Source organism: Acidimicrobiales bacterium (assembly GCA_016794585.1).
GTDB lineage: Bacteria > Actinomycetota > Acidimicrobiia > Acidimicrobiales > DATDAH01 > JAEUJM01.
In genome coordinates, this window is the sequence record JAEUJM010000017.1 from 115344 (window position 1) to 173014 (window position 57671).

Here is a 57671-nt window from a genome sequence, read left to right on the forward strand (position 1 = left end):
GCCGAGGGCCTGGCCCAGATCGTCCCTCGTTCGCCGGTGCCGATCGTGGCCGACATCCATCACCAGTACAAGATGGCCCTCGCCGCGCTGGAGGCCGGCGTGCACTGCCTGCGCCTCAACCCCGGCAACATCCGCAAGCCCGAGCACATCAAGCTCGTGGCCCAGGAGTGCAAGGACCGCGGCATCCCCATCCGCATCGGGGTGAACGGCGGCTCGCTGCACCCGGACCTCTACGCCAAGTACGGCGACCGCATCGTGCCGGAGGCGCTCGTCGAGTCGGCCCAGATGGAGCTCGCCTACTTCGACGAGGTGGGATTCGACGACGTCAAGATCTCGGTCAAGGCCTCCAACGTGCCATTGATGATCGAGGCGTACCGCCAGCTCTCCGAGGTGACCGACCACCCGCTCCACCTCGGCGTCACCGAGGCGGGGCCGCCGCCCGCCGGCCTCATCAAGGCCACCGCCGGCCTCGCCACCCTGCTCTCCGAGGGCATCGGCGACACTATCCGCTACTCGCTCACCGCCGACCCGGTGGAGGAGGCCCACGCCGGCCGCCAACTGCTCGAGGCCCTCGGCCTGCGCGAGCGCACCGGCCTCGACCTCATCGCCTGCCCGTCGTGCGGCCGGGCCGAGGTCGACGTCATCGCCGTCTCCAAGGCCGCGCAGGACGCGTTCGCCGAGAAGAAGTGGCCCATCCAGGTGGCCGTGATGGGTTGCGTCGTCAACGGGCCGGGCGAGGCCAAGGAGGCCGATCTGGGCATCGCCGCCGGCCGCCAGCGGGGCCACCTGTTCGTCAAGGGCAAGGTGGTGCGGGTCGTGCCCGAGGACGAGATGGTCGAGGCGCTGCTGGCGGAGGCCGAGCTCATCATCAACGAGGGTGTGGAGGCGGCGTTGGCCCAGGCCGACGAGGGCGCCGCCGCCGAGGCCGAGGCCGATCGCCTCGCCCTCCTCGACGAGCAGGGCCTCGACGCCAACGCCGCCGAGGTCAAGATCGAGCGCATCGAGCGCCTCCGCAAGCCCGACCCCGAGGATCCCACCCCCGACGCCGAGTAGCGCCCTCTCGGTGTTTCTAGGCCGCCAGGCCGGGGAAGAGGCCCTTGAGGCCCGTGGAGAGCACGCCGAAGGCGATGGCCACCAACACGATGCCGAAGAGGCGGGTGAGCACCTCCATGCCTGTGACGCCCAGCCAGCGGGCCACCGGGACGGCGAACACGTAGACCACGCCGGTGAGCACGGCCATGCCGATGCAGATGGCGGACAGGGCGAGCTGGTCCGTGGTGGTGGCGTTGGCGGACGACACCGCGACGATGAAGGCGATGGCGCCGCCGCCCACGTTCAGTGGGATGGCGATGGGGACGACCGCCATCGTCCGCCAGTGGGTCTCGGGGTCGGCGTCGGCGGCGGGCCCGGGCAGGCCGTGGCCGGACACCATGGCCATGCCGGTGACCAGCAGGATCAGGCCACCGGCCGACTGGAGCATGGGCACCGTGACGCCCAACAGGCTGAGCAGGCGCTCGCCCACGAAGACGACGATCACCATGGCCAGGGCCATCGCCAGCGCCGCCCGGAGCGCCACCTTGCGCTGGGTCGCCAGCGGCAGCCCCTTCGTGTACGACAGGAACGCCCCGACGGTCGTCGGCGGGCTCTGGATGGCGAACAGGCCGGTGGCGAACAGCAACAGGTCGTGGCTCGTCACGGTCATGGGCTATCACGCCGGGGGAGTGGGGCGTCGCCCGTAAGATCAGCCGATGGCCAAGCCCCCCGTGTTGACCCCGCAGGCCGACGACTTCCCCCGGTGGTACCAGGACGTCATCGCCAAGGCCGAGCTGGCCGACAACGGGCCGGTGCGCGGGACGATGGTGATCCGCCCCTACGGCTACGCCCTCTGGGAGCGGATGCAAGCCGAGGTGGACCGCCGCATCAAGGAAGCGGGCGCCGACAACGCCTACTTCCCGCTGTTCATCCCCATGGAGTTCTTCCAGCGTGAGGCCGAGCACGTCGAGGGCTTCAGCCCCGAGCTGGCGGTCGTCACCGTGGGCGGCGGCAAGGAGCTCGAGGAGCCCATCGCGGTCCGGCCCACCAGCGAGACCGTCATCAACCACTACTTCGCCAAGTGGATCCAGAGCTACCGGGACCTGCCGCTCTGCGTGAACAACTGGTCCAACGTGGTCCGCTGGGAGATGCGGCCCCGCCTGTTCCTGCGCACCACCGAGTTCCTCTGGCAGGAGGGCCACACCTGCCACGCCACCTACGAGGACGCCCGTGACTACGCCCGACGCATCCTCGACGACGTCTACGCCGACTTCATGGTCAACGTGTTGGCCGTACCGGTGCACCTCGGGCCGAAGACGGCCAGCGAGCGCTTCGCCGGGGCCATCAACACCCTCGCCTGCGAGGCCATGATGCGCGACGGGAAAGCCCTGCAGATGGGCACCAGCCACGAGCTGGGCCAGAACTTCGCCAAGGCCTTCGACGTCACCTACCTGGACCAGGGCGGCTCCCAGCAGCACGCCTGGCAGACGTCGTGGGGCGTCTCCACCCGCATGGTGGGTGGCCTGATCATGACCCACGGCGATGACAAGGGCTTGAAGGTGCCGCCCGCGCTGGCGCCCATCCAGGCCGTGGTGCTCGCCGTGCGCGACGAGCCCGAGGTGCTCGAGAAGACGGCGGCGCTCGCCGCCGAGCTGCGCGAGCACGGCGTGCGGGTCGAGCTCGACCAGCGCGTCGACGTCTCGTTCGGGCGTCGGGCCACCGACTGGGAGATCAAGGGCGTGCCCGTGCGCATCGAGGTGGGCCCGCGGGACCTGGCCGAGGGCAACGTCACGCTCGTCGAGCGCCAGGACGGCGAGAAGTCGGCCATCCACCTCGCCGGCGTGGCCACGGCGGTCAAGGCCGCGCTCGACAGCATGCAGGCCAACCTGCTGCGTGAGGCCACCGAGTTCCGGGACGCGCACACCGCCGACGTCACGGGCGTGGAAGAGGCGCTCGAGGCGGCCGCCACGGGGTTCGCCCGCATCCCCTGGGCCGTCCTGGGGGAGGAGGGCGAGGCCCGCCTGGCCCAGAACGCGGTCACGGTGCGCTGCCTCCAACGGGCCGACGGCTCGTGCCCGGACGGGGCCGACGAGGCCGACCTCGTGGCGGTGGTGGGCCGCTCCTACTGACCGGCCGAGCGACCGGGGCGGGTGCTGGCGGGGTCGATCCCGCTATACTTTGGCCGTCTTTCGTTCGAGTTGGTCCGTAAAGGCGTGGGCTCGGCCCACGCCTTTGGTTTCTCTCCAGGGAGGTGTGCACGCTCATGAGCTCCATCGATCGCCTGCGCGCGCTCGTCCTGCCGCTGGTGGAGGAACGGGGCCTCGAGCTCTACGACATCGAGCAGTCCGGCTCCACCCTGCAGATCCTCGTGTCCGGCCCCGGTGGGGTGGACGTGGGGGCCCTCAGCGATCTCAGCCGGGCCGTCTCGCGCACCCTCGACGAGCACGACCCCATCCCGGGCAAGTACGTCCTCGAGGTCTCGAGCCCCGGCCTCGAACGGCCGCTGCGCCGCCCTGAGCACTATCAGGGCGCCGTCGGCAGCGACGTCACCATCAAGACCGTCGCCGGCACCGAGGGCGACCGCCGCGTGCGTGGGGTCGTCGTCGAGGCGGACGACACCAGCGTGCTGCTCGCCCTCGCCGACGGCGGCGAGCGCCGCATCGACTATCGCGACGTCGAGCGCGCCCGCACCGTCTTCGAGTGGGAAGCCACCCCGAAGTCGGCGGCGAAGGCCCGACCGAAGAACGACCACAACGACCGCCATGCCGTCACCGCGACGCCGACCGACAGGAGCGGGAAATGAGTGAAGCCAACCCCGAGATGATGGACGCCCTCCAGGCGTTGGCGATCGACAAGGGCATCTCCGTCGAGGTGCTGTTCGGTGCGCTCGCCGACGCCCTGGAGTCCGCGTACAAGCGGATGCCCGATGCCCACGAGTACGCGTGGGTCACGATCGATCCCGACACCTTCGAGATCAGCGTCTTCGCCCAGGAGCTCGACGAGGAGGGCGAGCCCATCGGCGAGGAGTTCGACGTCACCCCCGACGACTTCGGCCGCATCGCCGCGCAGACCGCCAAGCAGGTGATGCTCCAGCGCATCCGCGAGGCCGAGCGGGAGATGAAGTACGAGGAGTACGCCGGCCGCGAGGGCGACATCGTCACCGGCATCATCCAACAGAGCGACTCGCGCTACACCCTGCTCGACCTCGGTCGGGTCGAGGCGCTGCTGCCCCAAGCCGAGCAGGTCCCGTACGAGCGACCCGAGGCCAACACCCGGGTCAAGGCCTACATCGTCGAGGTGCGCAAGACGGCCAAGGGCCCGCAGATCGTGGTGAGCCGCACCCACCCCGGCCTCATCAAGCGTCTGTTCGAGCTCGAGGTCCCCGAGATCGCCGACGGCGTGGTCGAGATCAAGGCCTGCGCCCGCGAGCCCGGGCACCGCACCAAGATCGCGGTCTGGTCGAACGACTCCAACGTGGACCCGGTCGGCGCCTGCGTGGGTGCCCGTGGCGCCCGTGTGCGCATGGTGGTCAACGAGCTGCGGGGCGAGAAGATCGACATCGTCCCGTTCTCCGAGGAGCCCGCCGACCTGGTCATGAAGGCGCTGTCGCCGGCCAAGGTCAAGGAGGTGCGCCTCCACGACGACACCGGCACCGCCGAGGTGATCGTGCCCGATTACCAGCTGTCGCTGGCCATCGGCAAGGAAGGGCAGAACGCCCGCCTGGCCGCCCGACTCACCGGTTGGCGCGTCGACATCAAGAGCGAGACCCAGCTCGCCGAGGAGGAGGCGTACGCCTCCGAGGAGTGGGCCGAGGGCGAGTGGGTCACCGACCCCGAGACCGGCGAGCAGATGTGGCAGCCCGCCGAGGGCGGCCCTGCGCTGTCGGCCGAGGCCTGGCAGGCGGGTGACCCCGACGCCGAGACCGCCGAGGGTGCGAGCGACGGCGATGTCGATGCCGATGCCGATGCCGATGCCGATGCCGATGCCGATGAGGCCGAGGGGGAGGCGGACGCCACCGACGAGGTCGAGGCTGACGTCGAGCCCGAGCCCGAGGCGGACGCAGCGCCCGAGGTCGAGGCCGACGCTGAGGTCGAGGCCGACGCCGAGGTCGAGGCGGACGCCGAAGCACCCGCCGCCGAGTCCGAGGACTGATCCTGGTCGCCCCGACGATGGCGTCGCGCGTCGCGCCCGTACGCACCTGCATCGGGTGTCGCCGTCCGGCGTCGCCCACCGAGCTGGTGCGCGTGGTGCGATCGGTGGACGGAACCCTCGCCGTGGGTCGTACACTGCCCGGACGGGGCGCCTGGCTGTGCGCCGGCTCCCTGGCGTGCCTCGAGCAGGCCAGGAGCCGGGGAGCGTTCGGGCGTGCCCTCCGAGGCCCGGTCGACGAGGCCGCCCTCGACACCCTGACCGCCGAGTTGTCCCTCGGTGCCGCCGCAACGCTTTCGTGCCGCCGGGATCGGCCGCGCGAGGATTGATCGAACCAACCGAAAGGCTGAGAGAACCCCAGTGGCGTCAAGTATCCGCGTGTACGAGCTGGCACGAGAGCTCGGGCTCACCAACAAGGAGACGCTCGACCTCTGCGACGCGCTCGGGATCGGGGTCAAGAGCCACTCGTCGAGCGTGGTCGAGGCCCAGGCCGACCGCGTCCGCCGCAAGGCCGAGCGCGAAGGCCTGATCCGGGACGTCCAGCCCGAGGAGCCCGAGGCCGAGAAGCCCGTCTCGAAGACGGCCAAGGCCAAGGCCGCCACGAAGTCGACCAAGAAGGCCCCGGCCAAGAAGGCCGCCGCCCCTGCTGCGGAGGAGGCGCCGGACACGGCCGCCGCTCCCAAGAAGGCCGCCACGAAGAAGGCCGCGGCCAAGAAGGCCGCCGCCCCCGCCGCTGCTCCCGAGCCCGAGGCCACCGAGGCCCCGACGCCGGCCACCGCGGACGCACCGCCCGTCGAGGCCGAGCCTGAGCCCGAGGCGCCCGCTGCGCCGGTCGAGCCCGCCGCTCCCCGGCGCGTCGTGCGCTCCAGCGGGAGCGAGCACCCGCCGCGTCGCGAGGAGGATCCGGGCGTCGCCGCGGCCGCTCCCCGGCCCACGCCGCCTCCCGCCGCACCCCCCGCCCCGGCCGCACCGCCGGCGAGTGCTCCGGCCACGCCGGCCCCCGCTGCGGCCGCCGCCGAAGCACCTGCGGCCGAGGCCGCTGCCGCCGGCGCCGCTCCTGCGGCCGCGGACGCCACGGCCCCTCGCCCCGTCTCGCCGAGCGGCAAGCCCATCCCGCCGCCGCCCGGCCCGCCCACGTCTCGCTCGGGCAAGCCCATCCCCCCGCCCCCGGGCGCGGGTGGCCGCGGCCCCGCCGCCGCCCGTCCCACGGGCGGTCCCCGCCCCGCGGGTGGTGTCGGCCGTCCCCGCCCGCCCATGGGCGGTCCTCGTCAGTCGGTGCCCGGCGCCGGCCCCGCACCGGGTCGTCCCGGTGGCGGCGGTCCCGGCGGTGGCCCCGGTGGTGGTCGTGGCGGTCCGCAGCAGCGGCCGCCACGTCGGCGCAAGGGGCGTCGTCGTCGCAGCCGTGAGGAGCTGCAGCCGATCGACATGCCGGTGTACACCCCCACCGATGCGGCGGTGCCCGAGGGCACCATCGTCGTCGAGCGGGCCACCACCCCCATCGAGCTCGGCCCCAAGCTGAACCGCACCGCGGCCGACGTCGTGCGCTTCCTCATGCAGCAGGGCGAGATGGTCACCGCCACCCAGTCGCTCTCCGACGAGATGATCGAGCTGTTCGCGGCGGAGATCGGTGCCGAGATCCGCCTCGTCGACCCCGGCGAGGAGCAGGAGGTCGAGCTCCAGAAGCTCCTCATGCTCCCCGAGGACGAAGAGGACGAGGACGACCCCGACGCCGTCGTGCGCCCGCCGGTCATCACCGTCATGGGCCACGTCGACCACGGCAAGACCAAGCTCCTCGACCGCATTCGCTCCGCGAACGTGGTCGAGGGCGAGGCCGGCGGCATCACCCAGCACATCGGGGCCTACCAGGTCGAGCACGACGGGCGGCCGCTCACCTTCATCGACACCCCGGGTCACGAGGCCTTCACCGCGATGCGCTCTCGAGGCGCCAACGCCACCGACATCGTGGTGCTGGTCGTGGCCGCCGACGACGGCGTGATGCCCCAGACCCTCGAGGCACTGGACCACGCCCGCGCCGCGGACGTGCCCATCGTCGTGGCCCTCAACAAGATCGACCGCGAGAACGCCGACCCCACCCGGGTGATGACCCAGCTCAGCGAGCGGGGCCTCACCCCCGAGGAGTGGAGCGGCGACACCGTCATGGTGCCGGTCTCCGCACTCACCGGTGAGGGTGTCGACGACCTCATCGAGAACCTCCTCGTGGTGGCCGAGGTCGAGGACCTCCAGGCCAACCCCAACGGTCGCGCCCAGGGCGTGGTCCTCGAGGCCAACCTCGACACCGGTCGCGGTCCCGTGGCCACGGTCCTGGTCCAGCGCGGCACCCTCAAGGTCGGCGACCCGCTCGTCGCCGGTGCCACCTGGGGTCGGGTCCGGGCCCTGATCGACGACACCGGCAAGCAGGTCAAGGAAGCCGGCCCGTCGGCGCCCGTCCAGGTGCTGGGCCTGTCCGACGTCGCCGCCGCCGGCGACGACTTCGTGGTCGCTCCCGACGAGAAGACGGCCCGCAACGTGGCCGACACGCGCGAGCACTGGCACCGCGTCGCCAACATCGGGCGCGAGGCGCACGCCATGAGCGGTGGCGCCAAGCTCGAGGACATCTTCCAGCAGATCCAGGCCGGCGAGCCCGCCACGCTGAACCTGATCGTCAAGGCCGACGTGAACGGCTCGCTCGAGGCGCTCACCGGCAGCCTGAAGAAGCTCGAGCGCGACGAGGTCAAGCTCTCGTTCGTGCTCCGCGGCGTCGGTGGGATCACCATCTCCGACGTCGAGCTGGCGGCGGCGTCCGACGCCACCATCATCGGCTTCAACGTGCGGCCCGATCGCAAGGGCCGCGAGCTCGCCGAGCACGAAGGCGTCGAGATCCGCACCTACGAGGTCATCTACCAGGTCCTCGAGGACATCGAGAACGCCATGGTGGGCATGCTCGAGCCCGAGTACGAAGAGGTGGTCACCGGCGACGCCGAGGTCCGCGAGATCTTCCGGGTGCCCCGCATCGGGGCCATCGCCGGCTGCTTCGTGCAGAACGGCACCATCACCCGTGGCTCGAAGGTGCGCTTCCTGCGGGAGGGCACCATCATCTGGAAGGGCACCGTCTCGTCGCTGCGCCGCTTCAAGGACGACGTCCGCGAGGTGCAGTCGGGCTTCGAGTGCGGCATCGGGCTCTCCGACTTCCAGGACCTCAAGCCCGGGGACATCATCGAGACCTTCGAAGAGCGGGAGATCCCCCGCTCGTAGGCCGGCCGGTCGGGGAGGAGCGCAACCGTGCACGTCCTCGCGCTGGCCGTCGAGCTCCATCTCCCCGAGTGCCGGTCGCTGAAGGCCAAGCGATCGGTGCTCAAGCCCGTCACCGAGGGCGCACGTCGGCGTTACAACGTCGCCGTCGCCGAGACCGACCACCAGAACACCTGGCAGCGAGCCGCCATCGGCGTGGCGGCCGTGTCCGCCACCCCCCACCACGCCGAAGAGGTCATCGACGAGGTGGAGCGCTTCATCTGGTCCTTCCCGAACGTGCAGGTCCTCTCGGCCACCCGCTCCTGGATGGAGATCGACTGACATGGCTCGCCGCTCGCGCTCGCGCGACTATCCCCGCACCGCCCGCCTCAACGAGCTCCTCCGTGAGATCATCGCCGAGGCCCTCGATCGCATCGACGACGACCGCCTGCCCCTGGTGACGGTCACGTCGGTCGACGTCGACGCCGACCTCAAGCGCGCCGTCGTCTACATCGCCAGCCTGGACGAGGACGCCGACGACGAGACCCTCGAGGCGCTCGGCGAGGCCCGCGTCCGGCTCCAGGGGGCGGTCGCCCGAGAGGCGCGCATCAAGCGCACGCCCGAGCTGGTCTTCCGCATCGACGACGTCCTGCGCACCGCCGAGCGCATCGACGAGCTCCTGCGCAACGAGCCTCCGCAGGAGCAGTGACCCCACGATGAGCGGTGGGGGCGCCAAGGCCGTGGTGGACGGTCTGGCGGTGGTGGACAAGGCCGCGGGCTGGACGTCCCACGATGTCGTCGCGAAGGCACGAGGCATCGTCGGCCAGAAGAAGGTGGGCCACTCCGGCACGCTCGACCCCGACGCCACGGGGGTGCTGCTGCTGGGCTTCGGGAAGGTCACCCGGCTGCTGACGTACCTGACCGCGCTCTCGAAGTCCTACGTCGGCGAGGTGGTCCTCGGGACCGAGACCGACACCCTCGACGCGGCCGGGCAGGTGACGGCCACCCACGACATGCGGGCCGTGACCCTCGAGCAGGCCCGCCTCGCCGCCGAGGCGTTCGTCGGCGACATCGAGCAGATCCCCCCGATGGTCTCGGCCGTCAAGATCGGGGGGAAGCGCCTGCATGAGCTCGCCCGGGCCGGCGAGACGGTCGAGCGGCCACCGAGACCGGTCACCGTGCACCGCCTGCACCTGGACGAGGCCCGCCCGGCCACCGCCGACGAGGCCATGGTCCTGCGCATCGAGGTGGACTGCTCGTCCGGCACCTACATCCGCACCATCGCCGACGACCTCGGCCATGCGCTGGGAGGCGGCGCCCACCTGCGCAACCTGCGGCGAACGGCCATCGGGTCCTTCGGGCTCGACGAGGCCCGCCCGCTCGAGCAGCTCGAGATCCTGGCGCCCGCGGTGGCGATGCGTGACTACCCCTCGCTCACCGTCGACGACGCCGTGGCGATGCGGATCGCCAACGGCGCCGTGCTCTCGCGCGTCGAGCTCGGCGTGACGGCGGCCGAGGGCGACGGGCCGTGGGCAGTCCTCTCGGAGGCGGGTGACCTCGTGGCCGTCTACGAGGGCCGCGATGCCGAGCGGGTGAAGCCTGCGGTGGTCCTCGCCTGAGCTCCCGACCTGCGGCCGCATCCCCTGTCCCGACGAGCCGTGGGGCCCGCAGGCGGCCGTTACCCTCGGCCGACGTGGGGGAGCGGGGACCGCAGCGGAGCACGGTGCCGATGCGCTGGCGTGCCGCGCACGTGCTCGCGCTCTCGTCCATCGCGTTCGCCCAACCCGTGCTCGACCTGCTGGGTGGCAGCCCGACCTTCTTCGTGGCCCACACCGCAGGGCCCGCCGAGGTCCTCCTCGTGGCCGTCCTCACCCTCGCGGTGGTCCCCGCGGTGCTCATCGCTCTGGAGCTGCTGGTCGCCCTGTTCAGCGCACGGTGGGCGTGGCGGCTGCACCTCGGCCTCATGGCGGGCCTCGGTGGCCTGATCGTCGCCCAGTTCGTCGACCGCATCCCCGGTTTCGCCTCGGTCCTGGTCCTGGTGGTGGGCACCGCGGCCGGTGTCGGCCTGGCCCGCTGGTACCGACGGAGCGAGCCGATCCGGTCGGTCTGCTCGCTGCTCGCCCTCACGCCACTGCTGTTCGCCGCGGTGTTCGTGTTCGCCTCCCCGGCCCACGGGCTGGTCTTCCCGCCGGAGGTGCAGGCCGCCGACGTGCGGGTGCCCGGCACCCCGCCGCCGATCTTCGTCGTCGTCTTCGACGAGCTCCCGCTCGCCACCGTCCTCGGCACCGACGGGGAGACGGTGGACGCCGAGCGGTTCCCCAACCTGGCCCGCCTCGCCGGCGACGGGGTCCTCTTCAACAACGTGACGACCGTGGCGGGCTACACCCACGAGGCGGTGCCCGCCATCCTCTCCGGGGAGGGGGTGCGCTCGGCCAACGTGCCCCCCACCGCCGGGGGCCACCCCCGCAACCTGTTCAGCCTCCTGGCCGACGACTACCGGACCGTGGCCCACGAGCAGGTGACCGGCCTGTGCACGCCGGCGTTGTGCGACGCGGGGTCGTCCGATGCCGGCAGCGACTCGACCCGGCTCCTCCTCGAGGACCTCGCAGTGGTCGCAGGCCGCGTGACCCTGCCCGCAGGGCTCGACGACTGGCTGCCGGCGGTGGACGGCTCGTGGTCGAACTTCGGCCAGCCCTCGGGCGGGGACGACCTCGACCAGGAGGCGGACCGCTTCGGCGACGACCGGGCCGAGTTCGTCGACGCCCTGGGGGAGCTGGACCGTGTCGGGCAGTGGGAGGCCGCGGTCGCCGGCATCGAGCGCCCGACCGAGCCCACGCTCACGTTCATCCATACCGTGCTGCCCCACGTGCCCTGGGCGTTCCACGCCGACGGGTCGCCCTACGCCGACCTCGGCTACCCCCAGCGCAGCCCTGACGGCGTCTGGCGCACGTCGTTCTCCTCGGACTTCGGGTTGCAGCGCCACCTGCTCCAGGCCGCCTACACCGACCGTCTCCTGGGCGCCCTGCTCGAGCGCCTCGACGCCACCGGTCAGTACGACGACGCGCTCATCGTGTTCACCGCGGACCACGGCGTCTCGCTCGCCGAGGACACCAACCGCCGACTGCCGAACGAGGACACCCTCCCGGGGGTGATGCCCGTGCCGGTGGTCGTGAAGCCACCTGCGGGTGCGGCGCCGGCGTTCGGTGGTGGGTCCCGTCGGGGGACGACCGACGACCGAGTCGGCGAGACCACGGACCTGCTGCCCACCATCGCCGCGCTGCTCGATGTCACCGTGCCGTGGCCGGTCGACGGCCAGAGCCTCTTCGGTCCCGAGCGACAGAGCACCGAGCGCTCGGTCTTCGCCCGGGGCGACCGAGTCGAGACGGACGCTCGTGAGCTCGACGTGCAACCCATCGTCGACCGCATCCACGAGACGTTCCTCACGCCGAGCGGCGACTTCGAGTTCTACGGCCTCGGTCTCGGGCGACCGCTCGTCGGTCGGCGGGCCGCCGGTGTGGCCCTCGACGCCGAGCCGGGCGCCTGCTGGCACCACGACGTCGGTGCCACCGCCGCCGGCGTCGGGGAGGTCGACGGGTGGCTCGAGCCCGACGACGGGAGCGAGCGGCGCATCCCCTTCGCCGTCGTCGTGGACGGGCGCGTGGCGGGCACGTCGCGGACGAACGACAGCGGTGACCATGTGAACCGCGTGGTCGCCCTGGCCGACCCGGCACGGTGGCCGGACGACCCCGACGAGGTGGAGCTGTGGCGCGTGGTCGACGCCCCGGACACCGCCGCAGGCGTCGGGCTGGTGCGATTTCCCCGCTGCGACTGACCGCCGGCGCGCCGCCCGGCCCTCAGGCTTCGAGGCGCCCGTCGAGGATGTGGGCCGTCCGGTCGGCGTAGTGGACCATGCGCTCGTCGTGGGTGACCACGATCGCCGAGATGTGCCGGGCCTTCATCTCGGATCGGATGAGCTCCATGACCGACTCACCCAGCTTGGTGTCGAGGGCGGAGGTGGGCTCGTCGAAGAGCACGAGGGCCGGGTCGTTCATGAGGGCCCGGCCGATGGCCACCCGCTGGCGCTCGCCGCCCGACAGTTGACCGGGGAGGTTCTTGGCCCTCGCGCTCAGGCCCAGCTCGTCGAGGAGCTGGTCGGCGCGCTCTTTCGCGGCGGCGCCTCGTCGACGGCCGAGCTCGTCGACGACGAGCAGGTTCTCGCGGGCGGTGAGGAACGGCACCAGGTTGACGGCCTGGAACACGAAGCCGACCTTCTCCTGTCGGAACGTGGTCAGCTGCTTCGGCGAGTAGCCGGTGATGTCGTCGCCGCCGACGACGACCCGACCCTCGGTCGGGGAGAGGATGCCGCCGGCGATCGAGCACAGCGTGGTCTTGCCGGAGCCCGACGGGCCCACGAGGGCGAGGATCTCGTCGCCCGCGACGTCGAGGGTGGCGTGGTCGAGGGCGACGACCTGGTTGTCGCCCTCCCCGTAGACCTTGCGGACGCCCTCGAGGTGCAGGGCGAGCTCGGTGCGGGGCTCGACGGCGGTCGGACTGGTCATGACGCACTCCCGATGGCGGCGGCAGGATCGATGCGGAGCACTCGGCGCAGGGAGAAGGCGCACCCGATGACCGAGGCGAGCAGGAGGAACACGGCGCTGCTGAGCACCCGGGCCGGCGTCAGCACGAAGGGGATGCTGCCGGCCGGGATCACGAGGTCGAGGGCGACCGCGAGCACGGCGCCGATGGTGCAGGCCACGAGGGTGACGAGTACGGCCTGGACGATCACGCCGGCGAACAGGGTGCGCGAACGTGCCCCGATGGCCTTGAGGACGCCGTACAAGCCCGTGCGCTCGACGGTGAGGAGCGCGAAGAACAGCGCCACGACGACGATGGCCACGACGACGGTCACGCCGATGATCTGGTTGAACACCGAGCTCTGCTGCTCCACGCCAGGGAGGGCGCTCACGGCCTCGTCCACGGTGAGCGTGCTGGTGGCGCCGTCGGTGGCGGCGTCGATGGCGTCGGCGAGCTCTGCCGGGGGGACGCCGTCGGCCCGCACGACGAGGGACTGGAACACGCCTGGGCCCACCCTGGCGTCGGGCCGGTTCGCGTTCTGGACCTCGCGCCAGGTCTCGGGCGACACCCAGAGAGAGCCCTGGCCCGAGAAGTTGGTGTCGCTGACGAAGCCGATCACCTCGATGGGCGTGCGGGCCGGTCCCACCAGCACCTCGGTGCCGACCTCGATGCCATCGGCCTCGAGCACCTCGTCGGCGTACCCCTGGCCGGTCGGGGGCGGCTCACCCACCCCGTCGGGCGGGATCTCGTAGCCGAACACCGCCAGGTCGGCCAGCTCCCGTGGGCCGTTGCCGGGTACGCGGCCGCCCAGCAGGGCCACTCCGAGGCCGCCCACCTCGCCCACGCCGGGCACGGACTCGACCTCGGCGCGCAGCTCGGGCGGGATGCGGCTGCGGAAGAAGGAGTCTCGTGCGGTCGAGGAGTAGACGATGAGGTCGCTGTCCTGGGCGCGCACGGCCCCGGTGGCGTCGCGAAGCAGACCGTCCAGCAGCCCGCCCAGGAACATGAGCAGCACCGCGATCAGGGTGAGGATCACGGTGGCGGTGGCGAACCGGCTGGGGCGCCGGCGCAGCTCTCGCAGGGCGATCCTCACACCTGCACCCCCGCCCCGGTGGTGGCCTCGACCGGGTCGATGCGCAGGACCCGGCGGGCCGAGAACAGCGAGCTGAGCACCCCGAGCACCAGCAGCAGGGCGCTCCAGCCGAGCACCGCGGCCGTCTCGAAGCGCAGCGGGATGCTGCCGATGCGCTGCGCCGACAGCGGGGCGTAGAGGGCGACGCCGACGGTGATGCCCGCGACCATCACGATCACCACTTGCACCAGCAGCGACCACACGAGGCGGCGAGACGGCGCCCCGACGGCGTGCAGCAAGGTGAGGGCGTTGGCCTTCTGGAAGGTGATGATCAGGAAGAACAGACCGGTGACGAGGGGGACCACGAGCGCGTAGAGCAGGAAGATCACCTGGAACGACTGGCGGACCTGGGCGACCCCCGGGGTCTCGTCGGCGGCCACGTCGCGGGGCAGCGCGTCGGCATCGGGGTCGGCCTCGTTCACCGCGGCGGAGAGCTGCTCGGGCGAGGTGCCCGCCGCGGGCTCGAGCGCGATCGCGTTGGGGAGCGGGTCGCGTGCGTCCGGGTTCACCGAGCGGACCGCGGCCACGTAGGTGTCGTAGGTGGTGAACAGGGTGGGGGTGGCCTGGAGGTTGATGTCGGCGGCCTGCCCCACGACGGTGAGCTCGAGGCCGCCCGGCTCGAGCGCGACGGTGTCGCCGATGGCGAGACCGAGGTCCGCGTCGGCCTCGTTGGCCACGACCTCGCCGTCGGCGGTGGGGAGGCGTCCGCCGGTGAGCTCGGCCGGGGAGCCGAGGCCTTCGGCCTCGTAGCCGACCAGGGCGACGTCGGCGAGGTCCCCGTCGATCTCGGCGGTGAAGGTGCCCTGTCCGATCCGTCCCGACCGGGCGATGCCGTCGACCGAGGTGACCGCCGACTCGACCGGCGGTGTGATGACGCTGCCCTGGAGGTTGCGGCGGCCGTCGACGCTGTACACGAGAACGGGGGCGGACTGGTTGCGGATGGCACCCACGAAGGCGGTGAGCAGGCCGTTCTGCAGGGTCTGTTGGAACAGGATGAGGAACACGAGCAGGCCCACGGCGGCCATGACCAGGCCGAAGCGGACCTTGGTGCGGCGCATCTCGCGCAGGGCCAGGAACATCGCAGGCGAGTGTGGCACGCCGGGTCCGGCGCCCCACCACCCAGCCCAGGGGGTTCGCGCACCTCGGAGGGGTCCCTCCGGGCACGCCCCCGGGTGACCACGGTCCGTCCTGAGGCGATTACCCTCGGCTCGGTGGACGTTTGGCACGACGACGAGCCCTTCTCCCGTCCCGACGCGGGCTCGGCGGTCACCATCGGCGCGTACGACGGGGTCCACCGGGGGCACCAACTCGTCATCGGTGAGGTGCGCCGCGTGGCGCGCGAGCAGGGGCTGCGCTCGGTCGTGGTCACCTTCGACCGCCACCCCGCCAGCGTGGTGCGGCCCGAGTCGGCGCCGAAGCAGCTGACCGATCCCGACCAGGAGCTCGAGCTGCTGGCCAAGACCGGCGTCGACGCGACGCTGGTCATCCACTTCGACGAGGCCCGGTCGAAAGAGCCCGCCGAGGAGTTCGTCCACGAGGTCCTGGTGGGGGCGCTGAACGCCAAGACCATCGTGGTCGGCGAGGACTTCCACTTCGGCCACGAACGCCAGGGCAACAACGCCCTCCTGGCCACGATGGGTGCCGAGCTCGGCTTCACCGTCGACGGCATCGACCTCCTGCAGGCCGGCCCGGAGGGCGCGGTGTCGTCCACGGCCATCCGTGCCGCGCTCGTCGCCGGCGACCTCACGGCAGCGCACGCCATGCTGGGCCGGCCCCACGAGGTGCGTGGCGTCGTGGGCCACGGCGACGCCCGGGCCCGGGACCTCGGGTTCCGGACCGCCAACGTGGCCATCGCCGACGAGGTGCTGCTGCCGAAGGACGGGATCTACGCCGGCTGGTACGAGCGCCCGGACGGCAGCGTCCACGCGACAGCCATCTCCCTCGGTCGTCGTCCGACGTTCTACGAGTACGCCGACCACTCGTTGCTCGAGGCCCACCTGCTCGACTTCGAGGGAGACCTGTACGGCGAGGCTGCCCGGGTGCGCTTCGTCGAGCGCCTCCGCGACGAGCTCAAGTTCGACAGCGTGGACGACCTGGTGGCCCAGATGGGCCGGGACGTCGCCCGGGCGAGGGACGTGCTGGGTGCCTGAGAGCGCCCGGGCCGACCTCGGCCACGAGGCGGTCGTCGACGATGCCGGCGTGCGCTGGGCCGGCGAGGTGGAGCCGCTCACCGGGCCCGTCACCCAGCCGCTGCGGGAGTCGATCGAGCCGGCCCGCATCGGCTCCGCCGCCCGTCTCGCCCGTCACCGCATCCGCCTGTCCGACGGCCACGAGGTCGGGCTCGCGGTGTGCGGCCGAGGCATCCCCCTCGTCGTCGTCCACGGGTTCTCGGCCGAGGGCTTCCTCTACGCCCAGACCCTCTCCCGGCTCGTCTCCATGGGTTACAAGGTCATCGCCATCGACACGGCCGGGCACGGCGGCACCCAGGGCCTGCCCCGTGGCGGTGGCGACCTCCACGGCTACAGCGAGCTGCTGGGGCGGGCCATACGTGAGCTCGGCATCCGCAAGGCCGTGCTCGCCGGGCACTCGATGGGCGGTCGGCTGGTGGTCGAGCTGGCGGCCGACCAGCCCGACACGGCCATCGCGGTGATCCTGCTCGACGCGATCGTCGGCGACACGTGGGACCGGATGGTCAACGTCTTCCGGGTGATGCCGCCGCTGCTCGGTTTCGTCGGCGCCGCGCTCGCGGTCGACAGCCTCTCGACCGTGCCACTGTTCAAGGACCGTGGCCAGGCCACCAAGCTGTTGCGTCTCGCCATCCCGGTCGGGGCCGGCATCGCCAGCCACCCGTGGCAGTTGCTCGGTCCGTCGGTGTCGATCCTGCGGTCACGCGGGAGCGGGCACCTGCTCGATGCCCTGGCGGACTCGCACGTGCCGGTCATCGCGATCCACGGGGACAAAGACGTCGCCGTGCCCATCGCCACGGCCAAGGAGGCGGCGAAGCGGGCCCGGGGCCACTTCGTGGTGGTGCGCGACGCGAGCCACTCCTGGCTCCTGAAGGACCCCGAGACCCTGCCGGCGATCATGTACGAGCTGCTGGGCAACGGGTTGGGCTCGGCCCAGCGCCGGGCCCTGCGCGAGTGCGGTGTGGCCCCCGGCGCGGCCGACGAGGACGAGGTCGAGGCGGCGCTCTACGAGCCCGACGCCCTCGTCCTGCAGCTGACGCCCGACCCCGTCGCCCCCACGCCGGCCGATCGCAAGAAGGTCCACCCCCGGCGCCCCCGCTACCAGTGGAAGGTCCACCCGCCCCTCCGCTGACCCGGGGACACGGCCGGCCGTTCTGGCCGCGACGACGTGTCGTCACGCCAGAGAATCCGCGGCCAGAACGGATCGAGGGGGTCGGCACCGTGCTCTCGGTGGAATCGCGGGGTTGGGGACAATCCTGGTACCGTGTCGGTGTTGCACCGAGCGCCCCTGCGCGCCGTGCCTGCTTCCGGTTACGCACTCGCGGACCACGAGGCCGGGTAGCACACCCACCCACTGAAGAAAGCACAACGACACTTCCATGCCTGACAGCACGGGGCTTCCTCCGAAGTCCGACACCATCGCCGAGAACCGCCTGCACGACACCGACACCGGTTCTCCCGAGGTCCAGGTGGCGCTCCTCACCGAGCGCATCAACCACCTGACCGAGCACCTCAAGACCCACAAGAAGGACCACCACAGCCGCCGCGGCCTGCTCATGCTGGTCGGCCGGCGCCGCCGGTTGCTCGACTACGTGAAGCGCAACGACGTCGAGCGCTACCGCGCCCTCATCGCGAAGCTGGGCCTGCGCCGCTAGGCGCGCCCGCTCGCCACCACAAGCTCTCACCTCCCGCGGGCTCGCCCCGCACCAACAACACAACCCACGCGGCGTGCTGGTCAGCTGCCAGTGGCCGACTTCCCGAACCCTGACGAGCGCAGAGCGCAGCGGGGCGGCGGGTGGTCGACCACTGGGAACTGGCCCCGCCGCCAGACCGGGGCCGACGTGGCCCCGAGAGGAGGACATCCCATGGCGGATGCCACCAACGTCTCCGGTGCGATCACCGGTTCCGAGAACACCCTGTCGTTCGAGACGGGCAAGCTGGCCGGACTGGCCGACGGCGCCGTCGTCGCCCAGATCGGCGACACCGTGGTGCTGGTGACGGCCACCGCGGCCAAGAGCGTCCGCGAGGGGATCGACTTCTTCCCCCTCACCGTGGACATCGAAGAGCGCATGTACGCCGCGGGCAAGATCCCCGGCTCGTTCTTCCGTCGTGAGGGCAAGGCCTCCGACCAGGCCATCCTCACCTGCCGCCTCATCGACCGGCCGCTGCGCCCGTCGTTCCCCGACGGCTTCCGCAACGAGATCCACATCGTCGGCACCATCCTCGGCGCCGACAAGGTCAACCCGCACGACGTGCTGGCCATCAACGCCGCGTCGGCCGCCCTGTCACTTTCGGGCATCCCCTTCGAGGGCCCGATCGGCGCCGTCCGCGTCGCCTTCGACGCCACCGGCACCTGGATCCCGCACCCCACCTACCAGGACGGCGACTCCAGCTCGTTCGAGATGGTCGTGGCCGGCCGCATCGGTGACGACGGCGACGTCGCCATCATGATGGTCGAGGCCGGTGGCACCGAAGCCGCCTGGGAGCTCTACGAGGGCGGCGCCCCGAAGGTCACCGAAACCGTCATCGCCGAGGGCCTCGAGGCCTCGAAGACCTGGATCCGCGAGTCCATCGACCTCCAGAACGAGCTGGTCGAGAAGGTCGGCGGCAAGAAGCCGTCGATCACCTTCACCACCCAGGTCGACTACAGCGACGACATCTACGCCGCCGTGTCCGCCGCCGGCACCGAGCGCTTGGCCGCCGCCATGGCCATCGCCGACAAGGCCGAGCGTGACGCTGCCGCCGACGCCGCCCGCGACGAGATCGTGGACGAGCTGAGCGAGCAGTTCGCCGAGGTGGACAACGCCACCAAGCAGATCAAGGCCGCCGTCCGGTCGCTGACCAAGGCCATCGTGCGCAAGCGCATCGTGGAAGAGGGCGTGCGCATCGACGGTCGTGGCGTGACCGACATCCGGCCCCTCTCGGCCGAGGTCGGCGTGCTGGCCGCGGTCCACGGCTCCGGCCTGTTCCAGCGTGGCGAGACCCAGGTGCTGAACGTGGCCACCCTGGGCATGCCCCGCATGGAGCAGATGCTCGACACCATCGGCATCGACGACCGCAAGCGGTACATGCACCACTACAACTTCCCGCCCTTCTCGACGGGTGAGACCGGCTTCATGCGTGGCCCGAAGCGCCGCGAGATCGGCCACGGCCTCCTCGCCGAGCGGGCCCTCGTGCCGGTGATCCCGACCTCGGCCGAGTTCCCCTACACGCTGCGCACCGTCTCCGACGTGCTGTCGTCGAACGGCTCGACGTCGATGGCGTCGGTGTGTGGCTCGACGCTGTCGCTGATGGACGCCGGTGTCCCGATCAAGGCCCCCGTGGCCGGCATCGCCATGGGCCTCGTCTACGCCGAGGGCAAGTACACCGCCCTCACCGACATCCTCGGTGCCGAGGACGCCTTCGGCGACATGGACTTCAAGGTCGCCGGCACCGCCGAGTTCGTGACGGCGCTGCAGCTCGACACCAAGATCTCGGGCCTGCCCGCCGAGGTGCTGGGCAAGGCGCTCGATCAGGCGAAGGACGCTCGCCTCAAGATCCTCGAGGTCATGACCACGGCCATCCCCGCCCCGCGCGACGAGGTCGGCCCGACCGCACCGAAGATCACCAGCTTCGAGATCCCGATCGACAAGATCGGCGAGGTCATCGGCCCCAAGGGCAAGGTCATCAACGCCATCCAGCAGGAGACCGGCGCCGACATCAGCGTCGACGACGACGGCACGGTCGGCACGGTGAGCATCGGCTCGAACGACAGCGGCGTGGTGGCCGAGGCCGAGCGCCAGATCCGCCTCATCCTGAACCCGCCCACCGCCGAGGTGGGCCAGGTGTACCAGGGCAAGGTGGTCAACATCACCAAGTTCGGCGCCTTCGTCAACATCCTCCCCGGGCGTGACGGCCTGGTCCACATCTCCAAGCTCGGCGGCGGCAAGCGCATCGACCGGGTCGAGGACGTGGTCGATCTCGGCGACGAGATCGAGGTCCGGGTCGACGACGTCGATCCCAACGGCAAGGTCTCGCTGAGTCCGGCCGACGCCCCGCCCTCGTCGGGTGGAGGCGGTGGCCGTGACCGTGGCGACCGCGACGATCGTGGTGGCGCCCGCGCCAGCGACCGTCCCCGTGGCCGTGACCGCGAGGACCGTCCGGCCCGTGACCGCGACAGCGGCGGCGCCGAGTCGTCCTCGGACAGCGGCAGCGGTGCCGTGGCCGTGTCCTTCGAGGACGCGTTCGAAGAGGAGCTCCGCGAGGAGTTCGGCGACCTCGGCCCGACCGAGGCCCCCCGCTCCGGTGACGGTGGCGGGCGGGGCCGTGGCGGCGACCGCGGTCGCCGCGGCGGTCGTCGCTGAGCACCACCCGGTCTTCGGACCAGGTGCCCGGCAACGGGCACCGGGACGGCACGTCGGCTCCGGCCGACGATGCCGTCCGCACCACCACGCTCGACAACGGCATCCGCGTGGTCACCGAGCAGATGGATTCCGTCCGCTCGGTGGCCACCGGTGTCTGGGTCGGCGTGGGGGCGCGTGACGAGGACGAGGCTCTCAGCGGGGCGTCGCACTTCCTCGAGCACCTGCTCTTCAAGGGGACCGCGTCCCGTTCCGCCCAGGACATCGCCGAGTCGGTCGACGCGGTCGGTGGCGAGATGAACGCCTTCACCACGAAGGAGTACACCGCCTACTACACCCGTCTGCCGGCCACCTCGGTGGCCTTCGGCCTCGAGCTCCTGGCCGACGTCATCTCGGCCCCGGCCTTCCGCCCCGACGAGGTCGACGCCGAGCGCCAGGTCATCCTCGAGGAGATCCTCATGAACGAGGACACCCCCGACGACCGGGTGCACACCCTGGTGTTCGAGGCCCGCTACCCCGACCACCCCCTGGGCCGCGAGGTGCTGGGCAGCCCCGACACCATCGAGTCCATGTCCCGCGAGCAGATCGCCGGGTTCCATGGGCACCACTACCGCCCGGAGAACCTCGTGGTGGCCGCCGCCGGCCTGCTCGACCACGACGAGGTCGTGGCCCACGTCGAGGCCGGATTCGGCGGCCTCCCCGCCGGCACCCGCCCCGAGCGCACCGCGCCCTCGGCGCCGCCGCTGGCGGAGGCGGTGGTCCGGCGGCCGACCGAGCAGGTCCACCTGGCGTTGGCCTGGCCGGGGCTGTCCTACGACGACCCCGACCGCTATGCCCTCTCGGTGGCCAACCACGTCCTCGGTGGTGGCACCGCCAGCCGGCTGTTCCAGGAGGTCCGCGAGAAGCGGGGCTTGGCCTACGCCGTCTACTCGTCGCCGTCCGCGTACGTCGACACGGGTGTGGTGCTGGCCTACCTCGGCACCGCGCCGTCACGGGTCGCGGAGGCCGTCTCGGTCGTGGACGACGTGGTCGACGGCCTCGTGGGCGACGGCCTCACCGACAAGGAGCTCGACGTCGCCCGCGGCTACCTCGAAGGGTCGCTGGTGCTCGGTCTCGAGGACAGCAGCAGCCGCATGGGGCGCATCGGCAGCAACGTCTGCATCCGCGGCCGCGTCACCCCCATCGAAGAGCACGTCGAGCGCATCCGGGCCGTCACCCACGACGACGTTCGCCGCGTGGTCGAGCGCGTCTTCACCGGTGGGCGCACGCTCGCCGCGGTCGGCCCGGTCGACGCCGACGACCTACCGCGCTGACCGCCCCGGTAGCGTCGGGTCCATGACGATCCGGGTGGGTGTGTTCGGCGCCGGTGGGCGGATGGGGACGACGGTCTGCTCGGCGGTGGCCGCCGACCCCGACCTCGAGCTCGTCGCCGCCGTGGACCCGCATCACGCCGGCGAGGACATCGAGGGCGTCACGGTTGCCGCCGGGCCCGACGCGCTGGCCGCGGCGGGAGCCGAGGTGGTCGTGGACTTCACCGTGCTCGACGCCGCCCGGGAGAACCTCCACTGGCTGGCCGAGCACGGGATGCACGCCGTCGTGGGCACCACTGGGTTCAGCGACGACGACCTCGCTTCGCTCCGGGCCGCGTTCACCGCCAGCAACTGCTTCATCGCCCCGAACTTCGCCATCGGCGCGGTCTTGATGATGCGCTTCGCCGAGCTCGCCGCGCCCCACTTCGAGACCGCCGAGATCATCGAGCTCCACCACGACGCCAAGATCGACGCGCCCTCGGGCACGGCGATGCGCACCGCCGAGCGCATGGCCGCGGCGTCGGGGGAGTGGGGCGAGGACCCCACGACCAAGACGGTGGTCGAGGGCGCCCGCGGCGGCGTGGCCGTGGGCGGCATCCACGTCCATTCGGTGCGCCTGCGCGGGCTCGTCGCCCATCAGGAGGTGCTCCTCGGCACCCAGGGCGAGACCCTCAGCATCCGCCACGACAGCTACGACCGGTCCTCGTTCATGCCGGGCGTCGTCCTGGCCTGCAAGCAGGTCGCCCACCACCCCGGCGTCACCATCGGGCTCGAGGTGCTGCTCGAGGGATAGCGATCGGGCGGTCCTCGCCCGTGGCTCAGGGCCCGATGCGGCCGGAGGCCACCGCGGTGGCGCCGGCCTGGACCGGGACCGGGGTGGCGTCTTCGTAGGTGGCGGCGTCGTTCCAGTACTCCTGGGGTCGGGCCCCGGTGGGATCCACGAACGTCACCCGGTAGACCCCCGGGGCCAGGCCGGCGATCGAGTACGAGCCGTCCGCACCGGTGAGGGTCCCGCCGGCGATCCCCGTGGCCCCGATGGCCACGACCCAGATGCCGGGGAGGCGGTCGCCCGCCGGCGCGTCGCCGACGGCGCCGACGATGCGCCCGGTCGAGTCGGCGAGCTCGGCGTCGACCGTGCCGGGGGCGATGACGGTGTCGGCCTCGGCGAGGGCGTGATAGGGGCGGTCGTCGTGCCACTCCATGGGGTACCGGCCGCTCGGATCCAGGAAGATCAGCTGGTAGCCACCTTCCGGCAGGCCGAGGGCGTAGTCGCCGTCGGCGTCGGTGGTGGCCGTGGCCACGAGTGAGTAGTCCGCCGCCGAGAGCGCGACCACCCAGATCCCGGACAGCGGGGACCCCGTCTCGTCGGTGACGTGTCCGACCAGGGTCGACCCGCCCGGGTTCGGCGCCTGCGCCGGCAGCTCGACGTCGGCGACGGCGGTGCCGCCCGCGGTGACGGCCACCGGCGTCGCGGTGGCCGCGTCGGGCACGCCGGCGTGGAAGCGGGAGGCGTGCGACCCCGTGGGATCGAGGTGGGCCGTCTTGTAGGACCGGACCGGCAGCGGGCCGGTCGTGTACCGGCCGGCCTCGTCGGCGATCGCCCCCGCGACCGGCGCCCCGGTCACGGCGTCGAGCATGACGGACCAGGCGCCGGGGATCGGCGCCCCGGAGCCTTCGCTGGTGACGGTGCCGGTGACCGTGCCCCGGAGAGGCTCCATCGTGCCCACGACATCGGTCGGCGCACCGGCGTCCACGTTCAGGGTGGTCGGTGCGCCGACGAAGCCCGACCGGTGCTGCCCGCTCATGCCGAGCAGGTAGACGAGATAGGACCCCGGCGGCACCGAGGCCGAGAAGCCTCCGTCGGCGCCGGTCACCACGCCGTCGGCGAGGGCGTACCCGTCGGCCCGAAGCACGGCGACGCCGGCGCCCGCGATCGGCAGGCCGCTGGCCCGGTCGACGACCGTGCCCGTGATCCCGGTCGGAGTGCCGGCCATCGCGTCCATGCCGTCCGCCAAGGCGTCGACGTCGAGGTCGCCCGCCTCGAACGGGACCACGCGGTACGTCCCGGCGCCGGAGACGGTGAGGACGGGCTCGCCGGCGGGCGTGATCTCGGTGAAGTAGCGGTTGGCGTTGGGCAGTCCCCAGGTGGCGACCCAGTTCCCGCCGCTCAGCCGTCGGGCCGATCCGGTCCCGCCCGAGTACACGGCACGGGGGTCCGAGACGACCTCGACCACGGTGGCCAGCCGCTCCTCCAGGTCCAAGGCGAAGCGCAGCACCCGGGGCCGGCGATCCTGGTCCGAGGAGCCGTTGTCCATCACGCTGATGGTGCCGTCGGGCCAGAAGCGCGGATCGTGCTGGCCGGCGAAGAGGTTGACCACCTCGGCGGGGTCGAGGATGCGGGTGCCGTCCGACACGCGCAGGCTCTCCGGACGGTCGGTACCCCCGAGCTTCCAGCGGATCTCGTCGGTGGCCAGGTCGACGGCGTAGATGGCATCGAGGCTGCGGGCCGACCACACCACGCCGCCGTCACCGTCGGGCTCGACCGCGTTGACGTGGGCGAAGTTGCCCGACTTGTACGGGGCCGGGACCATCTCGGACACGTCGATGTGATCCTCGGTCCGCCAGACCCAGTCCTCGTCGTCGTTCTCGTCGAGGGCGACGAACCGGGCCTCCTCCTCGAGGCCGCGGTCGGAGGTGACGTACTCGAACCCCACGAGGCGCCCGTCGGGCAGGCGCTGGAGGTCGTGGTGGTCGAGCACGTGGTCGACGGTCCGGTGGACGGTGCCGTCCCAGTTCCAGAACGTGTAGTAGTCGCCGCCCGCTTCCGAGGAGACCAATTGCCCGTCGATCACCTTGGCGTCGGTCGGCCGACGTGGCGCCCGGTCGAGCCACCAGACGGGCGTGCCCTCGGCGTTGAACACCACGATGAAGGTCGTCCAGGTGACCAGGTAGTGGGCCGCCTGGGGTGTGCCCGCCACCGTGGCCGTGAACGCCGGGAAGGACGCCGGCAGGCAGCGGAGGTGGTAGGTGGCCAGGGTCGCGGCGGGAGCGGCGACCGCCGCGACCTCGAGCCGCACGGCGGTCGTGGCGGGCGACGTCATGGTGTAGGTGAAGTTCCCGCGCAGGAGCGTCGGCGCCGGCGCCGCCGGACCCAGCGCCACGGCCCGCACCTGCGTGTCGGCCCCGACCGAGCCCGAGAAGGTGACGGTCTGACCGGCGACACAGCGCAGCACGTAGTCGTGGCGTTCGGGGGCGAAGGGGAGGTTCAGCGGGGTCGGTGACGCCGACAGGGACGTGAGGCCGGTGGCGGGCACGGGCGCGAGCCGTGCGGGGCCGATCCTCGCGGTGGTCGCCGCGTCGGCGGCGTGCGCTGCGGGTACGCCTGGGCGCCACGCGACGAGGAGGACGAGCAGTATGAGGAGGACGAGGGGGGCGGCCGTCGGGCGCAGCGAGGCGGTTCGGCGGACGTCGTTCGCGGGGGTCATCGGCGGGGTCCGGGTCAGGGCGAGGCGACGAGCGACACGTCGACGGTGGCGTGGTCGCCCGCGGCGAGCGCGATGGGGTCGGCGGTGTCGTAGGTCGAGTGGTCGTTCCAGTATTGCTGGAGGTGGCCGCCGGCGGGATGCACGACCGTCGCCCGGTAGGTCCCCGGTGGCAGTCCGTCGATGCGGTAGGTGCCGTCGGTCGCGGTGACGGCACCGCCGGCGATGCCCGTCGGCCCGATGGCGACCACCCAGGCGCCGTCCAACGGCTCGCCGCTGGCGCGGTCGGTGATCACGCCGCTGAAGATCGCGGTGGTCACGTCGAGGGCGGCGTTGGTCGCCGCCGGGGCGGTGACCGCGGCGGCCTGCGCCAGCCCGTAGTAGGGCACGTCGTCGTGCCACTCCTGTGCGTGGCGCCCGGAGGGATCCACGAAGGCGAGGAAGTACCCCGCCGGGGGCACGCTCATCGAGTACTGCCCTGAGCCGTCGGTCGTCGCGAGCTTGGCGAGCGAGTAGTCGGCGGCTCGGAGCGCCGCCACGAGCACGCCGCTGACGGGGTCGCCGGTGCCGCTCTCGGTCACGACGCCGGTCAGTGGATGTGCACCTGCGGCCGGCGACTGCGCCGGCATGGTCACGCTCGCCGTGGCCGTGGTGCCGGCGGTCACGACGACCCGGGTGCCGAGCGAGGGGTCGCTCGTGTCGGCGTAGAACTGGCTGGCATGGGCCGCGGGCGGGTCCACGTAGGCGACGAGCCGGTTGCCCGGAGTGAGACCGTCGATCGAGAATTGGCCGGCCGCATCGGTGAGGACGCCTCGCCCCGGCATGCCGGTCGCCGCGTTGAGCTCGATGGCGAGGGCACCGCTGATGGGAGCGCCCGTGGTCCGATCCGTGACCGAGCCGGCGATCGACCCCCGGGTCGAGGTCAGCGCCACGTCCGCGGCGGCCGGGTCGCCGGTGTCCACCGTGACGGGCGTGGGCCCGCCGGAGAACCCGGCCTGGTGTGCCCCGGTGGGGTCGATGCCGTACACGAAGTAGGTGCCGGGGGACGCCTCCGCCCGGAAGCTGCCGGCGCCGTCGGCGACGGCACTCCCCGCGAGGGAGAAGTCCGTCGTGCGCAACAGGGCCACCCACGCGCCCGGGATCGGAGCGCCGGTGGCGGCGTCCGTGGCCAGTCCCGAGACGCCCGGTGGGGTTCCCATCATCTCGTCGAAACCGTCGTGCAGGTCGTCGGTGTCGATCTCCCCGGGCTCGGCGGGGACCGCCCGGTAGCTGTCCAGGCCGGTCACGGTGAGGACGGGGGTGCCGCTGGGCGTGAGCTCGGTGAAGTAGCGGTTGGCCCCGTCGAGGCCGAAGCCCCACTCCGCGACCCAGTTGCCGCCGCTCAGGCGGCGGCCCGAGCCCACACCGCCCGAGTAACCGGCCCGGGCATCGCTCACCACCTCGACGGGCGTGGCGACCCGGGTGTCGAGGTCGATGTCGAAGCGCAGGATCCGGGGCCTCCGCTCGAGAGCCGAGGAGCCGTTGTCGAGCACGCTCAGGGTGCCGTCGCCGAGGATCCGGGCATCGTTCGGGCCCGCCAGCATGTTCTGGACCTCGATCGGGGTGAGGAGGCGCGTGCCGTTCCACACGCCGAGGCTGGCGGGTGTGTCCGTGCCGCCCAGCTTCCACGCGATCTCGCCGGTCGTCGCGTCGACGGAGTAGACGGCATCGAGGTTCCGGGCCGTGAACACCACGTGGTCGTCGCCGTCGGGCTCGACCGCCACGACGTGGGCGAACGTGGACTTGTACCCGGCCGGAACGAACTCGCTCGGTGACAGGTGGTCCTCGGTCCGCCACGCCCAGGTCTCGTCGCCGGCGCCGTCCAGGGCGACCAGCCGAGCCTCCTCGAGCAGGCCGCGGGCGGAGTTGACGCACTGGAACCCGAGCAGGTCGCCGTCCGGGGTCGCCTGGAGGTCGTGGAGGTCCAGCCCGTGCTCGACGGTGCGGGTGGGCGTGCCGTTCCAGGACCGGAAGACGTAGGGGTTCCCGGGACCGGGCGTCGTCGGGCAGCTCGCGGCGGCGGAGGTGGTCGACACCATTTGGTGGTCGACGATCTTGGCGTCGAACGATCCTGGGCTGCGCAGCCACCACACGGGGGTCCCCTCGGCGTTGAGGACGGTCACGTAGCTGCCCGTGACGAGGTAGTACGCGGCCTGGGGTGTTCCGGTCACCGACGCCGTGTACTGCGGGAAGTCGGGCGGCAGGCAGCGGACCCGATAGGTGGCGAGGATCGTGCCGGGGGCTGCGGTGGCGCTCACCTCCAGGCGCACCGCCTGCACGCCCGGCGCGGGGAGCACATAGGTGAACGGCCCGGTGAGGCGTGTCGGACCGCCGGCCTCCGGTCCCAACGGCACCGCGCGCAGCTCATGGCCGGCGGCCAGGGTGCCGGTCAGCGTCACTGCGTGGTCCTGGCAGCGCACCACGTAGTCGACGCTGCCCGCGGAGAACGCATGGTCGAGCCCGGCGGGCACCGCGCTCAGGGAGGTCAGCCCCGTCGGGTCCTCCGCGGCCACCGGCGTGACGGTGGAGGGGTCGGCGACGAGCAGGGCCAGCACGGCCACGACGGCCACGAGCACCGCGATCGGCCGCAGGGCGCGGGTCGGCAAGCCACGGCGTTGCTGCCCGCCCCGTCGCTGCGCACTCCGGACCAGCGTCGACCCTCCCCCTCGCGGCCGTGAGGCTACTGCAGCAGGCGACCGGCGGTGAGTGCCCTCAGGTGCGCCGATGCACCTTGGTGGCGCCGGCCTGGTCGCGGGCCAGCACCACGATCTGGTCGATGTTCACGTGGCTGGGCCGGGTGGCCGCCCACGCCACGCAGTCGGCGACGTCCTCCGCGGTGAGTGGGGTCATGCCGTCGTAGACGGCGTCGGCCTTGGCCTGGTCCCCGCCGAAGCGCACCAGGCTGAACTCGGTCTCGACCATCCCGGGATCGATCTCGGTCACCCGCACGGGCTGACCGAGGAGCTCCTGGCGCAGGACGGCCATGACCGCCCGCACCCCGAACTTGGCCGCGTTGTAGCCGCCCCCACCCGGGTAGGGCTCGTGGGCGGCGATGGAGCCGATGGTGACGACGTGGCCGTCGCCGCTGTCCACCAGCTTGGGCAGCAGGGCCTTCGTCATGCGCAGCACGCCCAGGACGTTCGAGTCGTACATGGCCTGCCAGTCCGCCTCGTCGGCCTGGGCGATCGGGTCCCGGCCCAACGCGCCGCCGGCGTTGTTGACGAGGAGGGCGCACTCGGGGACCTGGGCGCAGAACGCCTCCACCGACGCGGGGTCGGTGACGTCGAGGGCGAGGGCCGTGGCGCCGAGGGGCTCGGCCACGGCCTGGAGCCGATCGAGGCGCCGGGCCCCGAGCACCACGTCGAATCCGTCGGCGGCGAGGCGGGCGGCGGTGGCGGCGCCGATGCCCGAGCTCGCGCCGGTGACGACCGCGGTCGGGCTCATGGCTGGGGACGCTCCTCACCGGTCGTGCCCGGTGTGCCGGCCCCGTCCTGGGGAGTGGCGTCCGACGCGGTGGCGTCTGTTGGGTGTGTGGCGTCCGTGGCGTCCGTGGCGTCGGCCTCATCGCCGGCGTGGGCGGCAGCCTCGGCGGCTTCCCACGCCTCGAGCTCGAGCTCGACCTCGTGCTCGTGGATGATCTCCTCCTCGACCTCCTCGAGCTCGTCCTCGAGACGCATGAGGGCTTCGAGCTCGCTCTCGCCCTCACCGCGGCTCTCGCTCCAGATGAGGAAGCCCGTGATGACGATGGTGAGCCCCGTGAGAGGGAGGCGGTACTCCTTGATGAAGTCGAGGAGCACGTCGAGGGGCGACGAGAAGATGTCGCCGACCCAGCGGATGAGGATGAGGCGCCCGATGGTGCCGGTGATGTTGAGGGCCAGGAAGACGGGCGGCGACATGCCCGAGGCGCCGGCGAAGAGGCAGATCGGGTTGTTCGGCGCGAGCAGGACGAGGGGGTACGAAGCCTTCTCGAAGAAGCGCTCGACGGAGCGCAGGATCCCGCCGAAGGTGCGGGACCGGCGCTCGGCCCAGCGCACGGCGGCATCACCGTAGAAGTACCCGATCAGGTAGAAGAGCGGGTCGGCCAGCAGGAGCCGGACGGTGCCGACCAGGTAGTACGACCAGGCGTCGAGCTCGTTGGTGACCAGGACCAGGTTGCGGTTGCGGGCGTTCAGCGAGATGAGCCAGAGGGGGTGCTTGTCGACCAGCGTCGGTGCGAGCGCGTCGCCGACGTAGGACGCGATGACGAGCACCGCGAGCGGCCCCACGAGGAGCCAGAACGTGAGCCGGCTCGGCTTGGATCGGGCGGGGGCGTCCACCCGCAGATCATCGCACCCCGCGGCGCCCGGTCCGGAGTCCTACGCTTCCGGGCGCTCATCCCGTGCAGCGCCGAGGAGGACCCGATCGTGCAAGGCCTGATGCAGGACACCCCGCTCACGTTGCCCCACTTCTTCCATCGGGCCGAGCGTCTGTTCCCCGACAAGGAGATCGTCACCGCCACGGCCGTGGGGCGCGAGCGCCGCACGTATGGCGAGTGGGCCGAGCGCACCCGCCGGCTGGGCGGCGTGTTCGACGACCTGGGCCTCTCCGAGGACGCCCGCGTCGGCACCTTCGGGTGGAACACCGCGCGCCACCTCGAGCTCTACTTCGCGGCGCCGTGCACGGGACGGGTGCTGCACACGTTGAACATCCGCCTCTTCCCCGAGCAGGTCACCTACATCGTCAACCACGCCGAGGACGAGGTCATCTTCGTCGACCGGTCCCTGGTGGGGCTGCTCTGGCCGTTGCTGGACACGTTCGAGACCGTTCGCCACGTCGTCGTCATGGACGACGGGAAGGGGGACGTCCCCAGCCCGGACGGGGGCCGGGCCGTGCACGACTACGAGGACCTCCTCGGGGCCGCCGAGCCGGTCTCGTTCGACGTGCGGGACGAGAACCGGGCGGCATCGATGTGCTACACGAGCGGCACCACGGGCAACCCCAAGGGGGTCGTCTACTCCCACCGCTCCACCTGGCTGCACACGGTCGGGGTGATGACCGCCGACAGCCTGGGCGTGAGCGAGCGCGACGTGATCCTTCCCGTCGTGCCGATGTTCCACGCCAACGCCTGGGGGCTGGCGCACGCGTCCGTGGCCGCCGGCGCCGGCCTGGTCATGCCCGGTCCCGACCTCTCGCCGCCGGCCATCGCCGACCTCATCGAGAGCGAGAAGGTCACGGTCGCGGCGGGGGTCCCCACCATCTGGATGGGGGTGCTCCCCGAGCTTGCCGGGCGCGACCTGTCCGCGCTCCGGGCCATCCCCTGCGGCGGCTCGGCCGTGCCTCGGTCGCTGTCCGAGGGCTACCGCGAGGCGACGGGTCTTCCCATCCTCCAGGCCTGGGGGATGACCGAGACCAGCCCCGTCGCGTCGATCGGCAAGATCAAGAGCACGCTGGCCGACCAGGACGAGGACACGCTCGCCGACCTGCGCTCGACCCAGGGCCTGGTGTCGATCGGCGTGGACTTCCGCATCGTCACGCAGGAGACGACCGATGAGGTGCCGTGGGACGGGGAGTCCCGGGGCGAGCTCCAGGTGTCGGGCCCGTGGATCGCGGCCACGTACTACAACGACGACCGGGCGGGGGAGTCCTTCACCGACGACGGCTGGCTGCGCACCGGCGACGTCGCGACCGTCGACGCCCAGGGCTACATCCGCCTCGTGGACCGCACGAAGGACGTGGTGAAGTCCGGCGGCGAGTGGATCAGCTCCGTGGAGCTCGAGAACGAGATCATGGGGCACCACAAGGTCGCCGAGGCCGCCGTCATCGGGGTCAACCACCCGAAGTGGGGCGAGCGCCCGCTGGCCTGCGTGGTCGTTGCCCCGGGGGAGACCCTCACCAAGGAGGAGGTGCTCGGCTACCTCGACGGGCGCATCGCCAAGTGGTGGACCCCTGACGACGTGGTCTTCATCGACGAGGTCCCCAAGACGTCGGTGGGCAAGTTCTCGAAGAAGGACCTGCGCACCCGCTTCGCCGACCACGTCCTCCCGGGCGGGGAGTAGTGGTCGCAGGGGAACCGTCGACGGGAGCGGCCAGGGAGCGCGACGTGTGCGCCGTGTGCGGCGCCACGGGGTCGGGCCCGGGCCTGCAGAAGGAGGGCTACGAGTACGTCGCCTGTGAGGGCTGCGGTGCGCTGCGCCTCGACCCGCTGCCCGCGCCCGATATCGCCGCGGCGCTGTACGACGAGAGCTACTTCACCGAGTCGACCAGCGGCGGCTACCACGACTACCTGGCGGACGAGGCCATCCACCGGCGCAACGCCCGACGCCACCTGGACCGCCTCGTGTCGCTGGGGGCCCGGCCACCCGGCCGACTCCTCGAGATCGGCGCCGCCGCGGGCTTCCTCCTCGACGAGGCCCGCACCCGGGGGTGGGACCCGGTGGGCGTGGAGGTCGCGCCCATCGCCGACCACGCCCGTGAGGAGCTCGGGCTCGCCGTCCATCGCCGTGTGACCGAACTGCCGGCCCCGACCGGCCCTGCGGAGGGGTTCGACGCCTCGGTGATGAACCAGGTGCTCGAGCACCTTCCCGAGCCCGACGCCGCGCTCGCGGAGGTCGCCGCCCGGTTGGCTCCGGGGGCCGTGCTCACCATCGAGACCTGGAACCGCGACGCGCAGGTGGCCCGGCGGCTCGGTGCCGGCTGGCAGCAGGTGACCCCTCCCTCGGTGCTCTGGCTCTTCTCCGCCGAGGACCTCCGCCGTCTCCTCGCCGCGGCCGGCTTCACCGACGTCACCGTGGCCCGCGCCACGAAGTGGGTCTCGGTGGCGACCGTGCTCGGGCAGTCCGCCGACGACACCGGGCCCTTGCGCCGACTGGCCGACAGCCGCGTCGGAGCGATCGGCCTCCCGTACCACCTCGGCGACCTCGTGGTGGTCACGGCCCGCCGGACGCGATGACCCCCGCGGGGCCGTGCCTCGCCCCGCGCTGGGGGAGCGGCCCGGCGTCGTCGTAGCCTCGACGTCGTGTACGGGTTCCTGCTGAAGCCCCGGTGGATCGTCTCGCACGTCCTCGTGGCGGTGCTGGTCGTGGTGCTCGTGACCCTCGGCCTCTGGCAGTTGCACCGCCTCGATCAGAAGCGGGACTTCAACGCCCTCGTGCGGGCCCGCACCGAAGCGCCGGCCGCGCCGGTCGACGAGGTGCTCCCGGCGGACGCCACCTTCGCCGACGCCGAGGACGTGGTCTTCCGGGAGGTCACCGCAGCGGGCACCTACGCCGCCGACGAGCAGGTGGTGGTGCGCTCGCGCAGCTTCGAGGGCAAGTCCGGCGCGTGGCTGTTGACGCCGCTGCGCCTGGACGACGGCACCGCGGTCCTCGTGAACCGCGGCTGGGTGCCGGTCCAGGCCGGCATCGAGCTCGAGCCCGAGTGGGCCCCGCCCTCTGGGCGCGTGAGCGTCGAGGGCCTGTTGGTGGCCACCCAGACGCGCGGCCGCTTCGGCGCCATCGATCCCGAGGGCGAGCGCCTCGAGACGGTGGCCCGGGCCGACGTCGCCCGCCTCCAGGAGCAGGTGGACGAGGACCTCGTCCCGGCCGTGCTCCAACTGGCCGACCAGGAGCCGGGGCAACCCGGGGACTTCCCGGTGGCCATCGGGGCGCCGGTGCTGTCCGAGGGCCCGCACCTGAACTACGCGGGGCAGTGGTTCATCTTCGCCACCATCGCCGCCGTGGGCTATCCCCTCATGCTGCGCCGCATCGCCCACAACCGGGCCAAGGAGGCGGCGGCGGAGGCCGCTGCAGCCGGGCCCGACGAGGGCACGGATGCGTCGAGGGCCTCCGGGGACGTCCCGAACGAAGGGGTGGACGAGCCCGTCGACGCCCCGGCGTGACGGTCGCCCCGCCATGACCGTCGACCGAGCGGAGGCCCGCGAGCGTGTGCTCGCGGCCGCCATCGACGTAGTGGCGGGCACGGGCCTGCGCGGACTGCGCATGGAGGAGGTGGCGAAGGCGGCCGGTGTCTCCCGCGCCACGCTCTACCGGTACTTCCCCGGCGGCAAGGACCAGCTCGTCAACGAGGCCATCACGTGGGAGGTGGGCCGCTTCTTCCGGGAGCTCGCGGTGGAGGTGGCCGACGCGCCGGACCTGCGCAGCCGCCTCGAGCGGGGGCTGATGTTCGCCAACCGGTCCATGGCCGGCCACGCCGCGCTGGCCACGGTCCTCGAGGCCGACCGCGAGCAGTTCCTGCCCCGGCTCCACGAGACGTCGCCCCTCGTGGTCGCGGTCGTGCGGGACTACCTGGCGCCGGCGGTGGCCGCCGAGCGGCTCCGCCCCGGCCTGGACGTGGACGAGGCGGCGGAGTACCTGGCCCGCATGGTCCTCTCGTTCATCCCGAGCCCGGGCCGATGGGACCTCGACGACCCGGACGAGGTGGCGCGCCTCGTCGACCAGCAGTTCCTCGCCGGGATCGTCGAACCGGGATCCCGGGGAGTCGCTCCGGGCTGAGACCTCGCTGAGACTTCGCTGAGACCACGCTGAGACACATGTCACAGGGCTTGCCATTTCCCTGAGACAAAATCGTGCGTATTGTCTCAGGCGATGAGTGCTGCCGTCGCGAGCGATGGGCGCACCCGGGGGGCGGTCGATCTCCGGGACCCCCGTGAGCGCATCCTCGATGCCACGTTGCGGGTGGTCGCCCGCGTCGGCGTCGCCGGCCTCACCCTCGACGACGTCGCCCGGGAGGCCGGGTGCGGGCGCGCCACGGTGTACCGCACCATCCCCGGCGGGCGCGACGACGTGTTGCAGCAGGCGGCGCTCGCCGAGCTCCACCGCTACCTGGTCGCCCTCGGCCATGCGCTCGACGCCGCCACCGACCTCGGCGAGCAGGTCACCGCCGCGGTGCACACGACCGCGGTCTTCGTCACGGGGAGCGCGCCGCTCCGCCACGTCCTGGCCAACGAGCCGGGGGCCATCCTCGCCCACGTCGCGTTCGACAAGAGCTACGTGGTGTTCGGGCTGGCCCAGGAGGTGCTCGCCCCCCGCCTCGCCCAGCACCTCCCGGACGACCGGGCCGCCGAGGCCGCGGAGTGGCTGGCCCGACTCGGCCTGTCCTATCTCGCCGTGCCCAACCCCGCGGTCGACCTGACCGACCTCGCCGCGGCGCGCCACCTCGTCACCACCTTCGTCCTGCCCGGCCTCGTGGCCGGGCCCGGCCCCGATCGGGCCGTCGCACCACCTCTCCCGTCCACCCCGAGCACCGCCACCACCCCCAGGAGCTGAGCCTTGTCCACCACCGAAGCCACGTCCACCGAAGAGCTGATCGGGCGCGCCGACGTCAACGACCTCGAGGCCATCCTCGGCGTCACCAACACCGACGTGAACGAGCTCGTCCACCACGTGAAGGACAACGCCGACTGCATCTTCACCTGGGACTACGAGAAGGGCCGACGCCCGGCCCTCAACAAGCTCTACGAGAAGGCCAAGACCTCACAGTGGAACGGCGAGACCGACCTCCCCTGGGACACCGAGGTCGACCAGGAGGCCGTGGTGCTGGCCAACGCCGAGGCCAACGCGCAGGGGATGTTCGCCGGTGCGGTCGACCTGACCGGCACGGTGTTCGAGAAGTGGGACGACAAGCAGTGGATCGAGCTCGGCATCGAGTCCCAGAACTGGATGCTCAGCCAGTTCATGCACGGTGAGCAGGGCGCCCTGGTCTGCACCGCCAAGATCGTCGAGACCGTCCCGTGGATCGACGCCAAGTACTACGCGTCCACCCAGGTGATGGACGAGGCCCGCCACGTCGAGGTCTTCGCCAAGTACCTCGACACGAAGCTCTCGGGGCACTATCCGATCAACGCCCACCTCAAGATGCTGCTCGACGACATCATCGAGGACAGCCGGTGGGACATGACCTACCTGGGCATGCAGATCATGGTCGAGGGCCTCGCCCTCGCCGCCTTCGGGTTCATCCACGCCATGACCCAGGAGCCGCTCCTCAAGCAGCTCCTGCGCTACGTGATGAGCGACGAGGCCCGCCACGTCGCCTTCGGCGTCCTCTCCCTGAAGGAGTACTACGAGGGCCTCGACATCGACGAGATCCGCGAGCGCCAGGAGTTCGCGTTCGAGGCCGCCGTGCGCATGCGGGACCGCCTGCTCCAACAGGAGGTGTGGGAGCGCATGGGCATCGACTCGAAGGAGGCCGTGCAGGCCGTGATGCTCTCGCCCGAGCGCCAGGTCTTCCAGCAGATGCTCTTCTCCAAGATCGTCCCCAACTGCAAGAAGCTCGGCCTGCTCGACGCCGGCGACGGTTGGCTCCGCGAGAAGTTCGGTGAGATCGGCGTGATCCAGTTCGAGGACTGGACCGACACCGGCGACGAGTACGAGGCCTTCGCCCTGAGCGACGAAGAGCTCACCACGGCCTCCTGAGCACTTCACCGGACGGCGCCCGTCGCCGGACGGTGACGCACCGCCCGTGGACCCACCGGCCCCCGGGGTCGCGCCCGCCGGATCTGGACGCGACGCCGAGGCAGGCGGGGGGTACGATCGCCCCGATGTCCACGACCGCCCCGCACCCTGCGCCGGGCGGGCCCCACCCCTCGTCCCCCGACACGCTGGTCCTCCACGGCCTGCGTCTGAAGGCCTTCCCGGACACCGACGTGCTCGCAGCGGCGGTGGGCCTCCCCGAGAGCGAGGCGGCGCCGGCGCTGCTCGCCTTCGCCGACGCCGGCCTGGTACGCCGCGTCGAGGGTCACATCACCGGTTGGTCCCTCACGGCCGACGGCCGGCGCGAGGGGGAGCGGCGGCTGGCCGAGGAGCTCGATGCCGCCGGCGCCCGCGAGGCCGTCCGGGGCGACTACGGGCGCTTCGTGGCCCTCAACCCCGAGCTGCTCGCGGTCTGCACGGACTGGCAGATGCGCGGTGACGACGTGAACGACCACGGCGACGTCGAGTACGACGAGGCGGTCGTGCACCGCCTCGTCGAGCTCCATGTGCGCGTCCGCCCCGTCCTCGCCGACCTGCGGAGTCACCTCGCCCGGTTCGCGGGCTACTCCCAGCGCCTGCGCGGGGCCCTCGAGCGGGTCACCGAGGGCGAGCGCGACTGGTTCACCAAGCCCACCATCGACTCGTACCACACGGTGTGGTTCGAGCTGCACGAGGACCTGCTGGCCACCCTGGGCCTCGAGCGGTCCAAGGAGGCAACGCCATGACGGCACGGTTCGGCGAGGTCCTGGTGGCCATGGTCACCCCCTTCGACGACGACCTGGCCCTCGACCTCGACGCGGCGCGTGACCTCGCCCGCTGGCTGGTCGAGCAGGGGGCCGACGGCCTCGTGCTGGCCGGCACCACCGGCGAGGCCCCCACCCTGACCGACGAGGAGAAGCTCGACCTGTTCCGGGCGGTGCGCGAGGCGGTCGACGTCCCCCTCCTGGCCGGCACGGGCAGCTTCGACACCGCCCACACCATCGAGCTCACCCGCGCCGCCGCGCACACCGGCGTCGAGGGCTTCCTGGTGGTCAGCCCCTACTACTCGAAGCCGTCGCAGGCGGGCATCGAGGCCCACTTCCGGGCCGTGGGCGAGGCCTCCGACCTGCCCTTCCTGATCTACGACGTCCCCGGCCGCACCGGTCGGCGCATCGACACCGACGTGGTGCTCCGACTCGCCCACGAGGTGCCCACCCTCGCCGGCATCAAGGACGCCACCGGCGATCCGGGCGCCTCGGCTCGACTGGTGGCGGAGTCGCCCAGCAGCTTCGAGCTCTACAGCGGCGACGACGCCCTCACCCTGCCCCTGCTCGCGGTCGGCGCGGTCGGCGTGGTCGGGGTGGCCACCCATTGGAGCGCGGCCGAGCACGCCCAGATGATCTCGGCCTTCACGAAGGGCGACGTCGACGAGGCCCGCCGCGTGAACGCGCTGCTGCTCGAGTCCTACGACTTCGAGGTCAGCCCCGAATCTCCCCACGCCGTCTCCGCCAAGGCCATGCTGCGGGCCCTCGGTGTCCGGGTCGGGCAGTGCCGCCCGCCCATCGGCCCCACCCCCGACGGTCTCGAGGCTCGCGCCCGGGCCGTCCACGATCGACTGAAAGCTGGATGAGCGCATGCCAAAGCCCGTAAAGATCACCTTCCTGGGGGGCTTGGGTGAGATCGGCCGGAACTGCGCCTGCATCGAGGTGAAGGGCCGCATCATGTTGATCGACTGCGGTCTGATGTTCCCCGACGCCGACATGCTCGGCATCGACCTGGTGCTGCCCGACTTCACCTATCTGCGGGACAACGCCGACCGCATCGAGGGGTGCATCGCCACCCACGGCCACGAGGACCACGTGGGCGCGCTGTCCTACCTCCTGCGAGAGCTCTCGTTCCCCGTCTACGGCTCGGCGCTGACCCTGGGCCTGGCCCGCGGTCGCATCGAGGAGGCGGGGCTGCTCAAGAAGACCGAGCTGATCCCGGTGCGCGACGGCGACCGCATCCAGGTCGGGCCGTTCGACCTCGAGTTCATCCCCGTCACCCACTCGGTGCCGCACGCCTTCGCCACGGCCTTCCACACCCCGCAGGGCACGATCTTGCACTCGGGCGACTTCAAGCTCGACCTCACCCCGGTGGACGGCCGGCGCACGGACCTCTCCCGCATCGGCGCCCTCGCCAGCGGCGACGGCATCCGGCTCCTGCTGTCCGACTCCACCAACGCCGACAGCCCCGGGCACTCCCGCTCCGAGACCGAGATCGGCGCCGTCCTCTACGACCTCTTCCACCGGCACGAGGGCCGGCGCATCATCACCGCCTGCTTCGCCAGCCACATCCACCGCATCCAGCAGATCGCCGACGCCGCCGTGGCCTTCGGGCGCACCGTGGCCACCCTCGGCATGTCGATGAAGAAGAACGTGAAGCTGGCCCGGGACATGGGCCTGTTGCACATCCCCGACCACGCGCTGCGCGACATCGAGGAGGTCAACGACCTCGACCCCGGCAAGGTGTGCATCATCTCCACCGGGTCCCAGGGCGAGCCGATGTCGGCGCTGGCCCTCATGGCGTCGAGCGACAGCCGGTGGCTGAAGATCACCGAGGACGACACCGTCATCCTCAGCTCGCACCCGATCCCCGGCAACGAGTTCAACGTGAACAAGGTGGTCGAAGGACTCGTCCGCCTGGGTGCCGAGGTCGTCCACTCGGGGATCAGCGACGTGCACGCCACGGGTCATGCCAAGCAGGAGGAGCTGAAGACCTACCTGTCCATCACCAAGCCCGAGTGGTTCGTGCCGGTGCACGGCGAGTTCCTGCACCTCACTGCCCACGCCAAGCTCGGCCGGCTGATGGGCATCCCCGACAACCGGGTCATCCAGTGCGAGGACGGCGACCAGCTCACCCTCTCCGATGACGGCCTGGCCCTCACGGGCAGCGTCCCCGCCGGCTACCTGTACGTCGACGGCATCGTGGGGGACGTCGGCGACGGCGTCCTGCGCGACCGCCGCGTGCTCGCCGAGGAGGGTGTGGTCGTGGTCATCGTCACCGTCGACTCCTCCACCGGCGAGGTCATCACCGGCCCGGACGTGATCACCCGCGGATGGGTGTACGCGCCCGAGGCCGACGGGCTGCTCGACGAGGCGTCCGACGCCGTCGCGTCCGCCATCCACGACGCGTTCGCCGAGGAGAACACCCACGACATCGAATCGCTCCAACGGGTCGTGCGCCGCGCCGCCGGCAAGTTCGTCAGCAGCCGCACGAAGCGCCGACCCATGATCGTCCCGGTGGTGTTGGAGGCCTAGGGCGGCGGGGCCTCAGGCCGGGGAGACGGCGATGTCCTCGTCGCGCGCGGTGGCGTCGTCGGCGTCGCCGGCGTCGATGCGGGCCTGACGTTCGGCCTCGCCGTTGAGCTCGGCGCCCAGCAGCACCACGAAGGCGGTCAGGTAGAGCCACAGCATCAGCACCACCACCGCCCCGATGCTGCCGTAGGTGTCGTTGTAGCTGCCGAAGTTGTTCACGTAGACGGCGAACAGCACCGAGCCGATGACCCAGAGGAGCCCGGCGGTGAGCGATCCCGGGGTGACCCACTGCCAGCGGGCGTTCCGACGGGCGGGGGCGTAGCGGTAGATGATGGCGAGGCCGAGGAGCATGACCGCGGCCAGGAACGGCCAGCGCAGGATGCTCGCGGTGAGCCGGCCGGCGGGGCCGAGGTGCTCGCCGAGGGCGGGGAGGGCGGTGATGGCGAACACGGTGAGGACGACGAGGAGCACCCCGCCCAGCGTGAAGCCGTACGCCACGAGGCGCACCCTCACGAAGCCGCGGGTCTCGTCCTCGTCGTAGGCGACGTTGATGGCCTCCATGAGCGCCTTCATCCCCTTGGACGCCGCCCAGGCGGCCGCCAGGACGGAGAAGAGAAGGCCGACCGTCAGGCTGGAGCTCGACGTCGAGGCGACCGACTGCAACTGGTCCACCAGCAGGCGCCGCACCTCGTCGGGCAGTCCGGCCGACAGCTCGTCGATCTGGCGGGTGACGTCGGCGGGGTCGGAGACCAGCCCGTAGATGGAGAGCAGCGCGACCATGGCCGGGAAGAGGGCGAGCACGCTGTAGAACGCGACGCCCCCCGCGAGGATCGAGACGCTGTCGGACTTGACCTGGTCCTTCGTCCGGAGCGCGATGGCCTTCCAGCCGGCGGCCGGGATCTCGGCCGGCGTCTCCGCCGGCGCCTCCGCTCGGTCGCCCGTCGTGGGAGCGCCTCGATCGAGGTCTGCCGCACGTGCCATGGGCCGCACCTACCCACTACCGTCGCACCGATGTCACGGGAACTGATCGCCGCCGCCGGAACCGCCCTTCTCGACGAGCGCCGGCAGCTGAAGGCCGAGGAGCTCGCCGGCCTCGCGGCGATCCCTGACTCGATGGTGCCCTCCCTGGCCGCCCTCGCCCACGAGGTGCGCCTGGCGTGGTGCGGCCCCGAGGTCGAGGTCGAGGGCATCCTCTCGGCGAAGACCGGCGGCTGCCCGGAGGACTGCCACTTCTGCAGCCAGTCCTCGAAGTTCCCCCTCCAGATCCAGGCCACCCCGTTCCTCGGCACCGACGAGGTCCTCGCCGCCGCCCGTGAGACGGCGGCGCTGGGCGCGTCCGAGTTCTGCATCGTCCTCGCGCTCCGGGGTCCCGACGAGCGGACGATGGGCCGCCTCCTCGAGCTCGTGCCCCTGGTCCGCGACGAGGTGGGCATCAACGTCGCCGTCAGCGCCGGCATCCTCGACGCCGACCAGGCCCAGCGGCTCGCCGCCGGCGGGGTCCACCGCTACAACCACAACCTCGAGACCGCCCGGTCGCACTTCCCCAACATCGTCACCACCCACACGTGGGAGGAGCGCCACGACACCTGCCGCCTCGTGCGCGAGAACGGCATGGAGCTGTGCTGCGGTGTGCTGCTCGGCATGGGCGAGACCGACGAGCAGCGCCTCGAGCTGATCGGCGAGCTCCGCGACGTCGAGCCCGCCGAGGTGCCCATCAACTTCCTCAACCCCCGCCCGGGGACACCGTTGGCCGATTTGCCCCTCGTCGAGCCCCTCGAGGCCATCCGCTGGATCGCGCTCTTCCGTCTCGGCCTGCCGTCGGTGATCCTCCGTTATGCGGGCGGGCGCGAAGTCACCCTCCGCGAGCTCCAGACCCTCGGCATGACCTCGGGCATCAACGCCCTCATCGTGGGCAACTACCTGACCACCCTCGGCCGCTCACCCGACGAGGACCTCCAGATGCTCGAGGACCTGCGCATGCCCATCGGCGCGCTCTCCAAGGTCATCTGAGCGGACGAGCGGACGGCGAGCACCCTGCGCCTTCGTCTGGTGGCCGAGGAGGCCGGGTTCTGCACGGGCTGCGGGCGGCCCGTGGCCGAGTGCGCCGGCGGGTGTGCCGGGCCCTACGAGGCCCCCCGCCACTGCCCGGTGTGCGGCCGGCGCCTGGCCGTCCAGGTCACGCCCACGGGCGTCTCGGCCCGCTGCCGCGACCACGGCGCCCTCACCCCCTGAGCCCGCGGCGCCGGCCTACGGGGTCCAGGTGAAGCGGGGAGGGCGGCGCTCGAGGAACGCGGCCAGGCCCTCGGCCGCGTCGCCGGCCTCGCCGGACAGGGCCGCCCACCGGGCCTCGACCTCGGGGGTCACCGCCCCCGTCGTGGTGATCGACGCGATCATCTCCTTGGTGGCCTGCTGGGTGAGCAGCGAGCGTTCATCGGCCAGTTCGTGGGCCAGCGAGCGGGCCCGCTCCTCGGCGAGGCCGGGATCGTGCACCTCGTGCACGAGCCCGATGTGGTGGGCGCGCTCGGCCCCGACGAGCTCGGCCGAATACAGCAGGTGCTTGGCGGCCGCCGGCCCGATGACCGCCACGGCCCGCTCGAGGGCGAAGGGCGGGTAGACGATGCCGAGGCGCGCCGGGGTGATCCCGAAGCGGGCGGTGGACTCGGCGATGCGCAGGTCGCAGGAGATGGCGATCTCGGCGCCGCCGCCCACGCACGACCCCTGGATGAAGGCGATGGTCGGGCGGGGGAAGGCGGCCAAGGCGTCGTCCGCGGCCTTGTTCACCGCGTTGTAGTCGGTGCGGTCGGCGAGACCGCTCAGCTCGCCGATGTCGGCACCGGCGCAGAAGTGCTCGCCCGCTCCACGGACCACCAGGACCCGGACGGAGGCGTCGTCCCCCAACTCGGCACAGGTGCGGCTGATCCCCGCCCACATGGCCTCGGTGACCGCGTTTCGCTTGTCGGGGCGGTTGAGCCACAGCGTGGCGACCGCGCCGTCGCGGGTGACCACGAGGGGCTCGTCGGAGGAGGGGAGGGCCGGTTCCGTCACCGGCCCATCTTGGCCCAGAACCCGGTTTCGCATCGCCTGTTGGTGGTGGGGCTGGTGTTAGCGTTGTGGCCACTGTGGCCAAGCAACCCAGCCGATCCTCGGGGGCCTCGAAGTCCCGTTCCACGCGTTCCACCGGAACCCGCACCGCCACGCGCAAGGCCCCGCCCCCGCCCCCCACGGCCACCGAGCGGGCCACCGCGTTCGCCGGCAAGGCCCTCGGCGGCCACGGCGCCGACATCGCCGGCCTCGCCCTCATCGCCCTCGGCATCATCGCCGGCCTCGGCATCTACGGCGACCTCGTGGGCCCCGCCGGCGGCTTCCTGTCCGACGCCACGGGCGCCTTCCTGGGCCTCGTCCGCTGGCTGACGCCGCCGGTGCTCGTCCTGCTCGGCGTCGTCGTGCTGCGCTCCGGCCCGCACGCCGAGGACGATCCGACCGCCGACGCCGGCGCCGGCGATCGCCCCCACGACCAGGCGGCGCGGCTCATCGTCGGGTGCGCCTTGCTGCTGATCTCGGTGACCGGCCTGCTGCACCTCGTGGCCGGCAGCCCCGAGTGGGGCGATCCGGTCGCCGACTTCGGCGATGCCGGCGGATACCTCGGCTTCGCCACCGGTGCCCCCCTCGAGGCCGTGCTGGCGGTCTGGGGCGCGGCCCTGGTCCTCATCACGGTGGGCCTCGTCGGCGTCATCGTGCTCAGCCGGGCCCACGTGCGCACCGCCGCCGACCGCACCGCGGCGGGCGTGCGTCCTGCGGGGTCGGCGCTGCGACAGGCCTACCAGTGGCTGTTCCGCGTCGGCGACGATCGCTCGGGCGCGCCGGCCGCCGCCAGCGGGTCCGCCACCCTCTTCGACCAGGACGAGGGCGCCGCGCTCGAGCCCGTGGCGCCCAAGAAGGCGCTGCGCCCAGCCAAGAAGCGGGCCATCGAGCCTGCGCTCGAGCCCATCGAGTCCACCGCCCGCGAGATCGGCCCGCCCCGTGCGGTCAAGGGCTCGCCGTGGAAGCTGCCGCCCGCCAACCTCCTCGAGCGCGCCGGCGACCACGAGTACGACCACGCCCAGGTCGAGGCCACGGGCCGTGAGCTCGAGCGGGCCCTCGCCGAGCACGGGGTCGAGACCCGCCTCGTGGGGATGGTCGTCGGCCCGACCGTCACCCGCTTCGAGCTCGAGCTGGGCCCCGGGGTCAAGGTGGCCCGGGTCACCAGCCTGCACAAGGACATCGCCTACGCGATGGCGTCGCCCGACGTCCGCATCCTGGCCCCCATCCCCGGTCGCCAGGCAATCGGCGTCGAGGTCCCCAACGTCCGCCGCCACCTCGTCTCGGTGGGCGACATCCTCGCCTCGCCCGAAGCGCGCAAGGCCACCCACCCACTGGAGGTGGCGGTCGGCCGCGACATCGCCGGCAAGGCCGTGCTGGCCAACCTCGCCACGATGCCGCACATCCTCATCGCCGGCGCCACGGGTGCGGGCAAGTCGTCGTGCATCAACTCGATCATCACGTCGATCCTGATGCGCTCGACGCCCGAGCAGGTGCGCATGATCCTGGTCGACCCCAAGCAGGTCGAGCTCGGCCAGTACGAGCGCCTGCCCCACCTCCTCACCCAGGTGGTCACCGACCCGAAGAAGGCCGCCAACGCGTTGGCTTGGGCCTGCAAGGAGATGGACCGCCGCTACGACCTGCTGTCCGAGGCGGGCGTGCGCGACATCACCGGCTACAACGCCAAGTTCGACCGGGGCGAGCTGCGCCAGGGCCCGCCACCCGGTGAGGGCGCCGACGGCGACGAGCTGCCCGCGCAGGAGCGCATGCCGTTCATCCTCGTCGTGGTGGACGAGCTCAACGACCTCATGATGGTGGCGGCGCGCGACGTCGAGGCCTCCATCACCCGCATCGCCCAGAAGGCCCGCGCCGTGGGCATCCACCTCGTGGTGGCCACCCAGCGTCCGTCGGTCAACGTCATCACCGGCGTGATCAAGGCCAACATCCCGGCCCGGCTCGCCTTCGCCGTGGCCAGCCTCCAGGACAGCCGGGTCATCCTCGACCAGCCCGGCGCTGAACGCCTGGTGGGCAAGGGTGACATGCTCCTGCTCGGTCCCACGTCGAGCGTGCCGCACCGCATCCAGGGCTCGTGGGTAACCGAGGAAGAGGTCCGAGGCGTGGTGAAGGCCTGGCACGACCAGGCCCCCGACGTGGCGTACGTCCCGGGCGTGGACGGCGAGGCCGACCCCACCGAGGGGGGCGGCGGCGCCTTCGGCGGCGGCGACAGCGAGGACGACGAGTTGCTCCGCCAGGCCATGGACCTCGTCGTGCGCAGCCAGCTCGGCTCCACCTCGATGCTCCAGCGCAAGCTGCGGGTCGGCTTCGCCCGCGCCGGCCGCCTGATGGACCTGCTCGAGCAGCAGGGCGTGGTCGGGCCCTCCGAGGGCTCCAAGTCGCGGGCCGTGCTGATGACCGTCGAGGAGCTCGACGGGCTCGGCTGAGGGTCGTCAGCCGGACGACAGGTAGTCTGGGGCCGGTGACGCCGAGGCGATTCTGGGTGGAGACGCTGGGCTGTCCGAAGAACGAGGTCGACTCCGACAAGCTCGTCGGCACCTTGCTCGCGGACGGCCTCCTCCCCGCGCCCTCGGCGGACGAGGCCGACCTCGTGGTGGTCAACACCTGCGCCTTCGTCGAGGAGGCCCGTCAGGAGTCCATCGACACGGTGATCGACCTCGGCGACCGCCGCCGAGAGGGCGCCGAGCTCGTGGTGACGGGATGCCTGGCCGAGCGCTACGGCACCGAGCTGGCCGACGCCCTGCCCGAGGCCGACGCCGTGGTCGGGTTCGGCGTCCCGGTCACCCTCACGGCCAAGCCCGGGACGAGCGAGCCGGCGGCGCCCTCGTTCGACCTGCTCAACCTCCCCCGGCCGCGCTCGCTCGTGCCCTGGGCCTACGTCAAGGTGGCCGAGGGCTGCGACCGTGCCTGCGGCTTCTGCGCCATCCCCAGCTTCCGGGGCCCGCAGCGCTCCCGCTCGATCGACTCGATCCTCGCCGAGGTCGACCAACTCGACGTCCGTGAGGTCGTCCTCGTGGCGCAGGACCTGGCCGCGTTCGGGCGCGATCAGGGTCGGGGCACGCGCGCCATCGTGCCCCTGGTCGAGGCCGTCGCCGCGCGAGCCGACCGGGTCCGCCTGCTCTACCTGTACCCGTCGGACCTCACCGACGGGCTGATCGACGCCATCTGCGCCACCGGTGTCCCCTACTTCGACCTGTCCCTCCAGCACGTGTCGCCGCCGCTGCTGCGACGCATGCGCCGGTGGGGCGACGGCGGGCGCTTCCTCGAGCGCATCGAGGCCATCCGCCGACGCGAGCCCGAGGCCGCCTTCCGGTCCAACTTCATCGTGGGCTACCCGGGCGAGACCGAGGAGGACCACGACGCGCTCCTCCGCTTCGTCGACGACGCCCAGCTCGACTGGTGCGGCTTCTTCCGGTACTCCGAGGAGGCCGGCACCTACGCCGCCGACCTCGACGGCCGGGTCGACGACGGCCTCGTACGTGAGCGCCTCGCCGAACTGGGCGAGCGCCAGGACGCCATCACCGCCCACCGCCGTCTCTCCCTCGTCGGACGCGAGGTGCAGGTGCTCGTGGACGCCCCCGGGACCGGGCGCACGCACCGGGAGGCGCCCGAGGTCGACGGCATCGTCACCGTGCCGGGAGAGCTGGCCGTGGGGACCTTCCACACCGTGACCGTGACCGACGCCGTGGGCCCCGACCTCCACGCCGAGGCGGCGGTGCTCACCGCGGTCGCGAGCGGGGCGGCCTCGTGACCGCCGAGCAGCAGCCGCAGGTCGAGCGCCCCGAGGGTGGCTTCGGCCCGTCGGCCATCGCCACCCCCGCGAACTTCGTCACCATCACCCGGCTGTTCGTCTCCCCGCTGCTGTTCGCGATGCTGGCCAAGGACGACGTGTCCTGGGGGGCAACCCTGCTGTGGGGCGTGCTCGCCCTCACCGACGGTGTGGACGGGTGGATCGCCCGCCGCCAGGGAGCCACCCGCTCGGGCGCGTTCCTCGACCCGCTCGCCGACAAGGTGCTCGTCCTCGGTGCGATGGCGGTCCTGGTGGGCAGCGGCGCGTTCGGGTGGGTGCCGTTCGTGCTCATCGGCGCCCGGGAGCTCGGCATCTCGCTCTACCGCTCTTACTGGGGGCGGCGCGGCCTCGCCATCCCCGCCCGCAAGAGCGCCAAGGTCAAGACCGTCGTGCAGGAGTTGGCTGTGACCGCGGCGATCTGCCCCCCGATCGTCGACGCCACACCGTGGCTCGGTGAGGTGCTGCTGTGGGCGGCGGTGGCGCTCACGCTGTTCAGCGGGGCGCAGTACGTCCTCGACGGCCGACGGGCCATCACCACCATGGGGTCCGACGATCCCGCCGACTCCCGGAGCTGACCGTTGCGCTGTGAAGTGATCGCCGTGGGCACCGAGCTGCTGCTCGGCCAGATCGTGGACACGAACTCGTCGTGGATCGGGGAGCAGCTCGCCCTCTCGGGCATCGACTCCCACTTCCAGACCAAGGTGGGCGACAACGCCCAGCGCATCGCGTCGGCCCTGCGCATCGCCCTCGAGCGCAGCGACGCCGTGATCATGTGCGGCGGGCTGGGCCCCACCCAGGACGACATCACCCGCGACGTCATCGCCGACGTGCTCGGGGTCCGTCTGGTGCGCCGGCCGGACCTCGAGGAGAAGATCCGGGCCATGTTCGGTACGCGGGGGCGGGCCATGCCCGAGAACAACCTGCGCCAGGCCGACGTCCCCGAAGGGGCGGAGGTACTCGCCGAGATGCCCGGGACCGCACCGGGACTGCGGTGCCCGGTGGGGGAGTCACAGGTCATCTATGCCGTGCCCGGCGTCCCCTACGAGATGAAGGCGATGGTCGCCGGGAGCATCCTCCCCGACCTGCGCGCCCGGGCCGGCGTCTCGTCGGTCATCCACAGCCGCACCCTCCGCACCTGGGGCCACTCCGAGTCGGGCCTGGCCGAGATGCTCGCCGACCGCATCACCGAGCTCGACGACGTGGGCAACCCCACGCTCGCCTTCCTGGCCAGCGGCATCGAGGGGCTCAAGGTGCGCATCACCGCCAAGGCGGCCGACGACGCCGCCGCCGAGGTGATCCTCGACGAGGAGGAGGCCCGCCTGCGCGAGATCATCGGCCACCTCGTGTTCGGCCTCGACGACCAGACGATGGAGTCCGTCGTCGTCGACCTGCTGCGGGACCAGGGTCTCACCCTCGCCGTGGCGGAGTCGCTCACCGGTGGGCTCATCACCAGTCGGCTCACGGAGGTGCCCGGCTCGAGCGACGTCCTGCGGGGTGGGGTGGTGAGCTACGCCTCCGAGGTGAAGTTCGACCTCCTGGACGTGCCCGAAGGCCCGGTGGTCTCGGCCGTCGCGGCGCAGGCCATGGCCGAAGGCGTCCGGGCCCGCCTCGGGGCCGATGTCGGCATCTCGGTGACCGGCGTGGCCGGTCCGGCCGAGCAGGAGGGCCAGCCCGTGGGCACCGTCTTCCTCGGGGTCGCGGTGGACGATGAGGCGGATGCCGTCGGCACCCGCTTGCCGGGCGACCGCCAGCGCATCCGGGAGTTCTCGACCATCAGCGTGTTGAACCTGCTCCGCGAGCGCCTGCTCGCGCGCGCGGGCTGAGGGCCGGTACCCTCCGGCCTCCAGAGCCCTCGCCCGCCGGGAGTCCCCATGGCCGCCCCTGTCCGTACCTCCGTCCGCCGCCGCCGATCCGTCGCCGTCGCCCTGGGCGCGGCCGGCGTGTTCGCTCTCGCGGCGTGTGGGAGCGGGGTGCAGGAGGCGTCGGTGGACACCGGCGCCTCGCCGACCATCGAGGTGCCGGACCTCACCGTGCCGGAGCCCACCACCACCACCACCGAGGCGGACGAGGCGACGACCACCACCGAGGCGGACGTGACCGACACCAGCACCGCCGGCGGCGAGGTCCCCGACCCGCAGGAGCCCGTCGACCTGGGTGACGACGCCGAGCTCGACGCTCTGGCCCAGGACTGCTTCGACGGCGACTTCGGCGCCTGCGACCAGCTCTTCTTCGACAGCCCGGTCGACTCGGACTACGAGGCCTACGGCGACTCGTGCGGTGGCCGCAACGAGCCCGGCGGCCTCTGTGTGAACCTCTACGGCCCGGGCTGATCCCGGCAGCGACTACCGTCAACCTCACCCCCCTCGAAGGAGCGCCCGAATGACCCGCCGCCTGCTGCTGCTCGTCTCTGTCCTCGTGCTCGTCCTCGCCGCCTGTGGCGATGGTGTCGAGGAGAACGGCGGCGGCGTCGACGTCACGGTGTCGGACACCAAGCCCGACACCGGCGACACCACCGACACCACGGCGTCGACCGACACGACGGTGGCCGACGACAACGGCGACATCCCGCCGGGCCAGGATCCCCGCAACATCCTCGGCGACGACGAGGCGCTCAACGAGCTCGCCAACCAGTGCTTCGAGGGCGACATGGAGGCCTGCGACGACCTCTTCGCGCAGACCCCGGTCGATTCCGACCTCGAGGCGTACAGCCAGACCTGCGGCGGTCGCATCGACGAGGTCGACGGCTCCCCGCGCTGCGCCGCCCGCTTCGTGAGCGCCGGAGAGGCCCAGGAGCCGGGCGACTTCGACGACGCCGAGTTCGACGGGCTCGCCGCCGACTGCTTCGACGGTGACCTGGGGGCCTGCGACGAGCTCTTCCGGGTGACCCCGGTGGGTTCGGCGGCCGAGGCCTACGGCAGCACGTGTGGCGGCCGCCTCGAGGACGGGGTGAGCGGGAGCTGCGAGGACCTCCTGGGCGAGGGCGGGCAGTAGGGCCACGCCAGTCGCTCCGACGAGCCGTCCACGGCTCCTGGCCGTGATCTCCGCGACGAGCGCCTCCACCACGCGCAAGGCCGTGCGAGCCGCGGCCACCCTCCTCGTCGCGGCCGCGCTGATCGTGCTGGGTGCCTGCGGCGACGGTGTCGAGCCCCGCGCGGAGGCGCCGGCCGCCCCGACGACCACGCCGGGGGCCGGGAGCCTGCTCCTGCCGCCGGCGTCCGGTCCCGTGGACGTGCCCGAAGGCGAGGACCCCTCCGGGTTGCTGGGCGAGGATCCCCGGCTCGACGAGCTGGCCCAGGCGTGCTTCGAGGGCGACCTGTTCGCCTGCGACACGCTCTTCCTGCGCACCGAGGTCGACAGCGAGCTCGAGGCGTACAGCCAGACGTGCGGTGGGCGCATCGAGCGCCAGGCCGGCGCCCCTGGCTGCGCGGAGCGCTTCGACGTGGCCGCTCCCGACGCCGAGGCGCCGGGAGTGCTCGGTGACGACGCCGAGCTCGACGCGTTGGCGCAGGCGTGCTTCGGCGGTGACGCGGGCGCCTGCGACGACCTCTACCTGCGCTCCCCGGTCGACTCGGCCTACGAGGCGTACGGGGCGACGTGCGGTGGCCGCCTGGCCCTCGCGAGCGACGGGGGCTGCCAGAGCCAGTTCGGCACCGGCTGATCAGCCGTCGGCGTCGTCCGTGTCGTCGGCGCGGTCGGCTGCCGGGTCCAGGCGCAGCGACGCCGAGTTCATGCAGAAGCGGGCGCCGGTCGGGCGCGGGCCATCGGGGAAGACGTGGCCCAGGTGGGCGCCGCAGTTCGCGCACATCGCCTCGGTGCGCACCATCCCGTGGGAGCGGTCGGTCTCGGTGACCACCGCGGCATCGTCGAGCGGGGCGAAGAAGCTGGGCCAACCGGTCCCGGAGTCGAACTTGGTCTCGGACGAGAACAGCGGGGCGTCGCAGCACACGCACCGGTAGGTGCCGTCGTCCTTGCAGTCCCAGTACGCGCCGGTGAAGGCGCGCTCGGTGCCCTTCTCGCGGGTCACGTGGTACTGCTCGGGGGTCAGGGTCCGGCGGTACTCGTCGTCGGTGGCGGGGGGTCGGGCGTCCACGGTGGGGTGCCTCCTGATGGGGTGTCGGATGAGAAATTCCCCGTTCGGTCCTTGATCGAACGGACGTTCGTAACTACCATGGTGTCATTCCGGCTCGCAGCAACGAACACGCGGCAACGAGCATCGAGCACCACTTGCACGACTACAACCCCGGAGCCGGTCCGGGAGTTCCCAGGTCGGCCGAGGCCCCGCTCCGGCTTACTTGTCAGACCCCCTTCGTACCGTGACGACCGTAGAGCAACCCTGACCACCACGACTCGGAAAGGCACCACCGTGGAGCGAGACAAGGCACTCGAGATGGCCCTCGGCCAGATCACCAAGGCGCACGGCGAAGGGTCCATCATGAAGATGGGCGAGAAGACCTCGATGGGCGTCGAGTCCATCCCCACGGGGGCAATGTCGCTCGACATCGCCCTCGGCGTCGGCGGCCTGCCCCGGGGGCGGGTCACCGAGATCTATGGCCCCGAGTCCTCGGGCAAGTCCACCCTCGCCATGCACGTCGTGGCCGAGGCCCAGCGCAACGGCGGCATCTGCGCCTACATCGACGCCGAGCACGCCATGGACCCGGTCTACGCGGCGGCCATCGGCGTCGACATCGACGAGCTGCTCATCAGCCAGCCCGACACCGGCGAGCAGGCGCTCGAGATCGCCGACACCCTGATCCGCTCGGGGGCCCTCGACGTGGTGGTCATCGACTCGGTGGCGGCCCTCACGCCCCGCGCCGAGATCGAAGGCGAGATGGGCGACTCCCACGTCGGCCTCCAGGCCCGCCTCATGTCGCAGGCCCTGCGCAAGCTCACCGCCAACCTCAACAAGTCCGACACCATCTGCATCTTCATCAACCAGCTGCGAGAGAAGATCGGCGTGATGTTCGGCAGCCCCGAGACCACCCCGGGCGGCCGAGCCCTCAAGTTCTACTCCTCGGTCCGCCTCGACATCCGCCGGATCGAGGCCATCAAGGACGGTGTCGAGGTGGTCGGCAACCGCACCCGGGTCAAGGTCGTGAAGAATAAGGTCAGCCCGCCGTTCAAGCAGGCCGAGTTCGACATCATGTACGGCAAGGGCATCAGCCGTGAGGGCTCGCTGCTCGACCTGGGCGTCGACTTCGGCCTCGTGAAGAAGTCGGGTGCCTGGTACACGTACGAGGGCGAGCAGCTCGGCCAGGGCCGCGAGAACGCCAAGGAGTTCCTGCGGGAGACCCCCGAGATCATGGTCGAGCTCTCCGAGCGCATCCGCCAGCACGTGGGCATCGGCGACGACGTGCCCGAGCCGCCGGCGAAGGGCGACGCCGACGACGCCGCCGACACCTTCACCGCCAAGGACGACGAGCCCATCTCCCTCGACGACTAGTTCGCTGGGGCTACCCCCGCGACTCGGCGGGTCCTGTCACCGATCCGGTATCCGAGAGGTGAGGGGCTTCCCCCGGCGGGCCTGCGGGTCCTGTCGCCCGAGACATGTGGGGCTACCCCCGCGACTCGGCGGGTCCTGTCACCGATCCGGTATCCGAGAATCGGCCCGGAAAGGCATTGGGCCGATCTCTCGGACCCTCCGGATCGGCGCCACCCGCCGAGTCGCTACCCCGGTGGGCTGAAGGGGAGCGTCGCTCGAGGCTCGTCGGTAGGTCCCCTTCCAGCCTCGTTCTTGTCATCGTCTGAATTTGGATCTGCGGTCATCCGGAAGCTCGCTGCGGCGGGCCCTCCTACGCCGGATGGCCGCACTTCTCCACCCGCCACGGTGGACCACCGGCCGTCGCTCGTCCCCCCGAGCGGCGGCCGGGTTCGTTTGGGGCTGCCCCCGGCGGGGCTGCGGGTCCTGTTGCCCGAGATATGTGGGGCTGCCCCCGCGACTTGGCGGGTCCTGTCACCGATCCGGTATCCGAGAATCGGCCCGGAAAGGCATCGGGCCGATCTCTCGGACCCTCCGGATCGGCGCCACCCGCCGAGTCGCTACCCCGGTGGGCTGTTGGGGGAGTCTGCGGCTGGTCTCGTCCCTGGTCCCCTTCGGGCGCTCCTCTTCGAACCCGACCCGCGGCGGCTGGTTCTCGGAAGCCTGATGCCGCGGAGGGCGGCGTTTGCGTGCCGAGAATGGATCGGCCGCTGCGACAAGGCCACCTGGCGGTGTTCTCGGAACGCTCAGGCCGACGTCGGCGGCGCTGAGGTTCCGAGAATCACCACTCTCGCCGGCCCTGTCCTGTCGGGCGCTCCGGTGCGCCGAGCCGGGGCTGGCACACTCGGGGGCGTGGTCCGTCGTCTGCTGCTCGTTGCGGTGACCGCTGTGCTCCTTGGCGCCTGCGGGTCCGGGGTGCAGGTGCGGCCGGAAGTGGCCGGGGACGGGCGGGGGGCGGTGTACGACTCGGCGGGGGTGTGTGATGCCCTCGCTCGGGTGGCGGCGTCGGATCGTCGGGCGGGGCAGGACGCCGCCGGGCTCGCAGGTTGGGACGAGGTGCAGCCCGTCCTCGTGGCCGCCTCCTCGGACGCCGCCACGCTCTACCGGGAGGCGCAGGCGGTGGCACCCGCTGAGCTGGTCGAGCCCCTGGAGCAGGTGGCGGCCACGTCGGAGGCGCTGTCCGAGCTCGCCGCCCGCTCGGACAGCCGCAGGGCCTTCCAGCGCGACGGCCAGCGCCTCGAGGGGTTCGTCGAGGCCCAAGCCGCCGTGGTCGCGCTCAACGACTACACGCGCCAGTCCTGCGGTTTCACCCTCGTGGACAACTGAGCTCGGGGGTTGCCGCCGGCGGACCGTCGGGCCCTGTCGCAGAGCGGATTCCGTGTCGACCGATTCGTCGCGGGGCGTGGGTCGAAGCCGTTCTGGCGCGATTCGTCCGTCCGCCTACCCCGATGATCTGAGGGGCGGGGGCGAGCCAAGCCCGTCCGTCGTCCCGGGCGAGTCGATCTGAGGCGAGCGTCGAAGCAACGCCTCCGTAGACTCGGACGGCCATGAGTCACTTGGAGCCGCCGCCGCGGACGTACGCCATCCGGACGTTCGGGTGCCAGATGAACGAGCACGACTCCGAGCGGATCGCCGGCCTCCTCGAGGCGGACGGGTTGGTCCCGGTCGAGGGTGACGACGACTCCGAGGCCGACGTCGTCGTCCTCAACACGTGCTGCATCCGGGAGAATGCCGACAACAAGCTCTACGGCCACCTCGGGCACCTGAAGTCGCTGAAGGACCGCCGCCCCGATCTCCAGATCGCGGTGGCCGGCTGCCTGGCCCAGAAGGACCGGGAGTCCATCCGGGAACGGGCGCCGCACGTCGACGTGGTCTTCGGCACCCACAACGTGCACCGGGCGGCCGAGCTCCTGCAGCAGGCGGCGAGCAGCGGCCCGGTCACCGAGATCCTCGAGGCCACGGTGCTCGAGGACCGCGACGCCTTCCCATCCGCTCTGCCCGTGCGTCGAGACACGGGCTACTCCGCGTGGGTCACCATCCAGATCGGGTGCGACAACAAGTGCGCTTTCTGCATCGTCCCGGCGGTACGCGGGCCCGAGATCAGCCGGCCCGTCGACGACATCGTGGCCGAGGTCGAGGGGCTGGCCGCCGAGGGTGTCACCGAGGTCACCCTGCTGGGCCAGAACGTCAACTCGTTCGGGCGGGACGGCGCCGGTCAGCCCCGGCCCCTGTTCGCCCCGCTGCTCCGGGCCGTCGGCGCCGTCGAGGGCATCCGCCGGGTGCGCTACACCAGCCCGCACCCGAAGGACATCCGCGAGGACACCCTCGCGGCCATGGCGGAGACCCCGACGGTCTGCGAGCACCTGCACCTGCCCCTCCAGTCGGGTAGCGATCGCATCCTGGCCGCCATGCACCGCGGCTACACCGGCGAGCGCTACCTGGCCAAGTTGGCCGCGGCCCGCGAGGCCATCGACGACCTCGCCGTCACCACCGACATCATCGTGGGCTTCCCCGGCGAGACCGACGAGGACTTCGCCGCCACCCTCGAGGTGGCCGCCGAGGCCCGCTTCGACGGCGCCTTCACCTTCATCTACTCGCCCCGCCCGGGGACCGAGGCCGCCGAGCGGGTCGACCAGTTCGTGGATCCGGCAGTGGTGGGCGAGCGCTACGAGCGGCTGCGAGTGGTCATCGACCGGAGCGCCCAGACGGCCTACGCAGCACGTGTCGGGCGGGTCGAGGAGGTCGTGGTGGAAGGGCCCAGCCGCACCAACCCCGAGCTGACCAGCGGACGCACCCGCCAGAACCGCCTCGTGCACTTCGCCGCCGAGCCGCTGCGGGCCGGAACCCTCGCCACCGTCGAGATCACCCGGGCCGGCGGCCACTCGCTCCGCGGTGAGCTACGCGAGGTGCTCGCAGCGCCCCGCCACCGCACCCACATCCCGGTGGTGGTGGGCTGACCGCCGGCGCCCGTCACCTCGCGATCGTCGGGGTCACCGCGTCGGGCAAGTCGGCCCTCGCTCTGGCGCTCGCCCGGGCCTGCCCGGACGTCGAGCTCGTGTCCGTCGACTCGATGCAGGTGTATCGGGGCATGGACATCGGCACGGCCAAGCCCACTCCGGCCGAGCGGGCCGAGGTGCCCCACCACCTGCTCGATCTCGCGGAACCGTCCGAGGACTTCACCGTCACCCGCTTCCAGGCGGCGTTCCGGGAAGCGCTCCAGGGCGTCGAGGCGCGTGGACACCGGGCCGTCCTGGTGGGCGGCACCGGCCTCTACCTGCGGGCCGTGATCGACGACCTCGAGATCCCGGGCCGGTATCCCGTGGCCAGAGCCGAGATCGAGGACGAGCCCGACACGGTCGCGCTCCACCGCCGGCTTACCGACGTGGACCCCGTGGCCGCGGCCCGCATGGAGCCCACCAACCGGCGCCGGGTGGTGCGGGCGCTCGAGGTCTGCGTGGGCAGCGGCCGACCCTTCTCGTCGTTCGGGCCGGGTCTCGACGCCTACCCGCCCACGCCCTTCGCACTCCTCGGACTGCGGTGGCCGCCAGAGCAGACCGCGGCCCGCATCGCCGCCCGTTACCAGCGGCAGCTGGCCGATGGCTTCGTTGACGAGGTGCGCACGCTGGCCGCCGCGCCCGGCGGCCTGTCCCGGACGGCCCGCCAGGCCCTGGGCTACCGCGAGCTCCTCGCCCACCTCGAGGGCGATCTGCCCCTCGACGACGCCGTCGACCAGGCGGTCGCGGCCACGCGCCGCTTCGCCCGGCGCCAGCGCTCGTGGTTCGGGCGCGATCCCCGGATCGTCTGGGTGGACGGCACCCAGGATGGGGAGAGGCTTCTCGGGACGGTGCTGCGAGACTGGTACGAATGCGCCTGACCAAGCACCAGGGCCTGGGCAACGACTTCCTCGTCCTGCTCGACGTCAACGGGGTCCACGCCGTCACCCCCGACCTGGCCCGCGCCGTGTGCGACCGCCACCGGGGGGTGGGGGCCGACGGCCTGCTCCACGTCACGGCCGGCGTCGGGGACGCCGACGTCACCATGGTCCTCTACAACGCCGACGGCTCGCGGGCTGAGATGAGCGGCAACGGGGTGCGCTGCCTCGGCCAGGCCGTGCTCCAGGCCGGCGTGGTCGACGGCCCGCGCATCCGGGTCGCCACCGACGCCGGCGTGCGCAGCCTCGAGATCCTCGCCACCGACCATCCGGCCACCCATGTGGTCACGGTGGACATGGGCCCCGTCGACGACAAGGGCGACACCGCGGAGTGGCTCGGCCAAGGGGTCGTGGCCGCGGCCTGGGCCAGCATGGGCAACCCCCACCTCGTGCTCTACGCGCCGGACACTGCGCCCGACGTCGTCGAGCTCGGGCGGGCCGTCAACGACCGCACCCCTGGGGGCGCCAACGTCGAGGTCATCGCCATCGGCGACACCTCGGACGAGCTGATGCTCGAGGTGTTCGAACGGGGGGTCGGGCCCACGCTCGCCTGCGGCACGGGGGCCTGCGCGGCCGCCGCCGTCGCCCACCGGTGGGGCCTGGTCGGGAGCGACGTCCGCGTGCACATGCCCGGCGGCACCGCCCACGTCACCCTCACCGAGCGCACGATCCTGCTCGGGGGCCCCACGTCGTCGATCGGGCTGGTCGAGTACCCGTGGCCGGTCCCCGAGCCGGCCGCGTGAGCGAGGGATGCCCGATAATCGCGTGGGGCGGGCCCTGCTCGCGCGGTAGGCAGGTGTCGTCATGGCACTGATCGACCGGTCCATCCGGGAGAAGATCGTCCTCGTCGGTGTCCAGCTGCCCGGCGAGAGCGAGGAGTCCGTCGAGTCGTCGCTCGACGAGCTCGCGCTGCTCGTGGACACGGCGGGCGCCGACGTCCTGGCCCGCACCACCCAGCGCCGTGACGCCCCCGATCCGGCGTACTACGTGGGCAAGGGCAAGGTCGACGAGCTGCGGGAGATCTCCCTCGAGGTCGACTCGGACACCGTCGTGTTCGACGACGAGCTGACGCCGGCGCAGCAGTACAACCTCGAGAAGGTGCTCGGACGCACCGCCATCGATCGCACCGCGGTGATCCTCGACATCTTCGCCCAGAACGCCCACAGCCAGGAGGGCAAGGCCCAGGTCGAGCTGGCCCAGCTCCGCTACCGCCTGCCGCGGCTGCGGGGACGAGGCAGTCAGCTGAGCCAGCAGGGCGGTGGTCTGCTCGGCAACCGTGGCCCGGGCGAGACCCAGCTCGAGGTGGACCGACGCCGCCTCGTGCGGCGCATCCACAAGCTCGAGGCCGAGCTGCGCACGATCGCCGGGCACCGGGCCACCCAGCGCAAGGCCCGCAAGCGCTCGAAGGTGCCCACGGTCGCGGTCGTCGGGTACACGAACGCCGGCAAGTCCACGCTGCTCAACCGGCTCACCGACGCCGGGGTGCTGGTCGAGGACCGGCTCTTCGCCACCCTCGACGCCACCACCCGGCGCCTCGAGCTCCCCGGTGGCCGCAACGTGCTGCTCACCGACACCGTCGGGTTCGTGCAGAAGCTGCCCCACCAACTGGTCGAGGCCTTCAAATCCACCCTCGAGGTGGTGGCCGAGGCCGACCTCCTGCTCCACGTCGTGGACGCCTCGGCTTTCGACCCCGATGCTCAGATCGAGGCCGTGCGGTCGGTGCTCGTCGAGATCGGCGCCGGCGACGTGCCGGAGCTGCTCGTGTGGAACAAGGCCGACCGCACGCCCGAGGCCGCCCGTCGGGCGGGGCGCTCGACCGGATCGGTGGCGGTGTCCGCCCTGACGGGCGACGGCATCGACGACCTGCTCGCCGTGCTCGGCGATCGGCTCGCCGGATCGACGTCCACCGTCGAGCTGCTGGTGCCGTTCGAGCGGGGCGATGTCCTCGCACAGGTGCACCGCGAGGGCGAGGTGGTCGAGGAACGGGCCACCGAGGGCGGCATGGCCGTGCGCGCCCGGCTCGACGAGACCGCGGTGGGGCACCTCACCCCCTACGTTGTGGCTCCGTGAGTGAACCGACGGGTTTCGAGCCGCCGCCCTACCCCTACGACCGCCTCGACGACCTGAAGGCGCTGGCCGATCGCCACGAGGGCGGCTGCATCGACCTCTCCATCGGCACCCCGTGCGA

At 72.1% G+C, this 57671-nt stretch carries 52 protein-coding genes (2 of these 52 cut by a window edge); 41 read left to right on the forward strand and 11 right to left on the reverse strand.

Features of this window, described 5'->3' with window-relative positions; translation table 11 throughout:
• Window positions 1-1053 carry the 3' portion of a flavodoxin-dependent (E)-4-hydroxy-3-methylbut-2-enyl-diphosphate synthase gene (gene ispG / locus JNK12_09735; protein ID MBL8776202.1) on the forward strand. It extends 225 nt beyond the left edge of the window, so only the last 1053 of its 1278 coding nucleotides appear in the window; the start codon falls outside the window, past its left edge; its stop codon occupies window positions 1051-1053.
• Between the two features lie 16 nt (window positions 1054-1069).
• On the opposite strand, the gene JNK12_09740 is transcribed toward ispG, so the two are convergent.
• On the reverse strand, window positions 1070-1696 hold the full coding sequence (locus JNK12_09740) for a MarC family protein (GenBank protein ID MBL8776203.1): 627 nt from the start codon (window positions 1694-1696) through the stop codon (window positions 1070-1072).
• 52 nt (window positions 1697-1748) lie between these two features.
• Between JNK12_09740 and JNK12_09745 the strand changes: the two genes are divergently transcribed.
• The 9 genes from JNK12_09745 (at window position 1749) to JNK12_09785 (ending at window position 12241) form a co-directional block, all read left to right on the forward strand.
• The gene (locus JNK12_09745) at window positions 1749-3161 is read left to right on the forward strand and encodes a proline--tRNA ligase (GenBank protein MBL8776204.1); all 1413 of its coding nucleotides are present in this window, start codon (window positions 1749-1751) and stop codon (window positions 3159-3161) included.
• A 134-nt stretch (window positions 3162-3295) separates the two neighbouring features.
• The gene (locus JNK12_09750; GenBank protein MBL8776205.1) at window positions 3296-3835 is read left to right on the forward strand and encodes a ribosome maturation factor RimP; all 540 of its coding nucleotides are present in this window, start codon (window positions 3296-3298) and stop codon (window positions 3833-3835) included.
• Window positions 3832-5184 (forward strand): transcription termination/antitermination protein NusA, encoded by a 1353-nt coding sequence (nusA, locus tag JNK12_09755; protein MBL8776206.1) that lies wholly within the window; start codon window positions 3832-3834, stop codon window positions 5182-5184. Before JNK12_09750 ends, nusA begins: the two co-directional genes overlap by 4 nt.
• Before the next feature lie 17 nt (window positions 5185-5201).
• Entirely contained in the window at window positions 5202-5510 is a 309-nt protein-coding gene (locus tag JNK12_09760) for a YlxR family protein (GenBank protein MBL8776207.1), read from the forward strand.
• A gap of 43 nt (window positions 5511-5553) precedes the next feature.
• Window positions 5554-8433, forward strand: coding sequence for a translation initiation factor IF-2 (gene infB, locus JNK12_09765; GenBank protein MBL8776208.1), 2880 nt, complete (start codon window positions 5554-5556; stop codon window positions 8431-8433).
• A gap of 27 nt (window positions 8434-8460) precedes the next feature.
• The gene (locus JNK12_09770; GenBank protein MBL8776209.1) at window positions 8461-8751 is read left to right on the forward strand and encodes a DUF503 domain-containing protein; all 291 of its coding nucleotides are present in this window, start codon (window positions 8461-8463) and stop codon (window positions 8749-8751) included.
• A gap of 1 nt (window position 8752) precedes the next feature.
• Window positions 8753-9118 carry a 30S ribosome-binding factor RbfA gene (rbfA, locus tag JNK12_09775; protein ID MBL8776210.1) on the forward strand — a complete coding sequence of 122 codons (366 nt, stop codon included), beginning with the start codon at window positions 8753-8755 and terminating at the stop codon, window positions 9116-9118.
• A gap of 7 nt (window positions 9119-9125) precedes the next feature.
• Entirely contained in the window at window positions 9126-10028 is a 903-nt protein-coding gene (gene truB / locus JNK12_09780) for a tRNA pseudouridine(55) synthase TruB (GenBank protein ID MBL8776211.1), read from the forward strand.
• 74 nt (window positions 10029-10102) lie between these two features.
• A complete protein-coding gene (locus JNK12_09785; GenBank protein MBL8776212.1) occupies window positions 10103-12241 on the forward strand; it encodes a sulfatase-like hydrolase/transferase in 2139 nt (712 codons plus the stop codon).
• A 22-nt stretch (window positions 12242-12263) separates the two neighbouring features.
• On the opposite strand, the gene JNK12_09790 is transcribed toward JNK12_09785, so the two are convergent.
• Genes JNK12_09790 through JNK12_09800 form a run of 3 tightly spaced genes read right to left on the reverse strand, consistent with a single transcriptional unit; the run spans window position 12264 to window position 15195 of the window.
• On the reverse strand, window positions 12264-12968 hold the full coding sequence (locus JNK12_09790; protein MBL8776213.1) for an ABC transporter ATP-binding protein: 705 nt from the start codon (window positions 12966-12968) through the stop codon (window positions 12264-12266).
• Entirely contained in the window at window positions 12965-14077 is a 1113-nt protein-coding gene (locus JNK12_09795) for an ABC transporter permease (GenBank protein ID MBL8776214.1), read from the reverse strand. Before JNK12_09795 ends, JNK12_09790 begins: the two co-directional genes overlap by 4 nt.
• The gene (locus JNK12_09800) at window positions 14074-15195 is read right to left on the reverse strand and encodes an ABC transporter permease (protein ID MBL8776215.1); all 1122 of its coding nucleotides are present in this window, start codon (window positions 15193-15195) and stop codon (window positions 14074-14076) included. The genes JNK12_09795 and JNK12_09800 overlap by 4 nt, the downstream gene beginning before the upstream one ends.
• A gap of 132 nt (window positions 15196-15327) precedes the next feature.
• Between JNK12_09800 and JNK12_09805 the strand changes: the two genes are divergently transcribed.
• The 6 genes from JNK12_09805 to JNK12_09830 all read left to right on the forward strand — a co-directional run bounded on the left by JNK12_09805 (window position 15328) and on the right by JNK12_09830 (window position 22745).
• Window positions 15328-16266: a bifunctional riboflavin kinase/FAD synthetase gene (locus tag JNK12_09805; protein ID MBL8776216.1), complete on the forward strand. Its 939-nt coding sequence runs from the start codon at window positions 15328-15330 to the stop codon at window positions 16264-16266.
• The gene (locus JNK12_09810) at window positions 16259-17434 is read left to right on the forward strand and encodes an alpha/beta hydrolase (protein ID MBL8776217.1); all 1176 of its coding nucleotides are present in this window, start codon (window positions 16259-16261) and stop codon (window positions 17432-17434) included. Before JNK12_09805 ends, JNK12_09810 begins: the two co-directional genes overlap by 8 nt.
• A gap of 247 nt (window positions 17435-17681) precedes the next feature.
• The gene (rpsO, locus tag JNK12_09815; GenBank protein MBL8776218.1) at window positions 17682-17957 is read left to right on the forward strand and encodes a 30S ribosomal protein S15; all 276 of its coding nucleotides are present in this window, start codon (window positions 17682-17684) and stop codon (window positions 17955-17957) included.
• Between the two features lie 210 nt (window positions 17958-18167).
• Complete coding sequence (locus JNK12_09820) at window positions 18168-20645, forward strand: polyribonucleotide nucleotidyltransferase (protein MBL8776219.1); 2478 nt, start codon at window positions 18168-18170, stop codon at window positions 20643-20645.
• A 23-nt stretch (window positions 20646-20668) separates the two neighbouring features.
• Window positions 20669-21955 (forward strand): insulinase family protein, encoded by a 1287-nt coding sequence (locus JNK12_09825; GenBank protein MBL8776220.1) that lies wholly within the window; start codon window positions 20669-20671, stop codon window positions 21953-21955.
• 22 nt (window positions 21956-21977) lie between these two features.
• Entirely contained in the window at window positions 21978-22745 is a 768-nt protein-coding gene (locus tag JNK12_09830) for a 4-hydroxy-tetrahydrodipicolinate reductase (protein MBL8776221.1), read from the forward strand.
• Window positions 22746-22770: 25 nt separating this feature from the next.
• Here JNK12_09830 and JNK12_09835 read toward each other — a convergent pair whose 3' ends face one another.
• The 4 genes from JNK12_09835 to JNK12_09850 form a co-directional block, all read right to left on the reverse strand.
• Window positions 22771-25437, reverse strand: coding sequence for a carboxypeptidase regulatory-like domain-containing protein (locus JNK12_09835; protein MBL8776222.1), 2667 nt, complete (start codon window positions 25435-25437; stop codon window positions 22771-22773).
• 14 nt (window positions 25438-25451) lie between these two features.
• A complete protein-coding gene (locus tag JNK12_09840; GenBank protein MBL8776223.1) occupies window positions 25452-28079 on the reverse strand; it encodes a carboxypeptidase regulatory-like domain-containing protein in 2628 nt (875 codons plus the stop codon).
• A gap of 106 nt (window positions 28080-28185) precedes the next feature.
• Window positions 28186-28917 carry an SDR family NAD(P)-dependent oxidoreductase gene (locus JNK12_09845; protein MBL8776224.1) on the reverse strand — a complete coding sequence of 244 codons (732 nt, stop codon included), beginning with the start codon at window positions 28915-28917 and terminating at the stop codon, window positions 28186-28188.
• Window positions 28914-29789 (reverse strand): hypothetical protein, encoded by an 876-nt coding sequence (locus tag JNK12_09850; protein MBL8776225.1) that lies wholly within the window; start codon window positions 29787-29789, stop codon window positions 28914-28916. Before JNK12_09850 ends, JNK12_09845 begins: the two co-directional genes overlap by 4 nt.
• A gap of 87 nt (window positions 29790-29876) precedes the next feature.
• Here JNK12_09850 and JNK12_09855 point away from each other — a divergent pair, with 87 nt between their 5' ends.
• The 9 genes from JNK12_09855 (at window position 29877) to JNK12_09895 (ending at window position 39196) form a co-directional block, all read left to right on the forward strand.
• A complete protein-coding gene (locus JNK12_09855; GenBank protein ID MBL8776226.1) occupies window positions 29877-31508 on the forward strand; it encodes a long-chain fatty acid--CoA ligase in 1632 nt (543 codons plus the stop codon).
• A gap of 44 nt (window positions 31509-31552) precedes the next feature.
• Window positions 31553-32401, forward strand: coding sequence for a class I SAM-dependent methyltransferase (locus JNK12_09860; GenBank protein MBL8776227.1), 849 nt, complete (start codon window positions 31553-31555; stop codon window positions 32399-32401).
• A 66-nt stretch (window positions 32402-32467) separates the two neighbouring features.
• Window positions 32468-33328, forward strand: a complete 861-nt coding sequence (locus tag JNK12_09865) for an SURF1 family protein (protein ID MBL8776228.1) — start codon at window positions 32468-32470, stop codon at window positions 33326-33328.
• A gap of 13 nt (window positions 33329-33341) precedes the next feature.
• Complete coding sequence (locus tag JNK12_09870) at window positions 33342-33941, forward strand: TetR/AcrR family transcriptional regulator (GenBank protein ID MBL8776229.1); 600 nt, start codon at window positions 33342-33344, stop codon at window positions 33939-33941.
• A 93-nt stretch (window positions 33942-34034) separates the two neighbouring features.
• Window positions 34035-34715, forward strand: a complete 681-nt coding sequence (locus JNK12_09875; GenBank protein ID MBL8776230.1) for a TetR/AcrR family transcriptional regulator — start codon at window positions 34035-34037, stop codon at window positions 34713-34715.
• Window positions 34716-34718: 3 nt separating this feature from the next.
• Window positions 34719-35861 (forward strand): ferritin-like domain-containing protein, encoded by a 1143-nt coding sequence (locus tag JNK12_09880; GenBank protein MBL8776231.1) that lies wholly within the window; start codon window positions 34719-34721, stop codon window positions 35859-35861.
• 125 nt (window positions 35862-35986) lie between these two features.
• Window positions 35987-36643: a hypothetical protein gene (locus JNK12_09885; protein ID MBL8776232.1), complete on the forward strand. Its 657-nt coding sequence runs from the start codon at window positions 35987-35989 to the stop codon at window positions 36641-36643.
• On the forward strand, window positions 36640-37527 hold the full coding sequence (dapA, locus tag JNK12_09890) for a 4-hydroxy-tetrahydrodipicolinate synthase (protein MBL8776233.1): 888 nt from the start codon (window positions 36640-36642) through the stop codon (window positions 37525-37527). Before JNK12_09885 ends, dapA begins: the two co-directional genes overlap by 4 nt.
• Before the next feature lie 4 nt (window positions 37528-37531).
• Window positions 37532-39196 carry a ribonuclease J gene (locus tag JNK12_09895; GenBank protein ID MBL8776234.1) on the forward strand — a complete coding sequence of 555 codons (1665 nt, stop codon included), beginning with the start codon at window positions 37532-37534 and terminating at the stop codon, window positions 39194-39196.
• Between the two features lie 12 nt (window positions 39197-39208).
• Here JNK12_09895 and JNK12_09900 read toward each other — a convergent pair whose 3' ends face one another.
• A complete protein-coding gene (locus tag JNK12_09900) occupies window positions 39209-40174 on the reverse strand; it encodes a YihY/virulence factor BrkB family protein (GenBank protein ID MBL8776235.1) in 966 nt (321 codons plus the stop codon).
• 30 nt (window positions 40175-40204) lie between these two features.
• On the opposite strand from JNK12_09900, the gene bioB reads away from it, so the two are divergent.
• Together bioB and JNK12_09910 are read left to right on the forward strand one after the other, a co-directional pair.
• Window positions 40205-41203, forward strand: a complete 999-nt coding sequence (gene bioB, locus JNK12_09905) for a biotin synthase BioB (protein MBL8776236.1) — start codon at window positions 40205-40207, stop codon at window positions 41201-41203.
• 39 nt (window positions 41204-41242) lie between these two features.
• Window positions 41243-41425, forward strand: a complete 183-nt coding sequence (locus JNK12_09910; GenBank protein MBL8776237.1) for a hypothetical protein — start codon at window positions 41243-41245, stop codon at window positions 41423-41425.
• 15 nt (window positions 41426-41440) lie between these two features.
• On the opposite strand, the gene JNK12_09915 is transcribed toward JNK12_09910, so the two are convergent.
• Window positions 41441-42271 carry an enoyl-CoA hydratase/isomerase family protein gene (locus JNK12_09915; GenBank protein MBL8776238.1) on the reverse strand — a complete coding sequence of 277 codons (831 nt, stop codon included), beginning with the start codon at window positions 42269-42271 and terminating at the stop codon, window positions 41441-41443.
• A 41-nt stretch (window positions 42272-42312) separates the two neighbouring features.
• Here JNK12_09915 and JNK12_09920 point away from each other — a divergent pair, with 41 nt between their 5' ends.
• From JNK12_09920 to JNK12_09950, 7 genes are read left to right on the forward strand one after another with little or no spacing between them, the layout of a single operon-like run.
• On the forward strand, window positions 42313-44712 hold the full coding sequence (locus tag JNK12_09920) for a DNA translocase FtsK 4TM domain-containing protein (GenBank protein ID MBL8776239.1): 2400 nt from the start codon (window positions 42313-42315) through the stop codon (window positions 44710-44712).
• Window positions 44713-44747: 35 nt separating this feature from the next.
• Entirely contained in the window at window positions 44748-46037 is a 1290-nt protein-coding gene (gene rimO, locus JNK12_09925; GenBank protein MBL8776240.1) for a 30S ribosomal protein S12 methylthiotransferase RimO, read from the forward strand.
• Window positions 46034-46651 carry a CDP-alcohol phosphatidyltransferase family protein gene (locus JNK12_09930; protein MBL8776241.1) on the forward strand — a complete coding sequence of 206 codons (618 nt, stop codon included), beginning with the start codon at window positions 46034-46036 and terminating at the stop codon, window positions 46649-46651. The genes rimO and JNK12_09930 overlap by 4 nt, the downstream gene beginning before the upstream one ends.
• Before the next feature lie 24 nt (window positions 46652-46675).
• The gene (locus JNK12_09935; protein ID MBL8776242.1) at window positions 46676-47899 is read left to right on the forward strand and encodes a competence/damage-inducible protein A; all 1224 of its coding nucleotides are present in this window, start codon (window positions 46676-46678) and stop codon (window positions 47897-47899) included.
• A gap of 48 nt (window positions 47900-47947) precedes the next feature.
• A complete protein-coding gene (locus JNK12_09940; protein ID MBL8776243.1) occupies window positions 47948-48406 on the forward strand; it encodes a hypothetical protein in 459 nt (152 codons plus the stop codon).
• 49 nt (window positions 48407-48455) lie between these two features.
• Window positions 48456-49067, forward strand: a complete 612-nt coding sequence (locus tag JNK12_09945; GenBank protein ID MBL8776244.1) for a hypothetical protein — start codon at window positions 48456-48458, stop codon at window positions 49065-49067.
• 43 nt (window positions 49068-49110) lie between these two features.
• Complete coding sequence (locus JNK12_09950) at window positions 49111-49734, forward strand: hypothetical protein (GenBank protein ID MBL8776245.1); 624 nt, start codon at window positions 49111-49113, stop codon at window positions 49732-49734.
• Here JNK12_09950 and msrB read toward each other — a convergent pair whose 3' ends face one another.
• A complete protein-coding gene (gene msrB, locus JNK12_09955; GenBank protein MBL8776246.1) occupies window positions 49735-50166 on the reverse strand; it encodes a peptide-methionine (R)-S-oxide reductase MsrB in 432 nt (143 codons plus the stop codon).
• Between the two features lie 78 nt (window positions 50167-50244).
• Between msrB and recA the strand changes: the two genes are divergently transcribed.
• From recA to JNK12_09990, 7 genes are all read left to right on the forward strand, one after another.
• Window positions 50245-51516, forward strand: a complete 1272-nt coding sequence (gene recA, locus JNK12_09960) for a recombinase RecA (GenBank protein ID MBL8776247.1) — start codon at window positions 50245-50247, stop codon at window positions 51514-51516.
• A gap of 888 nt (window positions 51517-52404) precedes the next feature.
• Window positions 52405-52878, forward strand: coding sequence for a hypothetical protein (locus JNK12_09965; GenBank protein MBL8776248.1), 474 nt, complete (start codon window positions 52405-52407; stop codon window positions 52876-52878).
• A 221-nt stretch (window positions 52879-53099) separates the two neighbouring features.
• Entirely contained in the window at window positions 53100-54509 is a 1410-nt protein-coding gene (gene miaB / locus JNK12_09970; protein MBL8776249.1) for a tRNA (N6-isopentenyl adenosine(37)-C2)-methylthiotransferase MiaB, read from the forward strand.
• Entirely contained in the window at window positions 54506-55426 is a 921-nt protein-coding gene (miaA, locus tag JNK12_09975; protein MBL8776250.1) for a tRNA (adenosine(37)-N6)-dimethylallyltransferase MiaA, read from the forward strand. Before miaB ends, miaA begins: the two co-directional genes overlap by 4 nt.
• Window positions 55417-56226 carry a diaminopimelate epimerase gene (gene dapF, locus JNK12_09980; protein ID MBL8776251.1) on the forward strand — a complete coding sequence of 270 codons (810 nt, stop codon included), beginning with the start codon at window positions 55417-55419 and terminating at the stop codon, window positions 56224-56226. Before miaA ends, dapF begins: the two co-directional genes overlap by 10 nt.
• A 61-nt stretch (window positions 56227-56287) precedes the next feature.
• On the forward strand, window positions 56288-57553 hold the full coding sequence (hflX, locus tag JNK12_09985; protein MBL8776252.1) for a GTPase HflX: 1266 nt from the start codon (window positions 56288-56290) through the stop codon (window positions 57551-57553).
• Window positions 57550-57671 carry the start of an aminotransferase class I/II-fold pyridoxal phosphate-dependent enzyme gene (locus JNK12_09990; protein ID MBL8776253.1) on the forward strand. 997 nt of this gene lie beyond the right edge of the window, so only the first 122 of its 1119 coding nucleotides appear in the window; its start codon is at window positions 57550-57552; its stop codon lies beyond the right edge, outside the window. Before hflX ends, JNK12_09990 begins: the two co-directional genes overlap by 4 nt.

Bases quoted from the DNA above. Each gene is read 5' to 3' on its own strand.
- miaB (MBL8776249.1), top strand. From the start codon at position 53,100: ATGAGTCACTTGGAGCCGCCGCCGCGGACGTACGCCATCCGGACGTTC.
- JNK12_09940 (MBL8776243.1), top strand. From the start codon at position 47,948: ATGGCCGCCCCTGTCCGTACCTCCGTCCGCCGCCGCCGATCCGTCGCC.
- JNK12_09845 (MBL8776224.1), bottom strand. From the start codon at position 28,917: ATGAGCCCGACCGCGGTCGTCACCGGCGCGAGCTCGGGCATCGGCGCC.
- rbfA (MBL8776210.1), top strand. From the start codon at position 8,753: ATGGCTCGCCGCTCGCGCTCGCGCGACTATCCCCGCACCGCCCGCCTC.
- recA (MBL8776247.1), top strand. From the start codon at position 50,245: ATGGTGTCATTCCGGCTCGCAGCAACGAACACGCGGCAACGAGCATCG.
- JNK12_09790 (MBL8776213.1), bottom strand. From the start codon at position 12,968: ATGACCAGTCCGACCGCCGTCGAGCCCCGCACCGAGCTCGCCCTGCAC.
- JNK12_09750 (MBL8776205.1), top strand. From the start codon at position 3,296: ATGAGCTCCATCGATCGCCTGCGCGCGCTCGTCCTGCCGCTGGTGGAG.
- JNK12_09760 (MBL8776207.1), top strand. From the start codon at position 5,202: ATGGCGTCGCGCGTCGCGCCCGTACGCACCTGCATCGGGTGTCGCCGT.
- JNK12_09820 (MBL8776219.1), top strand. From the start codon at position 18,168: ATGGCGGATGCCACCAACGTCTCCGGTGCGATCACCGGTTCCGAGAAC.
- hflX (MBL8776252.1), top strand. From the start codon at position 56,288: ATGGCACTGATCGACCGGTCCATCCGGGAGAAGATCGTCCTCGTCGGT.
- JNK12_09915 (MBL8776238.1), bottom strand. From the start codon at position 42,271: ATGCGAAACCGGGTTCTGGGCCAAGATGGGCCGGTGACGGAACCGGCC.
- JNK12_09885 (MBL8776232.1), top strand. From the start codon at position 35,987: ATGTCCACGACCGCCCCGCACCCTGCGCCGGGCGGGCCCCACCCCTCG.
- JNK12_09800 (MBL8776215.1), bottom strand. From the start codon at position 15,195: ATGTTCCTGGCCCTGCGCGAGATGCGCCGCACCAAGGTCCGCTTCGGC.
- JNK12_09895 (MBL8776234.1), top strand. From the start codon at position 37,532: ATGCCAAAGCCCGTAAAGATCACCTTCCTGGGGGGCTTGGGTGAGATC.
- JNK12_09745 (MBL8776204.1), top strand. From the start codon at position 1,749: ATGGCCAAGCCCCCCGTGTTGACCCCGCAGGCCGACGACTTCCCCCGG.
- rpsO (MBL8776218.1), top strand. From the start codon at position 17,682: ATGCCTGACAGCACGGGGCTTCCTCCGAAGTCCGACACCATCGCCGAG.
- JNK12_09870 (MBL8776229.1), top strand. From the start codon at position 33,342: ATGACCGTCGACCGAGCGGAGGCCCGCGAGCGTGTGCTCGCGGCCGCC.
- JNK12_09945 (MBL8776244.1), top strand. From the start codon at position 48,456: ATGACCCGCCGCCTGCTGCTGCTCGTCTCTGTCCTCGTGCTCGTCCTC.
- JNK12_09875 (MBL8776230.1), top strand. From the start codon at position 34,035: ATGAGTGCTGCCGTCGCGAGCGATGGGCGCACCCGGGGGGCGGTCGAT.
- dapF (MBL8776251.1), top strand. From the start codon at position 55,417: ATGCGCCTGACCAAGCACCAGGGCCTGGGCAACGACTTCCTCGTCCTG.
- bioB (MBL8776236.1), top strand. From the start codon at position 40,205: ATGTCACGGGAACTGATCGCCGCCGCCGGAACCGCCCTTCTCGACGAG.
- JNK12_09830 (MBL8776221.1), top strand. From the start codon at position 21,978: ATGACGATCCGGGTGGGTGTGTTCGGCGCCGGTGGGCGGATGGGGACG.
- nusA (MBL8776206.1), top strand. From the start codon at position 3,832: ATGAGTGAAGCCAACCCCGAGATGATGGACGCCCTCCAGGCGTTGGCG.
- JNK12_09900 (MBL8776235.1), bottom strand. From the start codon at position 40,174: ATGGCACGTGCGGCAGACCTCGATCGAGGCGCTCCCACGACGGGCGAC.
- JNK12_09835 (MBL8776222.1), bottom strand. From the start codon at position 25,437: ATGACCCCCGCGAACGACGTCCGCCGAACCGCCTCGCTGCGCCCGACG.
- truB (MBL8776211.1), top strand. From the start codon at position 9,126: ATGAGCGGTGGGGGCGCCAAGGCCGTGGTGGACGGTCTGGCGGTGGTG.
- dapA (MBL8776233.1), top strand. From the start codon at position 36,640: ATGACGGCACGGTTCGGCGAGGTCCTGGTGGCCATGGTCACCCCCTTC.